Annotated in this window: 48 protein-coding genes (2 of these 48 running past the window's edge); 24 read left to right on the forward strand and 24 right to left on the reverse strand. The window is 68.9% G+C overall.

The features are described 5' to 3' along the window. The 4 genes from VF584_03725 to VF584_03740 all read right to left on the reverse strand — a co-directional run. Positions 1–341 carry the 5' portion of a hypothetical protein gene (locus VF584_03725; GenBank protein ID HEX8209274.1) on the reverse strand. 49 nt of this gene lie to the left of the window's left edge, so only the first 341 of its 390 coding nucleotides appear in the window; its start codon is at positions 339–341; its stop codon lies beyond the left edge, outside the window. A 65-nt stretch (positions 342–406) separates the two neighbouring features. Next, positions 407–2,491, reverse strand: coding sequence for a TonB-dependent receptor (locus VF584_03730; protein ID HEX8209275.1), 2,085 nt, complete (start codon positions 2,489–2,491; stop codon positions 407–409). Positions 2,492–3,931: 1,440 nt separating this feature from the next. Continuing rightward, positions 3,932–5,020 carry a hypothetical protein gene (locus tag VF584_03735; protein HEX8209276.1) on the reverse strand — a complete coding sequence of 363 codons (1,089 nt, stop codon included), beginning with the start codon at positions 5,018–5,020 and terminating at the stop codon, positions 3,932–3,934. A gap of 696 nt (positions 5,021–5,716) precedes the next feature. Then, the gene (locus VF584_03740) at positions 5,717–5,863 is read right to left on the reverse strand and encodes a hypothetical protein (protein HEX8209277.1); all 147 of its coding nucleotides are present in this window, start codon (positions 5,861–5,863) and stop codon (positions 5,717–5,719) included. Between the two features lie 128 nt (positions 5,864–5,991). Here VF584_03740 and VF584_03745 point away from each other — a divergent pair, with 128 nt between their 5' ends. The 7 genes from VF584_03745 to VF584_03775 all read left to right on the forward strand — a co-directional run bounded on the left by VF584_03745 (position 5,992) and on the right by VF584_03775 (position 12,320). Beyond that, the gene (locus VF584_03745) at positions 5,992–6,450 is read left to right on the forward strand and encodes a hypothetical protein (GenBank protein ID HEX8209278.1); all 459 of its coding nucleotides are present in this window, start codon (positions 5,992–5,994) and stop codon (positions 6,448–6,450) included. Positions 6,451–6,554: 104 nt separating this feature from the next. Continuing rightward, positions 6,555–7,460 carry a hypothetical protein gene (locus VF584_03750; protein ID HEX8209279.1) on the forward strand — a complete coding sequence of 302 codons (906 nt, stop codon included), beginning with the start codon at positions 6,555–6,557 and terminating at the stop codon, positions 7,458–7,460. Continuing rightward, the gene (locus tag VF584_03755; GenBank protein HEX8209280.1) at positions 7,457–8,239 is read left to right on the forward strand and encodes a hypothetical protein; all 783 of its coding nucleotides are present in this window, start codon (positions 7,457–7,459) and stop codon (positions 8,237–8,239) included. The genes VF584_03750 and VF584_03755 overlap by 4 nt, the downstream gene beginning before the upstream one ends. A gap of 2 nt (positions 8,240–8,241) precedes the next feature. After that, on the forward strand, positions 8,242–8,871 hold the full coding sequence (locus VF584_03760) for a DUF4129 domain-containing protein (protein ID HEX8209281.1): 630 nt from the start codon (positions 8,242–8,244) through the stop codon (positions 8,869–8,871). Further along, positions 8,864–10,036, forward strand: a complete 1,173-nt coding sequence (locus VF584_03765; protein HEX8209282.1) for a DUF4350 domain-containing protein — start codon at positions 8,864–8,866, stop codon at positions 10,034–10,036. Before VF584_03760 ends, VF584_03765 begins: the two co-directional genes overlap by 8 nt. Then, the gene (locus tag VF584_03770) at positions 10,033–11,004 is read left to right on the forward strand and encodes a MoxR family ATPase (GenBank protein HEX8209283.1); all 972 of its coding nucleotides are present in this window, start codon (positions 10,033–10,035) and stop codon (positions 11,002–11,004) included. Before VF584_03765 ends, VF584_03770 begins: the two co-directional genes overlap by 4 nt. Continuing rightward, positions 11,001–12,320, forward strand: coding sequence for a DUF58 domain-containing protein (locus VF584_03775; GenBank protein HEX8209284.1), 1,320 nt, complete (start codon positions 11,001–11,003; stop codon positions 12,318–12,320). The genes VF584_03770 and VF584_03775 overlap by 4 nt, the downstream gene beginning before the upstream one ends. A 308-nt stretch (positions 12,321–12,628) precedes the next feature. Here the strand turns inward: VF584_03775 and VF584_03780 are convergent, their stop codons facing one another. Continuing rightward, complete coding sequence (locus tag VF584_03780) at positions 12,629–14,494, reverse strand: AAA family ATPase (GenBank protein HEX8209285.1); 1,866 nt, start codon at positions 14,492–14,494, stop codon at positions 12,629–12,631. Between the two features lie 177 nt (positions 14,495–14,671). Between VF584_03780 and VF584_03785 the strand changes: the two genes are divergently transcribed. The 4 genes from VF584_03785 to VF584_03800 all read left to right on the forward strand — a co-directional run bounded on the left by VF584_03785 (position 14,672) and on the right by VF584_03800 (position 17,618). Further along, complete coding sequence (locus VF584_03785) at positions 14,672–15,133, forward strand: hypothetical protein (protein ID HEX8209286.1); 462 nt, start codon at positions 14,672–14,674, stop codon at positions 15,131–15,133. Between the two features lie 304 nt (positions 15,134–15,437). Continuing rightward, the gene (locus VF584_03790; GenBank protein HEX8209287.1) at positions 15,438–16,931 is read left to right on the forward strand and encodes an MFS transporter; all 1,494 of its coding nucleotides are present in this window, start codon (positions 15,438–15,440) and stop codon (positions 16,929–16,931) included. 103 nt (positions 16,932–17,034) lie between these two features. Beyond that, positions 17,035–17,268, forward strand: coding sequence for a DUF433 domain-containing protein (locus VF584_03795; protein HEX8209288.1), 234 nt, complete (start codon positions 17,035–17,037; stop codon positions 17,266–17,268). Then, entirely contained in the window at positions 17,265–17,618 is a 354-nt protein-coding gene (locus VF584_03800; GenBank protein HEX8209289.1) for a DUF5615 family PIN-like protein, read from the forward strand. The genes VF584_03795 and VF584_03800 overlap by 4 nt, the downstream gene beginning before the upstream one ends. 734 nt (positions 17,619–18,352) lie before the next feature. Here VF584_03800 and VF584_03805 read toward each other — a convergent pair. Then, entirely contained in the window at positions 18,353–18,532 is a 180-nt protein-coding gene (locus VF584_03805; protein HEX8209290.1) for a hypothetical protein, read from the reverse strand. Positions 18,533–19,052: 520 nt separating this feature from the next. Here VF584_03805 and VF584_03810 point away from each other — a divergent pair. The 5 genes from VF584_03810 (at position 19,053) to VF584_03830 (ending at position 26,011) form a co-directional block, all read left to right on the forward strand. Further along, positions 19,053–20,501 (forward strand): N-6 DNA methylase, encoded by a 1,449-nt coding sequence (locus VF584_03810; GenBank protein ID HEX8209291.1) that lies wholly within the window; start codon positions 19,053–19,055, stop codon positions 20,499–20,501. 551 nt (positions 20,502–21,052) lie between these two features. Continuing rightward, positions 21,053–22,069, forward strand: a complete 1,017-nt coding sequence (locus VF584_03815; protein HEX8209292.1) for a restriction endonuclease subunit S — start codon at positions 21,053–21,055, stop codon at positions 22,067–22,069. Further along, complete coding sequence (locus tag VF584_03820; GenBank protein ID HEX8209293.1) at positions 22,066–23,646, forward strand: AAA family ATPase; 1,581 nt, start codon at positions 22,066–22,068, stop codon at positions 23,644–23,646. Before VF584_03815 ends, VF584_03820 begins: the two co-directional genes overlap by 4 nt. Beyond that, positions 23,643–24,497, forward strand: coding sequence for a hypothetical protein (locus VF584_03825; GenBank protein ID HEX8209294.1), 855 nt, complete (start codon positions 23,643–23,645; stop codon positions 24,495–24,497). Before VF584_03820 ends, VF584_03825 begins: the two co-directional genes overlap by 4 nt. 701 nt (positions 24,498–25,198) lie before the next feature. After that, positions 25,199–26,011 carry a DUF1186 domain-containing protein gene (locus VF584_03830; protein ID HEX8209295.1) on the forward strand — a complete coding sequence of 271 codons (813 nt, stop codon included), beginning with the start codon at positions 25,199–25,201 and terminating at the stop codon, positions 26,009–26,011. A gap of 93 nt (positions 26,012–26,104) precedes the next feature. Here VF584_03830 and VF584_03835 read toward each other — a convergent pair whose 3' ends face one another. Both VF584_03835 and VF584_03840 read right to left on the reverse strand, forming a co-directional pair. Beyond that, the gene (locus tag VF584_03835) at positions 26,105–27,775 is read right to left on the reverse strand and encodes an alanine/glycine:cation symporter family protein (protein ID HEX8209296.1); all 1,671 of its coding nucleotides are present in this window, start codon (positions 27,773–27,775) and stop codon (positions 26,105–26,107) included. 160 nt (positions 27,776–27,935) lie between these two features. Then, positions 27,936–29,123, reverse strand: coding sequence for a hypothetical protein (locus tag VF584_03840; GenBank protein HEX8209297.1), 1,188 nt, complete (start codon positions 29,121–29,123; stop codon positions 27,936–27,938). Between the two features lie 336 nt (positions 29,124–29,459). Between VF584_03840 and VF584_03845 the strand changes: the two genes are divergently transcribed. Further along, entirely contained in the window at positions 29,460–29,942 is a 483-nt protein-coding gene (locus VF584_03845; protein ID HEX8209298.1) for a DinB family protein, read from the forward strand. Between the two features lie 81 nt (positions 29,943–30,023). On the opposite strand, the gene VF584_03850 is transcribed toward VF584_03845, so the two are convergent. From VF584_03850 to VF584_03890, 9 genes are all read right to left on the reverse strand, one after another. Next, positions 30,024–30,260 (reverse strand): DUF5615 family PIN-like protein, encoded by a 237-nt coding sequence (locus VF584_03850; protein ID HEX8209299.1) that lies wholly within the window; start codon positions 30,258–30,260, stop codon positions 30,024–30,026. 100 nt (positions 30,261–30,360) lie between these two features. After that, on the reverse strand, positions 30,361–30,585 hold the full coding sequence (locus VF584_03855; protein ID HEX8209300.1) for a DUF433 domain-containing protein: 225 nt from the start codon (positions 30,583–30,585) through the stop codon (positions 30,361–30,363). A gap of 62 nt (positions 30,586–30,647) precedes the next feature. Continuing rightward, on the reverse strand, positions 30,648–31,934 hold the full coding sequence (thrC, locus tag VF584_03860) for a threonine synthase (protein ID HEX8209301.1): 1,287 nt from the start codon (positions 31,932–31,934) through the stop codon (positions 30,648–30,650). Continuing rightward, complete coding sequence (locus VF584_03865) at positions 31,931–32,866, reverse strand: homoserine kinase (protein ID HEX8209302.1); 936 nt, start codon at positions 32,864–32,866, stop codon at positions 31,931–31,933. Before VF584_03865 ends, thrC begins: the two co-directional genes overlap by 4 nt. Beyond that, the gene (thrA, locus tag VF584_03870; protein ID HEX8209303.1) at positions 32,863–35,337 is read right to left on the reverse strand and encodes a bifunctional aspartate kinase/homoserine dehydrogenase I; all 2,475 of its coding nucleotides are present in this window, start codon (positions 35,335–35,337) and stop codon (positions 32,863–32,865) included. Before thrA ends, VF584_03865 begins: the two co-directional genes overlap by 4 nt. 236 nt (positions 35,338–35,573) lie before the next feature. Then, positions 35,574–36,392: a murein L,D-transpeptidase catalytic domain family protein gene (locus tag VF584_03875; protein HEX8209304.1), complete on the reverse strand. Its 819-nt coding sequence runs from the start codon at positions 36,390–36,392 to the stop codon at positions 35,574–35,576. Between the two features lie 211 nt (positions 36,393–36,603). Then, on the reverse strand, positions 36,604–36,846 hold the full coding sequence (locus VF584_03880) for a hypothetical protein (protein ID HEX8209305.1): 243 nt from the start codon (positions 36,844–36,846) through the stop codon (positions 36,604–36,606). A gap of 173 nt (positions 36,847–37,019) precedes the next feature. Beyond that, complete coding sequence (locus VF584_03885; protein ID HEX8209306.1) at positions 37,020–37,652, reverse strand: nucleotidyltransferase domain-containing protein; 633 nt, start codon at positions 37,650–37,652, stop codon at positions 37,020–37,022. Positions 37,653–37,922: 270 nt separating this feature from the next. Next, positions 37,923–38,576 carry an XRE family transcriptional regulator gene (locus tag VF584_03890; GenBank protein HEX8209307.1) on the reverse strand — a complete coding sequence of 218 codons (654 nt, stop codon included), beginning with the start codon at positions 38,574–38,576 and terminating at the stop codon, positions 37,923–37,925. Positions 38,577–38,889: 313 nt separating this feature from the next. Here VF584_03890 and VF584_03895 point away from each other — a divergent pair, with 313 nt between their 5' ends. The 6 genes from VF584_03895 (at position 38,890) to VF584_03920 (ending at position 48,559) form a co-directional block, all read left to right on the forward strand. Then, on the forward strand, positions 38,890–40,068 hold the full coding sequence (locus VF584_03895; GenBank protein ID HEX8209308.1) for a DUF4956 domain-containing protein: 1,179 nt from the start codon (positions 38,890–38,892) through the stop codon (positions 40,066–40,068). A gap of 13 nt (positions 40,069–40,081) precedes the next feature. Beyond that, positions 40,082–41,365, forward strand: coding sequence for a metallophosphoesterase (locus VF584_03900; GenBank protein ID HEX8209309.1), 1,284 nt, complete (start codon positions 40,082–40,084; stop codon positions 41,363–41,365). Then, positions 41,362–43,890, forward strand: coding sequence for a hypothetical protein (locus VF584_03905; GenBank protein HEX8209310.1), 2,529 nt, complete (start codon positions 41,362–41,364; stop codon positions 43,888–43,890). The genes VF584_03900 and VF584_03905 overlap by 4 nt, the downstream gene beginning before the upstream one ends. A 235-nt stretch (positions 43,891–44,125) precedes the next feature. Further along, positions 44,126–47,293 (forward strand): polyphosphate kinase 1, encoded by a 3,168-nt coding sequence (gene ppk1 / locus VF584_03910; GenBank protein ID HEX8209311.1) that lies wholly within the window; start codon positions 44,126–44,128, stop codon positions 47,291–47,293. Further along, positions 47,293–48,198 (forward strand): hypothetical protein, encoded by a 906-nt coding sequence (locus tag VF584_03915; protein HEX8209312.1) that lies wholly within the window; start codon positions 47,293–47,295, stop codon positions 48,196–48,198. Before ppk1 ends, VF584_03915 begins: the two co-directional genes overlap by 1 nt. A gap of 139 nt (positions 48,199–48,337) precedes the next feature. Then, positions 48,338–48,559 carry a hypothetical protein gene (locus tag VF584_03920; protein HEX8209313.1) on the forward strand — a complete coding sequence of 74 codons (222 nt, stop codon included), beginning with the start codon at positions 48,338–48,340 and terminating at the stop codon, positions 48,557–48,559. A gap of 295 nt (positions 48,560–48,854) precedes the next feature. Here VF584_03920 and VF584_03925 read toward each other — a convergent pair whose 3' ends face one another. The 6 genes from VF584_03925 to VF584_03950 all read right to left on the reverse strand — a co-directional run bounded on the left by VF584_03925 (position 48,855) and on the right by VF584_03950 (position 52,479). Continuing rightward, complete coding sequence (locus VF584_03925; GenBank protein HEX8209314.1) at positions 48,855–49,235, reverse strand: hypothetical protein; 381 nt, start codon at positions 49,233–49,235, stop codon at positions 48,855–48,857. Between the two features lie 66 nt (positions 49,236–49,301). Beyond that, complete coding sequence (locus tag VF584_03930; protein HEX8209315.1) at positions 49,302–49,820, reverse strand: GNAT family N-acetyltransferase; 519 nt, start codon at positions 49,818–49,820, stop codon at positions 49,302–49,304. Further along, positions 49,817–50,767 (reverse strand): glutathione S-transferase family protein, encoded by a 951-nt coding sequence (locus VF584_03935; protein ID HEX8209316.1) that lies wholly within the window; start codon positions 50,765–50,767, stop codon positions 49,817–49,819. The genes VF584_03930 and VF584_03935 overlap by 4 nt, the downstream gene beginning before the upstream one ends. Positions 50,768–50,802: 35 nt before the next feature. Further along, a complete protein-coding gene (locus VF584_03940; protein ID HEX8209317.1) occupies positions 50,803–51,624 on the reverse strand; it encodes a hypothetical protein in 822 nt (273 codons plus the stop codon). 5 nt (positions 51,625–51,629) lie between these two features. Further along, positions 51,630–52,160 carry a hypothetical protein gene (locus VF584_03945; protein HEX8209318.1) on the reverse strand — a complete coding sequence of 177 codons (531 nt, stop codon included), beginning with the start codon at positions 52,158–52,160 and terminating at the stop codon, positions 51,630–51,632. Between the two features lie 22 nt (positions 52,161–52,182). Next, entirely contained in the window at positions 52,183–52,479 is a 297-nt protein-coding gene (locus tag VF584_03950) for a hypothetical protein (GenBank protein HEX8209319.1), read from the reverse strand. A 135-nt stretch (positions 52,480–52,614) separates the two neighbouring features. Between VF584_03950 and VF584_03955 the strand changes: the two genes are divergently transcribed. Beyond that, positions 52,615–54,072: a Fic family protein gene (locus VF584_03955; GenBank protein ID HEX8209320.1), complete on the forward strand. Its 1,458-nt coding sequence runs from the start codon at positions 52,615–52,617 to the stop codon at positions 54,070–54,072. Between the two features lie 120 nt (positions 54,073–54,192). On the opposite strand, the gene VF584_03960 is transcribed toward VF584_03955, so the two are convergent. Next, a protein-coding gene (locus VF584_03960) for a DUF3320 domain-containing protein (GenBank protein HEX8209321.1) crosses the window boundary here: on the reverse strand, positions 54,193–57,671 show its 3' portion. Its footprint extends 1,306 nt past the window's final position; 3,479 of the gene's 4,785 nt are visible here — the last part of the coding sequence; the start codon falls outside the window, past its right edge — the gene reads right to left on this strand; it ends in the stop codon at positions 54,193–54,195.

Raw genomic sequence — 57,671 nt, forward strand, 5'->3', positions numbered from 1 at the left:
GTCGCGCCCCCGAAGTTGAAGGGGTTCGATAAGATGTCGCGTCCGCCGTTGGGACGCGCGAGCAGGCGGTACTGGCCGCCGACCATGGGGCCGCGGTACTGGAGGGTCGCGTTCCGATTGGGCGCTACGCTGCCGAGGAGCTGCCGCGTGCCGCTCGACCCGACGACGTAGACCGTCAGGTCGCCCGACAGCGTGCCCGTGTTCTCGATCTCGATGGACACTCCGCGCTGCCTTTCGCCCGCCGCACCCGCCTGCCCGCCGCCCGAGGTGCTGGCACACGCGCCTGCCACCAGGATCATCGCGAAGGTCAGCAGGAAGCGGGGGTCAAGGTACTTCTTCATCGTACCCTCCTCGAAGCGGATGTTGATCGGTTGCAATCTCGACGGGAGCGAATCGCGCGCCAGCCTTACCGCGCGGCCCCCAGCGCCACCGCGACCCCTGTGTACAGCGCCCGCCCCGGCCCCGGCTCGTAGAAGCGCCGGCCGAACGCGTTCACCACCACCGAGGCGTTGTAGCGCGCATCGAACAGGTTGGTGACCCCCACTGAGGGCGTCACGCGAGCCCCGCCCACGCGCAGCGCCTCCCATCCGCCGCGCACGTCCAGCAGCGAGTACGCGGGCGAGCGGAGGGCGCCCGCCCGGTCGTCGTCGCGCACGGGGATGGAGGAAACGCGCCGCGCGTCGATCCCGGCAAAGGGACCGCGGGGGCTCGCCACGTTCAGCGTACCCTCCCAGCGGTGCGGCGCGATCCCGGGCACGCGGATGCCCTCCAGGTCCATCGCCGCGCTGCCGGTCCCCACGACGTACTCGGTGAAGCGCGCGTCGGTGTAGCTGTACGCCGCGCGCGCCGTGACACCGGGGCGCGGCGTGAGGGCGGCGCTCACTTCCGCGCCGCGGCGCCGGGAGCGGCCGGCATTGCGGAAGAAGGTGCGGTCCGGAGCCTCCGGCACCTGGAAGCCGATCAGCTCGCCGCGGATGCGCGCGTCGTACACGGCGGCCTCCACCCGCAGCGGCCCCGCCTGCGCCTTGCTCCCCAGCTCGTACGAGTCCGTCACCTGCGGCTCGAGTTCCGGATTGAAGCCCCCCGCGCCGCCGGGCCGGTTCGCCAGCTCGGTGGTGGTAGGGGTTTCGAAGGCGTGCGCGTAGTTGGCGTACACGTTCAGCCCGCGGAGCGCCGTCACGGACACCCCCAGCGTCGGGCTCCAGTGGCCGAGCGTGCGCGACCCCGAGTCGTCGGGGTTGGTGGCGCTCACCAGCCGGTCGTCGGCCGAGAAGCGGAACCCATCGTGGCGAAGGGCGCCCAGCACGTCCACCCGGCCGCCGAGCGACAGGGTGGCGAGGGCGAAGGCGGCGCGCGACCGCACCCGTTCGCGCTGGTCCAGGAGGAGGGCGCCGCGTGCTCCTGCCTGGTTGGCGTGGTTGCGGCGGTCGTCGCGCTGCAGCTCCGTCTCGGCGCCCGCCGTCCAGCGCAGCGACGCGGCCCCGCTCCCCGTGCGCCCCGAAAGCGACGCGCGGACGCCGCCCACGCGCCGGTCCAGGTCGATGATGCGATCGGGGATCGGGTTGTCCAGCGAGCGCACGAGGCCGTATGCCGCCACCTCCAGCGCACCCGCGCCCAGCGCATGCTCCCACGTGGCGCCCACCTGGCCGTGGCGCCCCTCCTCGCCGGTGCGCTGCGCCACGTTGCGGGCGAACGCCTGCGTGCGGTCCACGCGCAGCAGCGAGTCGCTGAGCGAGCCGGGGTTCAGCGCGTCGTAGCGCGCGAAGCGCCCCGTGACGCGCAGCTCGTCGCCGCCGCGGCGGTACGCCAGGATGCCGCCGCCCAGCACGTTCTCAGCCGATGCGTGGGTGCGGTACCCCTCGTAGGCGAGCCGCGATGCGTCGGCGTGGTAGCGGAAGCGCCCGGCCGCGCCCCCCACGCTCCCCTGCGTGCGCAGGAGGCCGTCGCTCCCGGCAACGACGCGCCCCTCGGCCACCAGCGGCGCGTCGACGGGGCGGAGCGTCGAGAGGCGGATTACGCCGCCGGACGCGTTGCCGTACAGCGCCGCCGCCGGCCCGCGGATCACCTCGGCGGAGCCCAGCGTGGCGGGGTCGACGTGGTTGAGGGTCGTCTGTCCGTCCGGCAGCGTGGCGGGTACGCCGTCCACCAGCACGCGCACGCCGCGCACCCCGAACTGCGCCCGCGCCCCGAAGCCGCGGATGGAGATGCGCTCGCCCAGCGCGTAGTTGAAGCGGTTGTCCACCTGCACGCCCGGGATCGCCACCAGCGTCTCGTTGAGCGCCAGCCCGGGCCGCGCGCGCGTCAGCTCGGGCCCCGCCACCGCGCTCACCGCATACGGCGCGCGGACCAGCGGGAGCGGCACGCGCAGCACGCGCACCGCCAGCGTGTCGAGCGCCACCGGCACCGTGTCGCGCGGTGTCTCCTGCGCCTCCAGTGTGGAGCAAGCCAGCGCGCCCGCCAGCGGCAGCGCGCGGCGAATCATGGAAAGCATCTATACCTGGACGAAAGAAACGGCCGGACGACATTCGTCCGGCCGTACGTCCGCAATCTTCGGGCAAAGCCGCGCGCCTGCCGTATCAAGGACGCTGCGGTTGGGGAACTGGAGGGGAAAATTCCGAAACGTCCAGGATCTCCGCGGTAGTCCCCTGAATGCGGTGGAGCGTGGTCTGCCGTGCGCCGGGGTCCTTCAGCGTGGACAGAATCGAGTCCAGGCGCGCGGCGATGGCGCTTGCCGGAGGCCTTACGCCCGGCCTAAGCCCAATTGGAACGAATTTGGCGCCACCCTGGGGAGCACCGGCGCGGCGCCGGAGAATCGAAAGTGCCTCGTACAGCGTGTGAGCGTTCGCGTGGGCGGGGTTCAGGAGGATGACCTTCGTATCTCCACCGCTCGGATCCTCGAGGAAAACGATCGCGCGAAGCGGAACCGCCGTCGGGTGAGACGGCGAAAACGCCGGATACTCACTCGCGAGTATGATGGTCGCGGGCAGCGATTGGCGTGCCGGAGCAACGCCTCTGGATTGCGCTGCGGAAGTACCCACTGCCAGGAGCGACAGGAGCAGAGCGAAAATCTGAATGCGCATGGTCACCGTGAACGAAGTGGGTTACGGATAGCGTGCGATCACCCTCACGCGCACCAAAGAATGGTATAGTCGAAGACTTCACCGGTGTCCAACCAGTACCAGTACTTCACGCGACAGTACGTTCCCTGTGGAGGTTCATCGAGGCAGTCCCAGCAATCTCCGCCACCACCACCACCACCACCACCATCCGCCGGCTGATTCTCCTCACGTGGGCATCGTACCCTGTCCCCTTCTGCAACGCCTGACCCGCCGTCGGGGCACGGCGCTGGTGGGCAGGCGGGCCGGGAGACGTCAGTGCCGTTGTAGGAGTAGCCCGTCGACCAAACACGGGTGGGATTATAATTTTGCAAGACGTTGACGAGGTACAATGAGGCGCTCATCGTAATCTTTGACTTGCCCGTGACACCACACTGGTGAAGGGCCGCGTCCACGGACGCGGTGATTGTATGCGGGCCATAGTTGAACGGACGGTACATCGAGTTGTCGTATCCAGCCTCCGACCAATTCACCTCCTTTCCTTCGGTATCGACCAGACTCACACGGAGCTTTGCGCTTGCGTTGTTGACCCAGGTGAAATTCACCTCAGTGCTAGCAGTCCACGTATTGCCGGAGAACCCCGCCTGCGGGTAAGACGCCGTCGCCGACGACTCACCACCGTGGGTGGCAAACTCGTCCTCAGTGGGATACCGGTCCTCCGCCCACGCGTAATTTTTTAGGACCGGCCCAGGTTTCAACGCCGAGGCCTCCGTCAGTCGCGCGGCATCCGCACATCCAGCGGTGAACAACAGCAGGGTGAGCACTGCTCGCCTAAGTCCCATAATCTGCTCCCGGTGAAGGATTCGTCGCCCGCATCAGCGGCGGTCGACGGTGCATCCCACGGCGATTTCCGTGAGATAACTTGCGAATGGCGGCTCCGCGCCTGGTGTTGGATCAGGTCCGCCCGTAAATATCAGGACTCGCCCATCCTTCAGCGGGACCGCACTCGTAACAAAGTTCATCAGGGGCACGGCCACGGTACCGGCATCCCGGACACGGGTGTCCGCCGCAACGTACACTCTCAGCCGTTCACGTGAGTCCTCATCGCGGGTCAGCCACACCATTGTTCGATCCGCGAGCCCGACAATCGCCGGTGTGTCCTGCGGATCTACTTGTGTAATGATCGATCGCTGAACGTTACCCTCGTCATCATGCGCCTCCCACACGAGGCGTCTTTTCTCGGGTCCCCGAGCCGCTTTGAGCCACGATACCCCGCGTGCGTTTTCGCCGCCCGCGGTCTTCATGACCTCGGGCACGTACTCTGGCGCGGGGTCGTCGACCAGCCGTGGAGTTCCCCAGCCATCGTTGTAATCGGCAGCGAATAGAGCGGGACCGTGCGGACGTCCGCCCGTGAAGTATGACTGCGCGATGAACGCACGTACGCGCCCGTTGATCGCGGTGAGATGGACTGACTCTGGTGCTTCCCAGGTCCGCAGGGTATCGGCCGTCCAACCGCTCGGACGTCTGACTAACATGACCAGGCCCTGATTGCCCTCCGCATTGGAGCGCAGCTCGGAGGAGCGGTCATAGATGTAGGCGAAGGCGAGCCCCTGATCTGCTTCTATCGGACTGCTGGCGAAGCGGGGCGAAACCGTCGCGGAGCGAGCCCGCGCCACACGCTGCGTTCCAGTCCACTTTTGGCCGTCAAAATGCGCGTACCATATGTCAGCCGTCTCGTATGCGAAGAGGTTCCACTTAGTGCCGCGCGTGCCTGTAGCGAATAGCACATGCCAGCCACCCCCCTTTGCGGCAATTGCTTGCGGAACACGCACGCTGTCGGTGGATATCGGGGCCGGAACGGTCGAGATCTTCCCGTCTCCGTCACGCAATATTCCGATCACGGTGGCGCCCGTTGTGTTACTCGGACCATTGAACACGTAAGCAGGGGAGCCCAGAATCAGCACGGAGTTCCCCTGAACAGCCATGCTGCTCGCATCGAACAGGATGCGCGAACCATCAGGTAGCCTGACTGGCCGGGGCGCCCTCGCAGACACCCTGCACTCCTGCCCTCTCGGGTTTGGTCTCTGATTCTGCGCCGGTGCTCGCCCGCACGCTGCTCCCCCACACACCAGGAGTAGGCACGTCGCACGGAGGCGAGCGGCTAGCCAGCACCCGCTCTTCTGCATCACTTCCCCTCGCGTGAATAAGCGGCCAATGAACTGCCGGAGGATTGTAATGGGTGGGAACTACGGCATGAAACCGGGATGTGGTAGTTCTCTCCTTTCTACCACAACGTGGCTACCGCTCCGCAGAGACTCACACGAGCCCAGCAATCCGCGCCCAACGATTCTCAGCGCGGCGGGCACCGATTGTATGTAGTCGGTCGGGACCTAATGGCCAAGGCTGGCGGGAAACACATGTAGTGGGTGAAACACACGTGTGACGGCCGCATCTTCGGCGCGCGGACCGTCTAATGAGAGTGCGATGCGAGTGTGCGGGCGCCCGATGCTACGGCGACGGTCCGTGCCGTTCTCCAGAAGCGCGGCGCGAAATTCAAGGAAGGCCGACCGGACGCATGCGGGTGAACGATGCGAGCGACTGTTCGAGGGTTGCATCGAGTCACACCGAGACTACCCTCTACGTTTTCTGTGTGGAACCGATCAGCGTCCCAGGCGTCGTTTTGCTTCGTCGTGCTCGATCACCTGCCCAGCCTCGATCTGCGACAGGCCGCGCTGCACCTTCGTGAGGAGATGGAGCTGCCGCATCACGTCTTCCATGCTGGCGTCCTGCGGGAGCCGCTGGATCATTTCGATCGCTTGCTGTTTCGCGTTCCTGGGGATGGATGCACCTGCCTGGGAGAAGTACGGACAGCCACTCGCGCGCCACGCGCCGCACCGGCATCTTGGGTGCTCGACAACACCTGCACACAGTGAAGATGACCAGCGACGCAGACGCGGGGCCGCTCGTGATGGACCGGGTGTACGGGATGGCGGCGGCGGCGCTGGCGGCGCTGGCGCTGTTCTTTCTGTTCCGGGGCGGGCCCGCGGACACGGGGGCGGACCGGCCCGCCGCCGCGCCCGCCATCACCCTCATCGAGCCGCGCGAAGGGGCGGAGGTGACGCTGCCGCTGGCGGTGGTGTTCGACGCGGGGACGCGGCTGGAGGCGGGGCCGATGGGGTGGAACGCGGCGGGGCGGCACGTCCACCTGCGCGCGGGCGGCGCCGAGCTGATGGCCCCGTCCGGCGCCGTTCAGCCGCTGGGGGGCACCCGCTACCGCTGGACCGTGCCCGCGCTCCCCGGCGGCGAGCAGACGCTCCAGCTCACCTGGTCCGACGAGCAGCACCGCCCGCTGGACGAGGGGGCGTCGCGGCCGGTGCGGGTGCGCGTCCGCTGACACCCATCCGTTCCCGCCGAGGTTGACACCCGGCACGCGAATGGCCTAGAATGGGCGTCCCGCCGTATGCCCTCTTCCCCCCGCGCCCTTCCCCCATCATGAGCATGGCCCACCTCCGTCCCCTGTCGTTCGGGGAGATCCTTGACGGCGCATTCAGCCTGTACCGGCGCCACTTCGTCACGCTGGTGGCCGCGGCGCTGGTCCCGCTCATCCCCACCATGCTCCTGACCGGCCTCCTGGCCCGCTCCGCGTTTTCCGCGGGGGCGGAGGAAGCGCCCGCCGCGTTCGGCGCGGCCATGATCCCCATCGCGCTGCTGGGGTTCGTCGCGGGGATCGTGATGTGGGCCGCGCTCACCCGCATGGCGGGCGAGGCATGGACCGGCGGCGAGGTCTCGCTGGGCGACGGCTACCGCCGCGGTATGCGGGCCTTCTTACCGCTTCTGGGCTCCATGATCCTGGTGTACCTGATCCTGGTCGTGAGCATGTTCGGCATCGTCGTGGTCGGTGCTCTGGTGGCGGGGATCCTCGGGGCGATCGGCATGGGCATCGGGAGCCAGACCGTCTCGGTGGTGCTCATGGTGCCCGTGCTGCTCCTGGCGCTCCTGGCGACGTTCGCCGCATGGTCCACCCTGTTCGCCGTGATGCCGGCGATCGTGATCGAGAAGAAGGGGCCCGCCCAGGCCATCGGACGCTCCTTCCAGCTGTCGAAGGGGGCCATCCCGCGGGTGGCGGGGATCCTGGCCGTCACCTTCGTCATCATCTTCCTGCCCATGATCTTCGTGATGGCGGTGACGGGCGGCTTCGCGGCGTTCACCAACCCGGGGGCGGTTCCCAGCGCCGGGAGCTTCTGGATCCAGCAGATCGCGAACTCGGTGATGAGCGCGCTGACCACCCCGTTCATGATCGCCTCGCTCGTGATCCTGTACTTCGACCGCCGCGTGCGCACGGAGGCGTTCGACGTGCAGCTCGCCGCCGACGCGCTCTCGGCCGACACCGTCACGGCCGGGTGAACGCACCTGCCTCCGTGCTCGGCGGCGTCGGCTCCATGTACCAGCCGAACCTTCGGCCGCTCGGGTTCGGGGAGATCCTGGACGGCGCATTCGTCCTCTATCGCCGCAACTTCGCCGCCTTCCTCGCGATGTCGGCCCTTCCGCTGGCGCCCGTGCTGGCGTGCCAGCTCCTGCTCGTGGCGGGCGGCGTGAAAGCCACCGCCGCATGGATGCTGATCGCGGCCGTGGGCGTGCTCCCGGGCCTCCTGGCGACCGGCGCGCTCATCTGCGCCACGGCCGACGCGTACGACGGGCTGCCGGTGGACGTCCGCCGCGCGTTCGCCACGGCGCGCGCACGCTACTGGACGCAGCTGCGCGCGGTGGTGGTAGCCGGGCTCGTGACCCTGCTGGGCTTCATCGCGTTCATCGTTCCGGGAATCATCGCCTCCGTTCGCTACTTCGCGGTTTCGCAGACCGCGGTTCTCGAAGACACCACCCCGAGTGAGGCGCGGCATCGTTCCTCACACCTTTCGCGCGGGGCGGGGTGGCGGATCCTGGGGATGATGGCGGTGCTGACCGTGATCGCGCGGCTCCCCGTTCTGGCGCAGCTGGTGTTCGGGGAGTGGCTGGGAAGGGGGTACGCGGATTCGGGGCTGAGGCACGTCGCCGAGCAGCTGATCCTGATCCTGACGCTGCCGCTGACCACCGCCGCCCTCACGCTGCTGTACTTCGACCGCCGCGTGCGCGTCGACGCCATGGACGTGCAGGTGGCGATGCAGCGGATCGCGCTGGAGGGGTGACGATGCAGCTTCCCGGTGCCGAGCAGGTCGATCACGCGCTCCGCGAGGTGTACGCGCAGCCGGAGTTCGTGGCAGACACGAAGCCGCCAGGGCTGATGGAGCTGATCGGGGAGCAGATCGGCAGGGCGTTCAGCTGGATCATCGACCGCCTGAGCGGCATCGGCGCCCTCGAGAACGCGGGGCCCGTCGTCTTCTACATCATGGTGGTGCTCCTGGCCGCGGCCGCCCTCGGCCTCCTGGCGCACCTCTTCTACACCAGCGGCGTCGCCTTCTCGCGCGAGCGCGGCGCCGGCCCCGGCGACGAGGGCGAGGCGCTGAGGGGCCCGCGCACCGCTGCGGACTGGGAGGGCACGGCTCGCCGTGCCGCGGCCGAGGGGCGCCTGCGAGACGCGTCGCTGGCGCTGTACAACGCGCTGGTGCTGCGGCTGGACGCCCGCGGCGCGCTGCGCTTCGACCCGGCCAAGACGCCGGGCGACTACCGCCGCGAGGTGAGGGCCAACCCCGAGGTGGCGCGCCCCTTCGCCGCGTTCGTGCGCGGCTTTGAGCCGGTGGTGTTCGGCGGGCGGGCGCTGGACCTGGACGGCTACGAGCGGCTCCGCGCCGCCGCCGGCGAGGCGGGCGCCCGTGGGTAGCCGCCGCGAGCTGCTGGTGCTGGGGCTCCTCTTCCTCGTGGTCGCCCTCCTCTCCACCCTCGCCACCCCGCGGCGGCAGGAATCGGCCGATCCGCGCCCCTCCTCCTTCCACTCCACGCAGTGGGGGACGCGGGCGCTGCACGACCTGCTGGGCCGCCTGAAGATGAAGACGGGGCGCCGCCTGACGCCCTTTGCGGACGCGGATTCGCTCTCGGGGACGCTGGTGCTGCTGGATCCGAGCGAGGGGGTCTCCCCCGCCGAGCTCCACTCGCTGGCGCAGTGGGTGCGCGCCGGCGGCACGCTTATCTACGTCGCCGGGCGGCGGGACGACGTCGCCGACACGCTCGGGCTGCAGCTCCGCGACCTGGAGGGCGACACGCTGCGGACGTGGGGCTCGGAAAACGTGATGCGCCCCGCCGTCCCCGTGCGCCACGCGTGGACGGCGGGAGTGGTTAGAGTGGACGGATTCCGCCGCACCTTTGCGCCCCGCTCCCCCGCCCTGGCGCGGGCCGGCGCGGCGCGGCTGCTGGCGGTGGGCGAGCGGCCCGTGGCGGCCACCTTCCCCCTGGGACGCGGGCGGGTGGTGGCGTGGAGCGATCCGCGCCCGCTCGTCAACGACACGCTGCGCGGGAGCGGCGCGGCGCCGGTGTTCGCGCGGGCGGCGGCGGAGCTGGCGCAAGGCGGGCGCACGGTGTACTTCGACGAGTACCACCACGGATACCGTGGCGGCGGCAGCGCCGTGGCGGGGACGCTGCGCTTTCTGCGCGACCGGCCCTGGGGGCACGCCGCGCTGCAGTGGTTCGCGGCGGCGCTGGGGCTCCTCCTGCTGGCGGGGCGGCGCTTCGGCGCTCCCCTGGCGCCTGCGCCCGCGCTGCGGCGCTCGCCGCTGGAGCACGTGGAGGCGCTGGCGGGCGCGTACCGGCAGGGCGGCGCACGGCGCACCGCGCGACGCCTGCTGCTGGCCGGGCTGGCGCGCCGCATGGGCCGCCGCCCGCCGCGCGAGGGCGCCGGCGAGCGCGAGACGCTGGAGAAGCTCACCTCGTTCGCCTCCGCCGGTCCCGCGGCGGCGGCGCTCAGGGAAGAATGGAAGAAGGGAGACGCCGCCGACCTGGTGGCGCTCTCACGCGACGTGGACCGACTCCTGGAAGAGGCGAAACGAACGTGACGATCCTGGAAACGCCGGCCGCTCCCAGCGACCGCGCGCAGGCCGTGCTGGACCGGCTGGGCACCGTGGTGCTGGGGCAGGAAGACGTGCTCCGCCAGATGATGGTGGCGCTGCTGGCCGGCGGGCACGCCCTGATGGAAGGGGTCCCCGGCACCGCGAAGACGCTCTCCATCCGCTCGCTGGCGCTGGCGCTGGAGCTGCGCTTCGGGCGGGTGCAGTTCACCCCGGACCTGATGCCCACCGACCTGGTGGGCGTCAACATGCTGGACGAGCTGAAGCGCGAGTTCGTCTACCACCCCGGGCCCATCTTCACCGACCTCCTGCTTGCCGACGAGATCAACCGCGCCCCCGCCAAGACGCAGGCCGCCCTGCTGGAGGCGATGGCCGAGCGGCAGGTGACGGTGGACGGCAGGACGCGCGTCCTCCCCGCCTCCTTCACCGTCTTCGCGTCGCAGAACCCGGTGGAGTACGAGGGGACGTACCCGCTCCCCGAGGCGCAGCTCGACCGTTTCCTGCTCAAGATCGTCATCGGCTACCCGAGCCAGGACGCGGAGCGCGCCATCCTGGACCGCTACGCCGAGGGCTTCAGCGCCGACCGCGTGGAGAGCTACGGCCTGGCGCCCATGATGACGGCCGCCGAGCTGATCGGCCTGCGGCAGGCGGTCGCGGCGGTGCACGTGGAGCCGGCGGTGCGCGACTACGTCACCCGCATCGTCCGCGCGACCCGCGAGGAGCCGACGCTTGCGCTGGGCGCGTCGCCGCGGGCGAGCGTGACGCTCTTTCTCGCCTCGCGCGCCGAAGCCTTCCTCTCCGGCCGCGACTTCGTGACGCCGGACGACGTGAAGGCGCTCGTCCTCCCCGTCCTCCGCCACCGGGTGATCCTGACCCCCGAGGCCGAGGTGGAGGGGCAGACGGTGGACGAGCGGCTGAACGGGCTCCTGCAGACGCTTCCGGCGCCCACCCGGTGAGCCCCAGGCCCCGCCGGGAATGGGCGCCCGGCGTCCTTCCGTCGCACCGCTTCCTCATCGTGCTCGCCGGCGCGGCGCTCCTCCATCCGCTGAGCACCGCGGGAGCGCTGGCGGCGGATGCCCTCCTCCTGGTCCTCTTCGCGGTGGATGCCATCCTGGCGCCGCGCGCGCTGCGGGTGGAGCGGCGCGCGCCCCGCCGCGTCTCGCTGAACGCCGAGGCGGAGGTCACGCTCTCCGTCCAGAACAACGGCCCCCGCCCGGCCCACCTGCGCCTCACGGACGACCTCCCGCCGATCCTGTCGCGGCTGGACGGCGACGTGCGCGATCTCACCATCCGCCCCGGCCACACGGAGCGCGCCACCTACCGCGTCCGCGCCGCCCGCCGCGGCGACGAGCTGTTCGGCGACGTGCACCTGCGCGTCCTGGGCCCGCTGGGGCTGGCGTGGAGGCAGCGCCGCATCCCGCGCGAGGACGCCGTGCGCGTGCAGCCGGGAGTGGCCGAGCTGCGCCGCTACCGCCTCCTGGGCCTCCACAACCGGCTGCGCGACGCCGGCTTCCGCGCCGTCCGCCAGCGCGGCGAGGGCGGCTCGTTCGAGAGCCTGCGCGAATACGTGCGCGGCGACGACCCGCGCAGCATGGATTGGAAAGCCAGCGCGCGCCGCGGGCAGATGATCGTGCGCCAGTTCCAGGTGGAGAAGCGGCAGAACGTGATGATCGCCATCGACGCCGGCCGCCTCATGACGCAGAAGATCGGCGGCCAGGAGCGGCTGGACTACGCGCTCACCGCCGCCCTGCTGCTGGCGGACGTGGCGGCGCTGCACGGCGACCTGGTGGGGCTCCTCGTCTTCAGCGACCGCGTGACGCAGTACCTGCCGCCGAGCAAGGCGTCGCTCTCGCGCATGGCGGACGCGCTGGGCGACGTGCACGCGAAGATGGTGGAGCCCAACTATCCGGCGGCGTTCACCTACCTGGCGCACCAGCTCCGCCGCCGCTCACTGCTGGTGATGTTCACGGACATCATCGATGCGCGCGCATCGTCCGCGCTGGTGGCGCACCTGGGGCGCGCGGCGGAGCGGCACCTCCCCATCGCCGTCGCCATCCGCAACCCCGAGCTGGAAGCCGCCGCCACCCTGGACGCAAAGGACGAGGCCGACGTCTTCCGCCGCGCCGCCGCCGAGGAGCTCCTCCAGGCCCGCGCCGCCGCCCTCGCCGCCATGCAGCGCGCCGGCGTCCTCGTCGCCGACACCCGCCCGACAGACGCGGTGCCGTCGGCGGTGAACAGGTATCTGGACGTGAAGCGGCGGGGGTTGTTGTAGTCGGGTCCCCTCACCCCCCCGGCCCCCCTCTCCCAAACCGCTGGGAGAGGGGGGAGATCGCGGCCTTTCCGCGCGAGCCTTCCGGTCCCGGAAACGCGTAGGGGCGCGATTTATCGCGCCCGCCGCCTGCCCCACCTCGACCGTCGCCCCTCGCACGGGTCCCGTAGGGGCCGCCCCACGTGGCGGCCCGTGCCCGCCCCCGCGGCGAACCCTGCCGCCTCGCACCCATGCATGCAAATGCCCCCTCCCCCAGGGCGGTTTTCGGGGGAGGGTATCCGTCGCGGAGCGACGCTGGGGGAGAGGGCCCCTCACGCCGCCGGCTTCCGCTCCTTTCGCTCCACCCGCTCCCTGCGCGGTCCCGTCCTCGCGGCCGAACCCACCCGCCGCCCCAGCTCCGCCACCACCTCCGCCGCGACCACGTCCTCGTCGTCCTCGGGCGGGGCGATCTGGTGGGCGACGTCGATGACCTCGTCGGCCATGCCGCGGCGGTGGGGATCGGCGATCCAGGTGGCCAAACCCTGCATGAACTTCCACACGCCGCCACCCGCGGGCCGCTGGTAGTTGGGGGAGGTGGGATCGGTGCCCATGCGGTGGAAGACCTGCGTCAGCCACTCCGGCCCGTGGCCGCCCACCTCCAGCTCGGGCAGCCAGTTCTCCAGCTCCCCCACCGGCACCACGAAGAGGCCGTACTCGGCCAGCCCGGCCAGCAGCGCGTCCGCCTGCTGGCGGGCACCGCGCGGGAGCGTGTAGATGCCGCCCGACTTGTAGTCCTCGTTGCGCATCTCCTGGTGGAGGCGCTTGCGGCGCTCCTCCCACGGCTCCCAGAAGACCGGGGGGACGAAGCCGGCGCGCATCAGCTCGCGGAAGTCCTCCTTCCCCTTGAAGATGTCCAGGTCCACAATCGCCACGGCGGGGATGCCCATCTCGCGCAGCGGGCGCACGATGCGGCGGATCGTCTGCTTGTTCTGGGCGTTGAGGAAGACGCAGCCGTCCGCCCCGCCGCGGCGCGCGCCCAGCAGCCGCTCGTTCATCTCGGCGTAGAAGACGCGGTCGGCGTCCGCCTCGCAGACGATGGCGCCCTCGTGGAAGAGCGCCCCGAGCACCCCCGTGGAGCGGAGTAGCGGGTCGCGCATCATCGTCTGCAGCTTGTCGGCGGAGAGCAGGCGCGCGCTGGCGACACCCGAGCGCCACGTCAGGCGCACGATGTTCACGCGCTTGCCGCTCTGGATGCACCCCATTACGAAATCCGGCGAGTGCGTGGAGGCCAGCAGGTTCGCCCCGCGCTCGGCCGCGAGCTCCGTGAGGCGCTTTCCCAGCTTGCGGATGAGCGGCGGGTGGAGGAAGGCTTCCGGCTCGTCCACCAGCATCAGCCGGTAGTCGGCGCTCATCACGGCCGCGGTCAGCCCGGTGAAGGCGCGTACTCCGTCGCTCATGGTGGCGATGTCGTGCGCGCGGCCGTGGAAGGCGCGGGCACGGTCGTCCAGCGCCTGCTCCTCCGCCAGGTCCAGCGGCGCGCGCTCGGACATGCGGATGCGGAAGCGCGGGCTCCCCGTGGGGTCGATGGTGAAGTACAGCCCCAGCGCATCCGCCGTGATCTGGCGGATGCGCTCGCGGGCCGCGTCATCCCTGAAGAGCGCGGCCAGGTGGTTGGCGGGATTGGCCTGCAGGTCGCCCGCGAGCCGCGGCTGCGTAAGGGCGAGGCGCGTCTGCCCGTCCAGCCGCAGGGTGAAGAGCGACAGGAACTCGCGGCTCACCATGCGGAGCTCCTCGCCGCTGAGGCCGCCGCCGTGCTCCACCGCCGCCCGAAGCGCCGCCAGGTTCACGAGCTGTGCGCGCGGAGTCTCCAGCAGGTCGGTGGCCCGCTTCCCGCCCTCCTCGTCGCGCGCCATCAGCCGCAGCACGCGCACCCATCCGTCGTCCACCGGCTCGCCCTCCACCTCGCGCGAGCGCACCATCCGCTCCACCGTCTCCGCGTCGGGAAGGTGGGGGGTGATGGAGCGCACGATGTGCAGGAGCGAGGGGTCGCCGCTCTCGATCAGCGCCTCCAGCTCGCGCAGCGCCAGGCTCTTCCCGGAGTTGTTGGGACCGACGAAAACCGTCATCGGCCCCGGCGAGAAGCTGAGCGGGGGCTCGCCGGGTGCGGCGCCGAAGCGAAGGGTGACGTTGCGCAGCATCGCGGGTCGGGTACGGGCTTCGGTGCCGGCGGAAAAGCCGGGCGCCGAACGCCGGATGTCCCCGCTCCAAACGCGAGAAGCGAGCCAGCCACGTGCCACCCGCGCCCCTTGCAAACTCCGCCCGCAAGCCGCACCGTCAGGCGTCCGCCGACCCTCCTCCGCGCTCCATCGCGACCCATGAAACGCACCGTCCCCGCGCTCCTCCTGGCCGTCCTGGCCGCCTGCCCCACCGCCTCCGTGCACCGCCCAGAGCTGGAGCTGCGCCTTGCCGCCTCCCCCGCCGCCCCGCGCGCCGGCGACACGCTGCGGCTAACCGCCACGCTCGCGAGCCCGTTCGACGAGCCGATCGAGGTGGAGGCGCGCTGCACCCCCGCCGTCGTCTTCAGCGTCGGCCCCACGGACCGCAGCCGCGTGGCGCACCGGACCTCCGAGTCGTGGCCGTGCGGGGTCGCCGGGGAGCGCTACCGCCTCGCGCCGGGCGACTCCGTGACCTTTCACGATCGCTGGGTGGCCGATTCGGACGGCGCCGTCACCGTCACCGCGTCCATCGGCGAGCACTACGTGGTGCGCGGGGAGCGGCGCGCGTTCAAGATCGGCCACTCGTTCGCCCCCGTGACCGTGCGCGTGGCGCCGCGCTGAAACAGCGGGTCTCACGCGGAGCCGCGGAGGGCGCGGAGAACTGCAACTACATGGCTCACACGGAGGCACAGAGCCACAGAGGAAGAACAGCAGGAGGGCTTCTCTGTGGCTTGCAGTTCCCTCTGTGTTCTCTGTGTGAGGCTTTCAGTTGTTTCTCTCTGCGTCTCCGCGTCTCCGCGTGAGGCATTCTGTTTGAACCTTGTACGCCGCGCCGCCCTCAGCGGTACGGGGGATGCAAACGCACCGCGCACCCGGCCCCCGGCCCACCCGGAGGGCCGGGCTCACTTTCGTCCGGCATCGTCGCGTGAAGGAACGCTCCACCCACCGCTCCCTCGTCTTCACCGGGCTCCTCCTGGCGATGTTCATGTCGGCCATCGAGGGGACCATCGTGGCCACGGCCATGCCCAGCATCGCGTCGGAGCTGGGCGGGTTCGCGCTCTACAGCTGGGTCTTCTCGTCGTACCTGCTGATGCAGGCCATCGCCATCCCCATCTTCGGCAAGCTCTCCGACCTGGTGGGAAGGAAGCCCGTGTTCATCGGGGGCGTGGTGGTGCTGCTGCTGGGGTCGGTGCTGTGCGGCTTCGCGCACTCCATGACGGCGCTGATCGCGTACCGCTTCCTCCAGGGGCTGGGCGCGGGGGCGGTGCAGCCCATCACCACGACGCTGGCCGGCGACCTGTACACGCTGGAGGAGCGCGGCCGCATCCAGGGCTACATCTCCAGCGTGTGGGGGATCTCGTCGATCGTGGGGCCGCTGGCGGGCGGGCTGCTGGTGCACAGCATCGGGTGGCCGTGGATCTTCTGGGTCAACGTGCCGCTGGGGATCGCCTCCATCGCGCTCGTCGCGGTCTACCTGCACGAGGGGCTGGAGCCGAAGGAGCGCAGCATCGACTACCCTGGCGCGCTCCTCCTGCTGGTAGGCGTCGGGTCGCTGATGCTGGCGCTGACCCAGGCCAGCACGTGGGGGATCGGGATCGTGGCGGCGCTGCTGGCGCTCTTCGTCCTCTCCTTCTACCTCTTCATCAAGCAGGAACGCCGCGCGCCCGACCCGCTGATGCAGATGGACCTGTGGGCGAGCGGCCTCATTCGCTACGGCAACATCGCCACGCTGGGCGCCGGGATCCTGCTGATCGGCATCGTCACCTTTTTGCCCACCTTTGTGCAGGGCGTGCTGGGCGGGACCGCGCTGATGGCCGGCTTCGCGCTCTCGGCAATGACGCTGGGGTGGCCGCTCGCCGCCTTCGTCGCGGGGCGGCGCATCGTGACCACGGGCGTGCGTCGGATCGTGCGCGCGGGCGGCGTGGCGGTGCTCGCGGGAACGCTGACCATCGCGCTCCTGGCGGACTTCGGCGCGGTGCCGGCGGGGATCGGGTCGTTCGTGCTGGGGGTGGGATTGGGCCTCCTCACCAGCACGTCGCTGGTCGCCATCCAGAGCAGCGTCCCCTGGAACCAGCGCGGCGTCGCCACCGCATCCAACATGCTGATGCGCATTCTGGGCAACGCCCTGGGCGCGGCCCTCTTCGGCGGCCTCCTCAACCTGATGATGGCGCGCTACATCCGCCGCGAGGGCCTCGAAGGACGCGTCTCGCTGGACAGCATCCAATCGCTGATGGGCGAGTCCGCGCCGTCCACTGCCCTGAGTCCGGAGGTGCTCGACCTGCTCCGCGCGGGCCTGTCGCAGAGCCTGCACATCGTCTTCTGGAGCATCGCGCTCCTGGGCGTCCTCACCCTGATCGCCGCCTGGCGCATCCCCGAAATGGAGCGGGAGGAGGTGGGCGAAGGACAGGCGTATCGCTGATTGTGGCGCGGAACCGGGCCTCGCCATTGGCGAAGACTGTATACTTCCGGTAGACTGAAGAAGCCGCGCCGAGATACAGTCGTACGCACTCACGGGAGCACCGATGAGCAAGCACCTTGATCGCATCCAGATCGATCCCACGATCTGCCACGGGAAGCCGACCGTGCGGGGTCTCCGTTACCCGGTCGAAATGATCCTGGATCTTCTTAGTGCGGGGATGACGCACGAGGAGATCCTCACGGATTATGAGGATCTGGAGCGCGAGGACATTCTGGCTGTTCTCGAGTATGCCGCGCAGCTCAGCCGCGTGAAGCGGATCGACCCGCTCGCCGCGTGAAGTTTTTGGTCGACGCGCAGCTTCCACTGCGGTTCGCGGCATGGCTGCGGGACCATGGGCACGACGCGCTGCACACGTTGGACCTTCCTGAAGGGAACCGCACCGCGGACTCTTCGATCACGGCGCATGCTGATCGCGAGCACCGTGTTGTGGTGACAAAGGATGCCGACTTCGTCGATTCCCATATCCTGCGACATCAACCCGAAAAACTGCTGTTGATCGCGACCGGCAACATCGCCAATGCAGATCTCGAAGTGCTCCTGACAGGAAACCTCACCACCGTGACAGAAGCGCTCGAGTCGTCGAGCTTTGTCGAATTGAACCGTCATGGCGTGATTACCCACGGCTGATCCTTCGTACGACCGCAATCAGCAGCCGGGCATCGCGCGCCGGCTGCTGATTGCGTTCGTGGCTGCGCGCCTTCATGGCTACCGGCGTGAATGATGGCGTCCATCACCCGTCACCAGAACGAGGAGTTCATGCGAGTGTCGGCCCAGGTTAGGCCGCTAACATTTGTGCGGATGGCGCTCTTCGCCGTGGCCATCCTTTCGGTTCACTCCGGGCTCGCCGCGCAGCAGGCGCCGGGGGACCAAACGCCGCCGTTGCCCGCGCCGTGGCTCGGGGCTGAACGTTTTGCTGCGCACATGCAGCAGCCTCACCTCGTGCCGGCGAGCCGTGGGGGCAGCTCCTCACGCCACCTCGAGGTAGCGGATCGTGTGGAGAGGGCGCGGATGGCGTCGGCTGCGCGCGGCTTGAAGATCGGAGCAACCATCGGATGCGCCGTGGGCGGGATTCTCGCGTACAGGAATTCCACCCTTGAAGGCACTCAGCGCGTGGCGTGGGCTGCAGGGGGGTGTGTGGCACTTGCGCTTCCGGGCGCACTGCTCGGTGCGATCTGGGTCGACTGACATTCTGCGTTTCCACTACTCACGGGGTGCGGAGACTGCCTGCGCCATCGTCAGATCCGCCGGTGCATCGACCGTGCGAGTACCGGGCAGCATCGGCAGTCGAGCATGGACGTACCAAGGCGGGCCGAATCGGTGTTTCGATCCGGCCCGCTTGGCTGCCACACGCCTGCCGATGCTCACGCGCTCAACCGCCGCACCACCTCTCTCGCCCCGCGTCGGTATACCGTCAGGCACACCAGCTCACCCGCCGGATCGAGCACCTCCCACCAGCGGCTCTTCGTCTGTTTGACGATTCGGTAGCCGCCCTGCTCCGTATTCGCGCCGGCGGGAGCGGCGCCCTTCTGCACCTCGGACATCGTGCACCTCCGTCTCTCTTGACCCTCGGCGCCCGGCAGGGGTAGTTTGGGAGAGCGGGCGCCCTGTGGGCGTTTGGGACTATGGGCTGGCTGAGTCTTCTTGGCGGGAGAACAGCCAGCCTTGGTTTATACCCTGCTGTCTATACTATAATCGACAGTTGGGAGTATGTCAATCTTTAGATATACAACTCGTGGACTTCAAAACGGCGACAGACCGCGTGAGCGGCTGCATCAGCCACGCAGAGATTGCGGACGCAGCCGGCGTGTCTATTCAGTCGATCCGACAGGCGCGCCTCGACCCAAGTACGACAAGTTACCGATCCCCGCCCGCCGGTTGGGAACAGATCCTCTTGTCGCTGACACGGCAGCGTGCTGCAGAATTGCGCGCCTTTGCTGAGGAGCTTGAAAGCGGGCTCCTAGAAGGCGAATCTAGGTAATTTAGGCACAAACACGCGTCCCCACGGTTGCCTGTTCGCACACAGCGCTGCAACGTGCGGTCGATCACGCTCGGACGAGGCAGATGGGAAACGATCTAGACATCGTTCAGCAGTTATGGAGCCTTTGCAACGTCCTCCGCGACGACGGAATCACGTACCACCAGTACGTGAACGAGTTAACTTATTTGCTGTTTCTTAAGATGGCCGAAGAGACTGGGGCAGAGATCGATTTGCCACAGGGATACAGATGGAGAGACCTCACAAAGCTTTCTGGTGAGGACCAGTTCGACTTTTACCGAAACCAGCTCGCGATCCTCGGTACGCGTGGCAGTCCGCGCGTCCGTGCGATTTTCGCGAACCCGACGTCCCTTCTTCGCCACCCACATAATTTGAATACCCTTGTGCGAAGAATTGACGAGCTCGACTGGTATCAAGCCCGGGAGGAGGGTTTAGGCGACGTTTATGAAGGCTTACTACAGAAGAACGCTAATGAGAAGAAGAGTGGTGCAGGCCAATATTTCACCGCTCGTCCCCTAATCGACAGTATGGTTTCGGTGATGAAGCCGACGGTGGATGATACGATACAGGACCCGGCTGCTGGGACAGGTGGGTTCTTAGTTGCTGCTGACCGGTACATTCGTCAGCACAGTGACTCCGCAGCATGGTCGGGTAAACAACGGCGCAAGTATGGGTCTGGCACATTTGTTGGCATGGAGCACGTTCAGGACACATATAGGCTCGCCCTTATGAACCTGATGCTTCATGGAATTGAGTCAGAATCTCCAACAGGGGGAGTTCACTTCGGTGACACACTCGGCCCGCAAGGCCAAGCTCTTCCGAAAGTGACTCTGATGCTTACCAATCCGCCCTTTGGGAACAAGAGTGGTGGTGGGTTGCCATCACGAACGGATCTTCCGTTTCCAACAAGCAACAAACAGCTTTCGTTTTTGCAGCACATTTACCTCAAGTTAGTGCCTGGCGGACGTGCAGCGGTTGTCTTACCCGATAATGTCCTCTTTGAAGGGACTATTGGGCGCCAGGTCCGAGAGGATCTGATGGAAAAATGCAACCTCCATACCATACTGCGCCTTCCGAGTGGGATATTCTACGCCCACGGCGTCAAGACTAACGTGCTGTTCTTTACGCGCGGTGAGCAGGATCGCGCAAATACACGCGAAGTTTGGATTTACGATCTCAGAACAAACATGCCTCAGTTTGGAAGGCGCACACCGCTAGACCGACAGCATTTCACGGAATTCGAATCTGCATTCGGAGCTGACCCGTGCGGCGGCTGTGCAAGCCTTGCGGCGCGAGTCGGCGTTGAAGAAAACGTGCGCTTCCGCCGATTCTCGAGGGACTGGATTGCGAACCACGGTAACAATCTGGACATCACATGGCTCCATCAGCGCCATGACAGCCCAGAAGCAGTTCTGGATCCTGCTGTACTCGCGCAGGAAGCCGCCGATGAATTGGACGGCGCACTCGAAGAGCTCCGAAGCATAATTTTTGATCTTGGTGAGGATTGCGAATGAGACGCCCCTCGGGTGCGATTCCACCTACGTGGGTAGAGTGCACGCTCTCCGATGTCGTAGAGTATGGAACAAACGAGCGAGCAGAACCAGCACAGATTCTGGAAGACACTTGGATATTGGAACTCGAAGACATCGAGAAGGACACGTCGCGGCTGCTTCGCCGTGTCCGGACCCCGGATCGCCAGCCGAAGAGCACGAAGAACAGGTTCAGACGAGGGGACATACTGTATGGCAAGCTTCGCCCGTATTTGAACAAAGTTCTCCAGGCTGATGAGGATGGCTGCTGCAGCACTGAGATTATGCCGGTTCGCCCACCATCGGAGCTTGATTCAACTTTTGTGCTGCACTGGCTACGGAGCCCGCAGTTTTCGCATTACGTCAACTCCGTTAGTCACGGGTTAACGATGCCTCGGCTCGGCACCGCCGCGGCGCGGCGCGCGCCGTTTGTGCTTGCGCCCGCGGCGGAACAGCGACGGATATCCGAGAAGTTGCGAATACTTCTATCCCGCGCGGACAGGTGCCGCAGTCATTTATCTCGTGTTCCGTCGCTCATGTCTCGGCTGCGGCTGGCGATTCTAACGTACGCCACATCCGGCGAACTGACAGTTGACTGGCGTTCGCAACATCAAGTTTCAGGTGGTTGGAAGACTGTTAGCCTCTCCGAGGTAGCCTCTGGGTTCTCTTACGGATCAGCTGCGAAGTCAGCGGAGTCCGGTGAGGTCCCTGTGCTCCGGATGGGGAATATCCAAGATGGGCATATTGACTGGTCCGACCTGGTGTATACGTCTAATCCATCCGAGATCAACAAGTATTCACTCGAACCTGGCGATGTTCTCTTCAATCGCACAAACAGTCCCGAGCTCGTGGGGAAGACAGCAGTCTACCATGGCGAGCGAGAGGCCATCTATGCTGGCTATCTGATTCGAGTACGTTGCCAAGGGAGCGTGTTACCCGATTTCCTAAGCTACAGCTTGAACAGTTCTCAAGGACGCGAGTATTGTCAGCGAGTGAAGTCAGACGGGGTGAGCCAATCAAACATCAATGCTAAAAAGCTGGCCTCTTATCAGTTTGCACTACCGACTCTGGCGGAGCAACACGAAATTACTGCGCGTGTAGAGCGCCTGTTAAATGGTGTTAACGAACTTGAAGCGCGTTACAAAACGGTTCGTCTCGCAGTTAATCAATTCGTGCCGGCTCTACTAGCACTGGCCTACAGAGGTGAACTAGTACCACAAGATCCACAGGATGAACCCGCATCCCGCCTTCTCGACCGGATCAAGTTCGCACGAGCCGCCGTAGCGCCAATTGCTCGTGAGCCACAACAGTTTTCTCCCATTCCGCGTGCTCCTCGCGAGAGGTCGGCTATGACAAAATCCCGATCAGACGCAGATGTATACCACCAACCATATCTCGCGCGTTTACTGCGCGAGACGGTGCAACCAGCCACCGTTGACGGACTATTTCGGCGCGCAGGCCTCTCTGTGTCGGATTTCTACAAGCAGCTTGCCTGGGAGGTCGACCAGAAGTTCATCAACGATTCGCGGGACTATTTGGAGGCGTTACAATGAGACTAGATCGCGTGTATATAGAAGGTTATAAAAATTTGCATGGCATTACCGTGGATTTCAGTACCGAAACTCTGACCACCGTGATCATCGGTCAGAATGGCACCGGGAAGTCAAACCTGATTGAGGCGATCACTGACGTTTTTCGGTATGTAGATATCAATCGAGGAGATATCCGTTTCAGATACGAGGTAGACTACAGGATCGCCGGGAACAGTGTGAGATTAACAAACCGCGGGCGGGCTCCCGCGGTGTTGGTGAATGGCAAGGCCCTTTCCCGAGGGGAATTCGAGGCGGAGCGGTCGCAACTTTTCCCAGACTTAGTTTTTGGTTACTACTCAGGCGACCGCCGAAGATTGGAAACGCTCTTTGATAGCCACCAACGGCGATACTATGACGCCATCAAAACCAACAATGATCCTGCCGAGTGCCAAGAGGCGCTTGAGGCTCGTCGGCTGTTCTACTGCAGGCCTATCCACGGGGTATTTGCACTCCTAGCATTCTTTGCTTTTCCAGAGGCGTCAGTTACGTCTCTTCTGGCAGATAAGTTGGGGATCACAGGGTTCCACTCTGCTCTTGCGCTGTTCCATGAGCCTTGGTTTTCAAAGAGCACGCGCAAGACTCGGCTTCGGGACGCGCATGAGTTATGGGGTGCAGAGGGTCCTGCTGGCGCTTGCGCGCGGGCACTGCGCGATGTAGCGTTTCATCCGCTTGCGTTAGAGGACAATCCCATCGACGACTACCGAGACAAAGGCGGGTCTGAGGCACAGTTCGCCGCGTTTCTTCGCACGGCCGATGCTCTCAAGGAGTTAGCCGATCAGTACCAAGGAGATCTTGCGTTGTTCTCTGCGCTGGAAGCGGTGGATATTTCCGATCTCATCCGTGATCTCCATCTTTGGGTCACCCGTAGAAATGATGACACAGGGGATGTATCCTTCGCAGATCTCTCGGATGGCGAGCGACAACTCCTGATGGTTTTGGGACTTATTCGAGTCTCACGTGGGCGACGGGCGTTGTTTCTGCTTGACGAACCTGATACCCATCTAAATCCTGTCTGGCAGCACGCCTACCTAAACCTGCTCCGGGATTGGACCGGCATCGCGGCAGATGCAGAGAACTGTCACATCATAATGACATCTCATAACCCACTTACGATTTCGGCACTAAGCAAGGAGGAAGTTCGCGTGCTGTTCGTTGATGACACGGGCAAGGTGTCCGCAGGGGCACCTTACACCGATCCACGGGGGATGGGATTTACTGCCACGTTGACCGAGATATTTGGCCTACCTACTACTCTTGATCCTGAGACACAACGGCTGGTCGACGCGAGGAACTCGCTTGCACGTCTGGAGGAGAGAACAGCTGAGCAGGAGCAACGGTTAGTTCTGCTAAATGATCAACTCGCGCGACTAGGTTTCATGTTCGAGGATCGGGAGCCGCTATACCAAGATTTCCTTCATGCATGGCAGGACGTGCGTTATGCTGATCGCCCGCCACTTAGCCCAGAGGAAGCGGCCCGGCGCCACGGAGTTATGAGCGCACTCATCAAGAGACTGTTGGATAACGGATCTACCGCATGATTTACATTCGACGTGACGCTAATCTCATCCCGGCAAAGGTGCTCAGGGTGGCGGAACGGGCACAGCAACAGCTTGAGAAACTGCCAGCTACTGAGCGGCCCGCTTTTATCCGGAAGAAATCACACATATGGCGGGCGTTTGCTCGTCACCTCTCTCGAATGTCGTATGGCAAGTGTTGGTATTCCGAAAGTCTTGAGCCACAATCCTTTTTCGACGTTGACCACTTTCGCCCTAAACTTGAAGCTCGTCGATCCGAGGAGTTAACAGAAATCGGATACCAGTGGCTCGCGTTCTCGTGGGAGAACTTCAGGTACGCCGCGGGACGCTCGAACCGGATCAGCAAGGACGAAGATACCGGAGATCTACGTGGAAAGGGGAATTGGTTTCCACTTCTTGATCGTAGTCCAAAAGCATGCTGGACTGATCGGTGCGAAAGCTCAGAACTCCCGGTCCTTTTGGATCCTGTTGTCGAAGCAGATGTCCGGTTGCTCGATGTTGAGAGTACGGGAGCGTTGATACCGAGTGTGTTCTGTATCGGCGCGACACGGCGGCACCGCGTCGAACGCTCAATCGAGTTATATGGCCTGAATCTACCACGCCTGGTGGAAGCCCGGAAGCGACAGATGCGACTCGTTGTAGACCTCTATGAGACGCTGCTACAAACACTACATGCAGGTAGTTTGTCGGACATCGTCGCTGATGAACTTCCGATCGAGAAGCAAGCGGAGATGATAAAACAAACCACGCTCCCTAACAGCCCTTACTCAAAGGCGGCAAGAGCCCAGTTGATTCGCTTAGGATTGGGTGAACTCTGTGCAGGGCCTGAAGAGCTTCCAAATCTGGCTGCGTAGCAAACGTTGTCACAATGCGGACTGCCGCCGCTTGACTCCGGGTGGGCAGAGCCATGACTAATCGGGGTTGGATCGCGTTGAGCAATCCGGCCATTGCGCTTTCATCGCCGTACCATGCTCACCCGCCCGCCCGCGCCGTTCCCAGCATCCGCTCCACATCCCCCGCGCGTGCAGTGCCGCGCGCGCACGTCAGGCAAGCGCGACAAGCAGCCCGGTGCGAATGTGCGTTTCGTCCAGGAGATCGCGGGCGAGGTAGCCTCGCGCTTGAGCCGCGAATGGGCGCAACTTCCGCAGGCGCTCCAGAGTCTGGCCAAGCGCCGATGCGCGGGTTCCGGCGAGCGGGGCATGTGGTACGGGTCCCCCGACCCGTTCCTCCCGCCGTGCAGGCGGCCCAGGTGTGCTCCACGCAAATTACGCCATGAGGGGGGCGAGCCCGTGAGGCCCGACGCGCTCCGGCTCCGCGAGATGGCGTCCACCAGCGCAGGATCGGCCGCCGTGCGAGTGAGCACCACACGCTCGCGAGTTGCCCGGCGGTGAACCACCCCCCAAAGGACCCGCCGCCACCATCCCCCACCGCTTCCAAGCCTGAGGGGGCCGGGAGGCGGCGAGCGATAATGTAGCCTACCCCAGCGGGACGCGGCACGCCGGATGCGGCGCGGGCACACCTCCGCCTCCGAGAACCCGTACTTCGAATCACCCGAATGGACACATCGTACTCCCCGCCCGTGGCCCAGCTGCTGGAGCTCGGCGAGGACCCGGCCCGCCAGAACCCGTGGCCCGACTACCTGGCACTGGGGCTCACGCGCGAGCACGCGCCGGAGCTGATCCGCCTGCTCACTGATCCGGAGGTGCAGGAATACGACGAGGACAGCCCTCGCGGGTTCTGGCCGCCGATCCATGCGTGGCGGGCGCTGGGGCAGCTTCAGGCGGAGGAGGCGCTGGAGCCGCTCGCGACGCTGCTCCAGGAGCCGCAGGACGAGGAGGACGACTGGAGGCTCACCGAAATTCCCAGGGTGCTCGGGATGATCGGCCCGGCCGCGATCCCCGTAGCTAAGAGAATGGTGGCGCGGGAAGATCTGGACGAATTTACCCGCTACGCCGGCATGCACGTGCTGACGGAGGTGGCGGCCCGCTGGCCAGAGACGCGGGACCAGGCCGTCGAATTTCTGATGGCGTTTCTCCGCGACTGGGAAGATCGCGATCCCGAGTTCAACGCATTCGTAATCTCCTATCTGATGGACCTGGACGCGACGGAGGCCGCACCCCTCATGACCGACGCGTTCGAGGCGGGCGCGGTCGATCTCTCGATGGCCGGCGACTGGGAGGACGTGCAGGTACAGATGGGGCTGCTCCCGGAGCGCACCAAGCCTCGCGCGGACAACTTCCCGTTCAAAATGCGTACTCCGTCGGCGCCCCCCGCGGAGGCCGCGCCCAAGCGCGGCCGCGCGGGTCAGAAGACGAAGAACCGGCGCAAGGACGCCAAAGCCGCGCGCAAGCGAAACCGGCGCAGGTAGCCACGGCAGCCGCACGAACGAAGGCGCGGAGAGGATGTTCTCTCCGCGCCTTCGTCATCTGTGTCTCTGTGTGGGGCGCAGCTCAGACCGCCGCTACGTCGCCCGCTCCAGCCCGCCCGCCTTGTGCTTCGCCCAGTACCCGTCCAGCTCGCGCTTGACCCGCCCCGCCAGGAAGTACAGCCCCAGCATGTTGGGGAAGGCCATCCCCAGGATCATCAGGTCGCCAAAGTCCAGCACGTTGCTGGAGGTGATGATGGAGCCCAGGAAGACGAAGAGGAGGAACAGCCCCCGGTAGATCCCCGAGGACCGGTCGCCGAAGAGCCACGCCCAGCACCGCTCCCCGTAGTACGACCAGGAGATCATGGTGGAGAAGGCAAAGAGGAAGACGGCCAGGGAAAGCACGTATGGGAACCAGGAGATCTGCTCACCGAAGGCGCGCGACGTCAGCGCGGCGCCCTTGCGGCCGGTGATCAGGTCCTGGTACGCCGGGTTGTTGTACGCGCCGGTCACGACCATCACCACGGCCGTCATGGTGCACACCACCACCGTGTCGATGAACGGCTCCAGCAGCGACACGATCCCTTCGCGCACGGGGTAGTCCGTCTTCGCCGCCGAGTGGGCGATGGCCGCCGAGCCGACGCCGGCCTCGTTGGAGAAGGCCGCGCGCTGGAAGCCCACCACCAGCGTGCCGATGAGCCCGCCGTAGGCAGCGTCCGGGTTGAACGCCCCGGTGAAGATGGAGGCGAACGCCGCCGGCACCGCCTCCACGTTCATGACGATCACCGCCAGCGCCGCCAGCACGTACACGCCGCACATGATGGGGACGATCTTGTCCGCCACGTTCGCGATGCGCTTGATGCCGCCCACGATGACGATCCCCGTCAGCAGCGTCATCACCAGGCCGTACGCCCACGGGTACTGGCCGAGCGCGGGAATCGTCTCCTGCATGGCGTTGAGCGACTGGTTCACCTGGAACGAGTTGCCGCCGCCCAGCGAGCCGCCCACGCACAGCACGGCGAACGACACGGCCAGGAACTTCCCGAGCCTGGGCAGCCCGCGCTCCGCCAGCCCCTCGCTGAGGTAGTACATCGCTCCGCCCATCAGCCGTCCGTCCGGACGTATCTTGCGGAACTGCTGGCCGAGCGTGCACTCCGTGAACTTGGAGGCCATTCCCAGGAAGCCCGCCACGATCATCCAGAAAGTGGCGCCGGGGCCACCCAGCGTAATGGCGATCGCCACGCCGGCGATGTTGCCCAGACCGACGGTCGCGGAGAGCGCGGTGGTGAGCGCCTGGAAGTGCGACACTTCGCCCCCGGCTCCCGGGGTGTCGTACCTGCCCCGCACCACCTGGATCGCGTGCCCGAAGCCGCGCAGGTTGATGAAGCGCATCCGGAACGTCAGGTACACGGCCCCCACCACCAGCCAGAGCACGGCCAGGGGGAGCGTGTGGTCCGGGTCCCAGAAGAGGACGTCGAAGAAGAAGACGGAGCCAATGACGGCGTTCACGCTGCCCATCGCACGGTCGATCGCGCCCATCACGCCGCCCTGCGCCGGAGCGGGTGCGGGGGGCACCGGGGCAGCCGCCTCGGGCTGGTCCGCGGGGAGCCCCGTGGCGCCGGGGGAGGTCCCCCGCCCTTCCAGCGCGGGCGGCGCACCCTGCGCCTGGCTGTCAGGGGCCTGCGCGGCCACCTGTACGACGACGGAAGGAGTCGAGGCCAGCCAGAGTCCGAGCCCGGCAAGGGAAAGCAGCCGTGCGATTTTCATTGGACCGGTTTGGAGGCGGGGAGCGAGGGCGTGCGGCGCAACATGCGCGTGGTACGATGGGGCGCGCAACCTCGGGGAGTGCCACGAGCATGAGCGGATCACCCGCCGTACGCCTCCGCCAGGGGTGCAGCGACGAGGGTGGGGCCCCGGAACGGCGCGATCAGGCCAGCGACAGATCGGTCTGTGAGGTGGCGACGGGGCCCGAAGGCCGCTCACTCCGGAGGGCCCGATTCAGCCGCTCCACGAAGCGCCGCTTCTTCATGTGCCGCCCGCGAACGGCAACGGTGCGCGCATCCGACTCGTCTTTTCGGCCGTCCCGCACCGCGATCTCGCGGAGGTCCATCAGGAGCCGCACGGCCTCGTCATAGGCCCCGGCGTTCTTCTGGCCGGCGAGCTCGTCCACCCGCGCCCAGGATTCCTCCTCGCGCTCCGCGAGGTCGTCCAGGCGGCGCTCGCGGGCAGCGGCCTCCGCGCGTTCACGCCGCGCCTGCTCCCGCGCGGCGTCCTCCTCCTCGGCACGGGCCCGCTCCGCCGAAATCCGCTCCGCCGCTTCCAGCAGCTCCGCCACGGTGCGGGGCTCCGCGAGCTCCCCGCCGGGCTCGCCCTGCACCTCGCGGAAGCGGCGCAGCAGCTCCGCGCGCACGGAGGCGGGGTCGCGCTCGGCCACTCGCGCGAGGAGGTCGGCCGCTTCGGCGGCGGGGAGCGCGGCGACCCATGCCCGTACCCCCGCTGGGTCATCGGTGGGCGCCGTGCTGGCGCTGCCCTCCGCCGCGGCCGCGATCAGGTCTGGGTCGATGCGCAGGAAGTCCGCGAAGGCGTGCTGCGCCGGCGTGAGATCGCCGAGCCCCGGCGGAACCGGGGGCTCAAGCTCCTCGTCCGCAAGCTCGCCGGACCAGACGCACAGGAGCCACCCCAGATACAGCGCCCGGTGGTCCCCGCTCGCGATCTCGCCGCGCACCGCGACGATGGACGCCAGCACGCCCCCCGGCTCCAGCCATTCGTCATCCCCGCCGTCCAGCTCGCTGGTGAAGGAGAGGATCACGGGCTCGCCCTCCGCAGCCGCCGGATGGCCGGGGCAGTACCGGCGCGCGGTCTCCAGCTCCAGCGAACCGGGTGGTAGGCGGAAGAAGAGCTCGCGCGTTCCCCAGTTCGCCAGGTACAGGAAGGCGTCGAAGTACTGCTCCACCCAGGCGAACGCATCTCCCTTGAAGTCGCCCCACTGGTACTCGTTGACGAAGCGCGTGGGCGTGATCTCGGCGCGCGTGGAAACGGCGCGCAGCTCGCGCATCTCGGCCGGGGTGAGCTTCCGGTCAACCGCCAGGAACTCGTAGTACTGGTATTCGCTCATCCAGGCCCATTTGCCGATATTGAATCGATGCGTCGCGCCGGGGGCCACAGCACCGCGCCTCGGCGGGCTTTGGCGTTGTGTAGCGAGCCGAGGTCGTCCACGATCAACCGTCTGGTGCGGTTCATACTCGCTGGACGGCGCGGAGCATAGGCCACGATCCCGGAACGAAGGTAGGCGCTCCCCTGCGGCGAGCACAACGGCTTCAGACCCACAGCACGCCAGCCGAGCGAACCCACTTGCGTCGCGCGGGCGCGCGAAGCAGTTTCACGCCGCCACCGAACACCTGCCGAATCGCGGTGGCGTCCGAAGACCCCTGAACTTCCGCCGAGGTACCTCATGTCCGACGTGTCCGCGCCGTCCACGCAGGTCATCACCTCCGAAGCGCTGCTGGAGCACTGGCAGGGACACCGCCGCCTCACGCGGCGCGTGATCGAGGCGTTCCCGGAGGACCAGCTCTCCACCTATTCGCTGGCCGGGATGCGCACCTTCGGCGACATGGCGATGGAGCTGCTCGCCATCGCCGTGCCGATGATGCGCGGAGTGCTGACCCAGGAATGGGACACGTCGTTCGACCGCGCCACCGTCGCCAAGGACGAGATCCTCCGCCAGTGGGACGCCGCGACTGAGGAAATCAACACGCTCTGGCCGCAGATCCCGCTCGAGAAGTTCGGGGAGAAGATGATGGCGTTCGGGCAGTACCCCGGCCGCGCATCGGACCTCATCCTGTATGCGATCGACAACGAGATCCACCACCGTGGCCAGGGCTACGTCTACCTGCGCTCGCTCGGAATCGAGCCGCCGCCATTCTGGGAGCGCTGACACACGAGAGCGCCCGGAGCGATATGGCTCCGGGCGCTCTTCTAGGGCGCAGAACGGTCCGGCGCCTGCCGGCTACCCTCGCTACCAGGCGTCGCCGATTTCAACCAATGGCTCGCCGCTTTCCAGCATCGGGAGCACGTCTGGAAGCGCTTGCACCAGGATCTGCTTGAGGCGCGCGTTCGATGTGTTGCCAGACCGCAACCACAGAACCTGTGGTGGAGGGCCGATCCGTTGCAACAGGTCCACGAAGTCGCTGTCCTTGGTGACCATGACGATACCCGTCTTCCGGGCCGCGGCGTAGATCACCGTGTCTTCCACTCACGCAATCCTAGATCTCGAACCGCGGCAGCATCCAGATCGAAGCGCATGCGCAGCCACACGGCCAGGGCCGGTGAGAGCTGGGCATCCAACCAGAAGATCATGCGACCACGACGGGATGGTCGATGCGACGAGAGGCGAACCGAAGACATGCCTCGATGTCCTCGGGCTCCAGGTCCGGCATATCCTCTAGCACCTGCTCGCGCGTCTGGCCCGACGCGAGCAGATCGAGCACATCCGTGACGCGAATGCGCATGCCGCGGACGCAGGGGCGGCCGCCGCACTGGCGAGGATTAACGGTGATTCGCTCCATCAGGTTGCTCACGGCGCTTCTCCATGGCTGCAGGGGCAGGTGCAAGGTACCTGTAGAAGAGCGCAGCCAACCCATCATCCACCCTGCACGTCCAGCGCGGCCTTGAACGCCGCCATCTCCGGCTCGAGCGGCTCGGCGTGGCCGGGGCGGTCGAGGAGGCGGGCGAGGTCGGGGGGGACGGGGACGGGGCGGCCGATCAGCGGCTCCACGACGCCCTCGAACTTGGCGGGATGGGCGGTGGAGACGACGATCCAGTGCGGCGAATCCAGCCGCTCGCGCACCGCGATGGCGACGGCGGTGTGCGGGTCCCAGATCTCGCCCCACGAGGCGGGGCCGTCGCTGATCACGCGGCGGATCTCGTCGTCGTCCACCAGGAAGGCGCGGAGCGCGGCGCGCGTCTCCGCCTCGCCGCCGAAGAGGTAGAGGAGGCGCTCCATGTTGCTGGCACTCCCCACGTCCATCGCCGTGGCCAGGGTGGCGAGGGTAGGGTGCGGGGTCCAGGGGGTGCCGCCGAAGAAGGAGGTGACGGCGGGGTTGGCGTTGGTGGCGAGCACCACGTCGCGCACGGGGAGGCTGCAGCGGCGCGCCCACAATGCGGCGGCCGCGTTGCCCAGGTTGCCGGACGGCACGACGAAGCCGGGCGCGACGCCGTGCCGCGCGCGGTACTCCAGCGAGGCCCACGCGTAGTAGGCCATCTGCGGCAGGAGCCGGCCCACGTTGATGCTGTTGGCGGACGACAGCCGGCGGCGCGCGCGGAGCTCGCGATCGGCTATGGCGCCTTTTACCAGCCGCTGGCAGGCGTCGAAGTCGCCGCGCACGGCGAAGGCGCGCACGTTGCCGCCCCACGAGGTGAGCTGCTTCTCCTGGCGCGGCGACACCATCCCCGCGGGGAAGAGGACCGCCACTTCCACGCCCGGCCGCCCGTGGAAGGCCGCCGCCACCGCGCCTCCCGTGTCGCCCGAGGTGGCGACGAGAAGGGTGAGCGGGCGCGCATCTTCGGCGGCGATGCGCGACAGGCACCCGGCCAGGAAGCGCGCGCCCACGTCCTTGAACGCCGCCGTTGGCCCGTGGAAGAGCTCCAGCACGGCGGTGCTCCCGCGCATCTCCTTGAGCGGCACGGGGAAGTCGAACGCCTCGCGGCAGATGTCGCCAAGCGCCGGGGCCAGCGCGTCGCCCGCGAAGAAGGGCGCCAGGAGCCGTGCCGCCACCTGGGGGAGCGAGCCAGCTCCCGCGAGTTCCGCATCGCCGAACGACGGGAACGACTCGGGGACGTAGAGGCCGCCATCCGGGGCCAGGCCGCGCGAGATCGCCTCCGAGAGGGTGGCCGAGTGGGCGGGGTCGCGCGTGCTGTGGTACCTCACGAGAGTTCCTCCACACGGGCGCCCGGTCCGTTCACGGGGCAGGTCCACCCCTCGGCAGGCAGGCCGTGGCGCGCGAAGCCGTCCACCATCGCGGCGCGCACGGCCTCGGCGGCATCGTCGCCGTCGCACCAGGCGACGAGGGCGGGGCCGCCGCCGGAGATGGAGCAGCCGAGCGCGCCCGCCGCCATCGCCGCGGCGCGCACGGCGGCGAAGCCTGGGATCAGCGGCGCGCGGTGGGGCTCCACCAGGACGTCGCGCATCGAGCGCGCCACCAGCGCCAGGTCGCCGGTGCAGAGGCCGGCCATCACCCCCGCCAGGTTCGCCGTCTGCTCGATGACGGTGTGGAGGGGGTAGCTCGCGGGGAGCACCGCGCGCGCCGTCCGCGTGTCCAGCCGCATGCGCGGCAGGGCCATGGCGCAGCGGAGCGACGGCGGCACGGGGAGCGCCACCACGTCCGCGGGCTCGGCGGAGCGCACCAGCACCAGTCCGCCGAAGAGCGAGGGCGCCACGTTGTCGCCATGAACCGCACCGCTGGCCACCGCCTCACCCAGCAGCGCGTAGCGGAAGAGCTCGCCGCGCGGGAGCGGCTCGGGGAGGAGCGCGTTGGCGGCCACCACCCCCGCCACGGCCGACGCCGCCGACCCGCCGACGCCGGAGCCCAGCGGGATTCCCTTGTGCACGTGCACCTCCACGCCGAAGCCGGGGCGCAGCTCCTCCAGCATGCGCAGCACGCCCACGGTGGCGGTGTTGAGCGCCGGATCGGTGGGGAGCGATCCGGACGCGCCGGCCACCCGCACCCCGGGCTCTTCGACGCGCACCACGGTCACACGGTCGCCCATCGGCCCCACGGGGTGGCCCAGGATGTCGAAGCCCACCGCCAGGTTCGAGGTGCTGGCGGGCGCGAAGGCGGTGGCGCGGGCCGGGGCGGTCATCGTGCGCCGCCCAGGTACGCGGCCAGGCGCAGGAGGTCCGCGAAGACGCCGCCCGCGGTCACCTGCGGACCGGCGCCGGGGCCCTGCACCACCAGCGGGTTCGGCGTGTAGCGGCGCGTCTCAAACCTCACCAGGTTGTCGGTGCCGGTGAGCCCCGCGAACGGGTGCGATGCGGGGACGGCGCGCAGCCCCACCCGCGCCCTCCCGTCGCGCTCCACCGACCCCACGAAGCGCAGCACCTCGCCGCGGGCGCGCGCCTCGTTCCAGAGCGCGGACATGCGGCCGTTGTGGTGGCGCAGCCCGTCCAGGAAGTCGTCCACCGTGCCGCCTTCCAGCCCGGCGGGGACCAGCCCCTCCAGCTCCACGTCGCCCACCTCAAGCGGCAGCCCCATCTCGCGCGCCAGGATCACCACCTTGCGCGCCACGTCCGCGCCGGAAAGGTCGTCGCGCGGGTCGGGCTCGGTGAACCCCCGCCGGCGCGCGTCGGCCACCAGCTCCGAGAAGGGGTGCACCCCGTCAAAGGAGTTGAAGAGGTAAGAGAGCGTCCCGGAGAGCACGCCCTCGATGCGCAGCACCTCGTCGCCCGTGGCGATCAGGTCGCGCAGCGTCTGGATGATGGGGAGGCCGGCGCCCACGGTGGCCTCGTACAGGAAGTGCGCCCCGGGGCCGCGCCCGGCGCTGCACAGCTCCTGGTAGTAGGCGAAATCGAGCGTGTTGGCGCGCTTGTTGGGCGTCACCACGTGGATGCCGCGGCGCAGCCAGTCGCCGTAGCGGCGCGCCAGCCCCTCGTCCGCCGTGCAGTCGATCACCACGCTGTGCGGCAGGTAGTCGGTCTGCACGTGGGCCAGAAAGTCGTCCAGATCGAAGGGATCGCCCCCGGCCAGCGCCTCCCGCCAGCGGTCCAGTGGAAGCTTGCGGTCGTCCAGCACCATGCGCGATCGGGAGGCCACCGCGCGGATGCGCAGGTCCACGTCGTGCTCCGCCCGGATCCGCTCCGCGCGCTCGTGGAGCTGGTCCAGTAGCGCCGCCCCCACCACCCCGGCACCGATCACCCCCACCGAGATCGTCTGGCGCGAGAGGTAGAGCCCGGCGTGCGCGGCCCGCAGCGCGCGCCCGGCCTGCGCCCCATCGATCACCACCGAGATGTTGCGCTCTGAGGAGCCCTGCGCGATCGCGCGGATGTTGACGCCGGCGCTCCCCAGCGCGCCGAAGAAGCGCGCCGCGACGCCGGGGTGCCCGGCCATCCCGTCGCCGACCACGGCCAGGATGCAGCAGCCGGGGTCCACCTCCAGCGTCTGGATCATCCCCTGGTGCCGCTCGGCGAAGAAGGCGCTCTCCAGCGCCTGGCGCGCGCTCTCCGCCAGCGCCGCGGGGACGGCGAAGCAGATGGAGTGCTGCGAGCTGCCCTGCGACACCATCAGCGCGCTCACCCCTGCCTCCCGCAGTGCGCCGAAGAGGCGGTGCGCGATCCCGGGCGAGTCGCTCATCCCGGTGCCCTCCAGGTTCACCAGCGCCACCTGCTCGACCGTGGAGAGCCCCTTCACCATCCTTTCCGCGCCGCCCACGGGATCGATGCGGGTGCCGGCGCCTTCCGGGCGAAAGGTGTTGCGGATGTAGATGGGGATGGAGAGCTCCACCGCCGGTCCCATGGTGGCGGGGTGCACCACGCGGGCCCCGAAGTGGGCCAGCTCCATCGCCTCGCGGTACGACATCCTTTCCAGCGGCACCGCCTCGGGAACCAGGCGCGGGTTGGCGCTCAGCACCCCGTCCACGTCGGTCCAGATGTGAATGGAGTCCGCGCGAAAGAGCGCGCCGAAGATGGAGGCCGAGTAGTCGCTTCCGTTGCGCCCCAGCGTGGTGGGCGCCCCCTGCGGCGTGGAGGCCACGAAGCCCGTCGCCACCAGCGTAGCCGGCTCGGGGTCGCGGGCGGCGCGCCACGCCGCGAGCCGCTCCCGCGAGGCATCCCAGTCGATGCGGGGCGTCCCCTCGCCCGGCACGGCCACCAGCACCTCGCGGGCGTCCAGCCACTCCGCGTCGGCGCCGGTGGATGCCAGGTACGCGGCGAGAAGGCGGGCGCTCCACACCTCGCCCAGCCCTGAGACCATGTCCACCGCGCCGCGCGGGCAGTGGCGCAGCACCCACGCGGCGCGCAGCACGTCCTCCGCGTCGGCCAGGTCGCGCTCCAGGGCGGCGCGCACCGGCTCGCCCGCGGCGCCGGCGAGGAGGCCGTCGATGGCGGCCACGTGGCGCGCGCGCAGCTCCGCCAGCTCGTCGCGGTACGCCGGATCGCGGTTCCCCGCCCGCTCCACCGTCCTCACCAGCGCGTCGGTCACCCCGCTCATGGCGGAGACCACCACCACGCGTCGCGGCTCCGGCCTGCGCGTAAGGATCTCCGCGACGGCGCGGTACCGCTCCGCGCTCGCCACGCTGGTGCCGCCGAACTTGTGGACGACTCGCTCTTCACCGGGCATCAGGAATCCGCTTGGCTGGTTTCGGCCGGGGGAGCCCGGCCGGGCACATAAAAAACCGCGGCCCGTGAAGCTCACGGGCCGCGCGCGTCCACCGGGAGTTCCACGCCGTCAGCGGCGCATGCATCCCCGGCCGCGGCCCGTGCTGCGGGTCGTGGCGGTCAGGGTAGTCGTGCGGCGCGTTGCGGCGTGTCTCATGGGCTCAATCGTAGGCGGTGCGGACGAGGCGTGTCAAGGCCCTACGTGCTGCTGGCCGCGGCCCACGGGTCGCGCTTCATCCAGTTGCGGTCCAGCGGCGAGAAGAGGAAGACGAGGCTCCCGTTGGCGAGCCGCGGAAGAAGCCAGCTTGCGCGCGACTGCTCCAGCGCCGGGCATCCCTCGCTGCGGCCGGCGCGCAGCCGCGTCACGTACGGCGCGCCGTGCACCACCACCCCGCGCTGCCGCGCCGTGCTGTTGAACGCCCCCGACAGCCCGCTCAGCCGCAGCCCGACGGAGCGGTAGCGGCTCCCGTTGTTGCTGCCGCTGAAGGAGTACGTCTCCTGCGCCAGGAAGAGGCCCAGCGAGGTGGCGTTGCTCCCCTGCCGGTTGGAGAAGCGCCGCGGCACCCCCGCCCGGTCCGGCGCCGACCCTCGCCCGTGCGCCACGGTAAAGGGCCCGTCCACCACGCGCAGCTCATCCATGTCGAAGACGTAGCCGCGCGGCGTCCGCGCATCCAGCCCGTAGTCCACGTAGTACAGGTACGGCTTGCGGACGTTGTCCGGGTGCGCCGCCTTGTAGTTGTAGTACGCGCGGAAGGCGAGCCGCAGCGCGTCCGGGTCGCTCTGCCGCCGCACGCGGCTGCGCAGCGCGGTGAGGGCCGCGCGCGTGCGTGCGGTGGTGGTCCCGCTCTCGATGCCGACGCCGGTCAGCACCGCGCGCGCGGCGCTGCGTACCATGCGCGCCCCGGTGGGGAGCGTGTCGGTTGCTTCGATGCGGGGAGCGGCGTTCGGATGGTGCGGCACTGCGGGGGCGTCACCCGCGGAGAGGGTGGCGGCGAGGATCAGCAGGTCGAGACGCATTTCTCTCTGGATGGGGAGCGACGCGCGTGGCGGCGCTCGGGTGGGCCGAGGCGGGGTTCCGCGTACGCCGCACGACGCCGGGGGAGGCGGTCGCGGGCGGTGTATTGGGGGTGTGAACCGAATATGTATTCGGTCGGCGGGGGATGCAAGGGTCTCGTTCGCGGCGGCTGTTCACCGCATTTGCCCTGGGCTCCGCTGGTCTTCTCGGATGCTATAGCCGCTCGTGCAGCATCTCGGCGCTCCAGCCCGCGTAGATGTGGGTTTCCATGAGCACGCGCACGCCATCCGCGAGGGTGTAGAAGTTTCCGCTGTACGACGCACTGCTCTTCGCGTTCAGAATCCCTCGCAGGCGCTTCACATGGTCCGCATCGGCCTTGTGGCCCATTGCGTGGACCAGGAGATCGGCCGCACGGGTGTGGTCCCCATCCGCGGACTTCAACTCGCAGTACTTCACCGTCAGTGCGTCCGTGAAGGCGATGGCTGCGTGGATGGCGATGATCGCGAGCGCGTTGCCCTACCGGGGATCCGCCAGAGCCTCCAAATCGCTCGCCGTCTTCAGGAGCGCCTGGCCGATCTCGTGGTATCTCGCTGCCCGTGTGCGCTCCTCGCGTTTCGACTTCCCGATGCTCACCATTTCTCTACCACCTCGGAGAATGGCTCGCCCAGAAGTCCCCGGCCCTCGGTTCGGATCGCTTCCATCAGGGGATCGCCTTGCTTCGTGCGCTCGCGCACCTGTGCGGAGGGAATTACGATCCCGGCGAGGCGCAGCCCGAGACGGATCTGGATAGCGGCCGAAGTATCGATGATCGCGCGCTCCACGTCCGCCACACTGTCAGCGGCGTGGGTGACGAAGAGGACATCCAGATCGCTGTCGGGGCGCGCATCGCCGCGCGCCTGGCTGCCGAACAGCACGGCGGAACGGATGTCTTCCAGCACGCCTGCACGCGTCAGCGCGTCGGTGAGAGCGGTCTTCAGGGTTGGGATCCGCCGTCCTTCGGCGTCAAAGAGCGCGCGGAGCGCCGGCTCGAGATGATGGTCCCGGTTGACGCGATATTGGTGCGTGCTCGAGCTCCCGCCGCGCATCAGAATCCCAAGAGCGGTGAGCTCACTGAGTGCCGTCGCGGCTCCAAGAGTCGAGCGCACTCCTCCTAGCCGCTGCGCCTCCCGCCCGGTGACAGGCGATTCGAGAGGCATCAGCGCGCGTATGATCTGGATCTTGGCCGTGGTAGCCAAGACCGCGTCGAGTGGTTGAAAGAGCATATGCGATCCGGTGCACGTAGACCAGATTTGGTACGATCGCACCAAATTTGGTACAGTTGCACCAATATCAGTGCACCGGCTCATGCGGAGGCAAGATTCCCGTGTTCCCTTAAGCTTCTGCAGTCGCCCCTTTGACGCACATCTCTCAGCCCGCTGGCTAGATCCTTCGGTCGCCGCAGGAGGCCGGAAACTGCAGCTGAGGCCCATGAGGCGGCTCTCTCCGGATCACAAAAAAAGCCGCCCCGGGGGCGTTTTCAACTCGCGCACGGGTCATGTGGATGCGGACTCCACGCCCAAGGCGTTGAGGAAGCGTTCCAGTCGCTCCATGCTGAAGCGGGCCAGCTTCCCAACCGTGAGGTCGGAGAGGTCCGGCTGACTGATCCCCAGCAGCTCGGCCGCGGAGGCCTCGTCGAGGCCGCGCTCTTCAAGGACGTTGCGGATCGCGCGGGCGAGCTCAGCTTTGGCCAGGCGAGTCTCCGAATCCGCCATCTCCATGTCCGCGAAGACGTTCCCGGTGCTGTCGTGTACCATCGTGTCATCGCTCATTGCCATTCCCCAGGGGCGGTAGTGTTCCTGGTAGTGCTCCGCGGCGATGCGGAGGCGGGTGCGGACCAGCTCGATCTCCGCGAACGGAGTGCTGGTTCTCCCGGCCAGCTTCTTCTTGAAGACATGAAGGACGTACACCGCTCGCGGGAACGTCGCCGTATAGGCGAGGCGGTAGGTATCTCCGTAGTGGTCCTGAGCAAGCTTCAGCACCCGGCCAGGCAGCCCCTCCCCGAATGGACGCGCGTTGGGAGCCGACTCGCCATGCTGCGCATCCAGCAGCGCCGCGCCGAAGACATCCTGCACGTCCTCCGGCATCGCCCTGAGATCCTTGCGACTCGATCCTACGAAGTGAAGGGGCTTCCGAGCGGCGACGGGCATCGGTTCCAATCTAGCTGTTCGCTGAGGGCCGAGTACCTAAATCGGCCGGGGATAAGAGGAGATACCCCGGTTTCGGCCCTTCACGGCTGTCGTCTGGAAATAGGTCCGCCAGCTGGCGGGTAACGGACGAGAGCGCTCCCGTGGGAGGCGGCTCCCAGCGTGGTTTCGGGGACGGCGGCGGGTGCAGGCCGGATTTACATCGCGCCAGGGCCCGAATGTGCTGAACCAGCTTGCGGCGTGGTTCATGCTCCGCGGCACGGGCAAGAGCGTGCGCGCGCCAGAGCGTGGCACGCGGCGCACAGGCCAACCGAGCATGCCCGGCAAAGCAGACGACGATCCGATCCTGGGAGGCGAGTCCGAGACGCTCCTGGCGCGCGGCAGGCCCGTGCGGAGGGTGGAGGGGCGCCGGCCCGGGAGCCCGCCGCCGCGCCCGCCCGCACCCATCCGCCCGCCGGCCGCCGCGCCGCGCGGGCGGAGGATCATGGAGCGCATCTCCGAGTCGCGGCGCGCACCCTTTCTGCGGCTCGCAGGGTACTACGTGCTGCTCATCGGCATCATGGGCGCGCTGGTGTACTGGGTGCCGATGGTGCGCGACGCCTTCATCTCTCCCGTCGTCCTTCCTGATCTGGGCAGAGGGGGGAGCGGGGCGGGGCTGCTGACCCGCGCGCCGACGCTGGGCGACTACGGCGCGCGGCTGTCGCTGGGCGAGGCGCTGCACCGCGCGCTCACCACGCTGCTGGTGATCGCGGGTGCGTTGTCGCTGGTGATCCCGGTGGCGTGGGTGTACATGTTCACCAAGCGCTTCCGCTACGATCCGGCGCTGGTCTCGTCGGTCATCATCCTGCCCATCGTGGTGGCGGGGATCGCGCTGGTGGTCAAGAACTCGCTGGCGCTGGCATTCTCGCTGGCGGGGATCGTGGCGGCGGTGCGCTTTCGCAACACGCTGCAGGACCCGCGCGACGCCGTCTACATCTTTCTGGTGATCGGGATCGGTCTGTCGGCGGGGGTGCAGGCGCTGGACGTGGCGCTGGCGATGTCGCTGGCCTTCAACTTCGTCGTGCTCCTGGTGTGGAAGCACAACGTGGGGTCGATCTACAGCGGGAGCTACGGGCGCACGGGGATCCTGTCGGTGGGGGATTCGGAGCTGATGATCGCCGACGATCCCGGGGCGCAGCGCGAGATCCGGCGGCGGATGCTGGAGCACGACGGCGACATGCGCACGGACGGCATCCTGCTGGTGCACTCGGGCGCGCCGGACGTGGCGCGCCTCACCGTGCAGGAGGCGCTCGGCGACACCGCGAGCGACTGGCGGCTGGCGAACGTGCGGCGCGAGCCCGAGCGCCCCGCCGTGCTGGAATACCTCGTGCGGCTCAAGAGCGACATCACCCCGGCCGAGCTGGTGGGCGCGCTCGACGAGCGCTGGTCCGCCCAGGTCTCCGCCGCGGAGTACGTACCGTTCCGAACGCGGCGGAAGAAACGCAAGCAGGATTAGAGGACTACATCGGATGAAGACGAATCGACAACGCTGGACGACGGCCGCGGCCGTGCTCCTGCCCTGCGCCCTGCTGCTGGCCGGGTGCTACAAGTCGGCGTTCAACGTGGGCAAGGTGATCGACGCGGTGCAGCGCGACTCCATCGCCTATACGCTGCTCCTGATCGGCGACGCGGGGCTTCCCGAGCCGAGCCCCCAGGGCGACCCGGTGATCAACGCGCTCCGCCAGGCCATCAAGGACGACGACCCGGAGCAGACCTTCGTCGTGTACCTGGGCGACAACCTGTACCCGCGCGGGCTCGTCGACTCCACGCAGACCACCGAGCGCGCCGTGGGCGAGGCGATCCTGAACGAGCAGATCGACGCCATCCTGGAGAGCGGCGGGCGCGGGGTGCTGGTGCCCGGCAACCACGACTGGGAGGCGGGCGGATCCGAGGGGTGGCGCTTCGTCCGCCGGCAGGATCGCTACGTGGACGAACGCGGAAAGGGGCGGGTGGCGATGCTCCCCAACGGCGGGTGCCCGGGGCCCGAGGTGCTTGATCTGAACCCCACGCTGCGCCTCATCATGATCGACACCCAGTGGTGGCTGCAGGCCGGCGGCTCGCGGCCGGAGGGGCCTGAATCCGAGTGCGCGGTGAAGTCGGAGCGGCAGATGGTGGACTCGATGCGGGCGGTGCTGGCCAGCGCCGGCGGACGCCGTACCGTGGTGGTGGGCCACCACCCGCTGGTGAGCGGCGGCGAGCACGGCGGCTACTTCGACTGGCCGACGTACCTGCAGATCCACCCGTACGTGCGCAACGCCGGCTTCTTCGCCCGGCAGGACGTGAACGGCCCGGAGTACACCCGGCTGCGCGTGAACATGGCGGGCGCCTTCCAGCGGAACCCGCCGCTGATCTACGCGGCCGGGCACGAGCACAACCTGCAGGTGTTCCGCAGGGCGCCGGCGCGCTACCAGGTGGTGAGCGGCGCGGGGATCTACGGCCACACCACTTCGGTGCGGGCGATCACCGGGTCGCGGTACGCGCGGCGGGCCAGCGGCTTCCAGCGGGTGACCTTTCTCAAGGACGGCCGCGTGCGCCTGGCCGTGCTCGTGGTGGACCGGACCGGGAAGGCGACGGAGGACTTCTCCATCTTCCTGGACACGCAGGGGCTGCCGCCGGTGCAGTCCACCGAGAGCGAGCTCCCCCCCGCGGGGACCGACACCTCGCGCCTGAACCCCGCGGGCCCGCAGCGCCCCGCCACGCCGCAGCCCAGTGTGCCCGGGGCGCCGGCCACGCCCCGGCCGGTGACGCCGTGAGGCCCCGGCCGCGGGTCCTCACGGCGGCGGCGATCGCGCTCCTGCCCTCTCTGGCCGCGGCGCAGACCGGCGGGTCGGCGCGGGTGGCGGCCGGGGCACAGTACGCGCATCCGCCACTCCCCGAATCGCTCCTGGGAGAGTCGTACCGCAACCTGTGGACGACGCCGGTGCAGGTGCCGGTGCTGGACCTGCGCGGCTTCGCGGGGGGGCTGACGCCGACCGGCACCGGCGGCGGCAACCAGACCGAGTCGGTGCGCTTCAGGGGCGCGAACGGGCGCGAGTACGCCTTCCGCCTGATCAACAAGAACCAGACGCGCGGCCAGTCGCCGGACATCCAGGGGACGTTCGTCGGCGAGGTGATCCAGGACCAGGTGTCGTCGCTGCACCCCGCGGCGGCGCTGGTGGCGGACCCGCTGCTGGCGGCCGCCGGCGTGCTGTACGTGCCGCCGAGCGTCTACGCGATGCCGGCGAGCGGGCTGCCCCAGCAGCACGCTTCCTTCCACGGCAGGCTGGGGCTGCTGGAGGAGCGCCCGCGCGCCGGCAACAGCGAGGTGCCGGGGATCGCGGCGGCCAGCGACATCGAGGACACCGACGAGTTCCTGGAGGCGCTGGAGTCCGGCCCGGCGCACCGGCTGGACACGCGCGACTACCTGGCCGGCCGGCTGATGGACATCTACTTCGGCGATTGGGACCGGCACGAGGACCAGTACAGCTGGGTGCGCTACGACCGCGGCGGCGAGCGCCTGTGGCGCGCCGTGCCCCGCGACCGCGACTACGTCTTCGCGGACTATGACGGGCTGGCGCTGGACCTGGCGCGCGGGCAGCTTCCCAAGGCAGTGCGCTTCACCGACGACTACGAGGGGCAGCTCTTTGGGCTGATCCAGAACGCGCAGCTCCTGGACCGGCGCCTGCTGGGCGACCTGGACCGCGCCGCGTGGGAGTCGGTGGTGACGACCCTACAGTCGCGCCTCTCGGACGCGGTAATCGACGGCGCCGTCGCGCGGCTCCCCGCCGAGTACCGGCCGCTGAACGCGGACTTCATGCGCGCCATGCTCCGTGCCCGGCGCGCGCGGCTGCGCGAGGTGGCGATGCAGTGGTACGGGTGGATGGCGGCCGAGCCCGAGATCCACGCCCGCGACGAGCGCGACCTTGCCATCGTGCAGCACGCGCCGGATGGGAGCGCCGAGGTGCGCATCCACGCCGGCGGCGAGGACGTGGCGCCCTACTTCCGCCGCCGCTTCCTGCCGGGCGAGACGCGCGAGATCCGGCTCTTTCTGCACGGCGGCGCGGACCGGGCGGCGGTGCGCGGCGGGCCGGGACGCATCACCACCCGCGTGATCGGCGGCGGTGGCGACGATGCGCTGGCGGACTCGTCGCGCGGGACGCGGGTGAGGCTCTACGACGACCGGGGCGACAACACCTTCGTGCGCGGCGCGCGGACCCACGTGGACACGCGCGAGTACACGGCGCCCGCGTACGAGCGCGGCGCCGGGGTGAGCCCGCCCCGCGACTGGGGGCGCAGCCGCAGCCTGTTCGCGCCGTACGGCGGGTGGCGCTCGCGCATCGGCGTGGTGGTGGGCGGCGGGCCGGCGTTCAAGACGCACGGCTTCCGGCGCTTCCCCTTCGCCACCGAGGGGCAGCTGCGCGTGGTGTGGGCGCCGCAGCACACGCGCTTCGGCCTGGAGTACGCGGGCGAGTACCACTTCGCCGGCACGCGCCGCTGGCTGACGACGGACGTGCGCGCCACGGGGGTGGCGGCCACGGATTTCCACGGCTTCGGCAACGAGACGCCGGAGGTGGAGGACCACGAGGTGCGCCGCGTGTGGGAGCGGCAGCTCCTGGTGCAGCCCACCTGGTTCTTCCCCCTGTCGCGCCGCACGTGGTTCACCGTGGCGCCGGTGGGGCGTCTCACCGATCCAGGCGTCCGCGACGGCTCGCCCGCCGAGCAGCCGGGGGTGCGCGGCACGCGGACGTGGGGAGCGCTGGGCGCGCGCACCGGCCTGCTGGTGGACAGGGTGGACACTCCCACCTTCCCGCGCCTGGGCTTCGCCCTCTCGGCGGACGCGAGCGCCTTTCCGGCGGTGGCGCGGCTGGACGGTGCGTTCGGGAGCGCGGGGGCGCTGGCGAGGGCGTACTTCGGTGGGAGCGCCGGCCCGGTGCTGGCGGTGCGCGGCGGGGTGCGCCAGGCGTGGGGCGACTTCCCGCTCCAGGAAGCCGCCTTCATCGGCGGCGGCAACTCGCTGCGCGGCTCCAGCACCCAGCGCTTCGCCGGTGACCGCGCGGTGCACGGGAGCGCGGAGCTGCGCCAGACCCTCTTTCGCGCCAACCTGGGGGTCCGCGGCACGGTGGGTGCCTTTGCGCTGGCCGACGCCGGGCGCGTGTACGTGGACGGCGACTCGCCGGGCGGATGGCACACCGCCGCGGGCGGCGGGCTCTTTTTCATCTTCCTGAACCGCGCCCTGAGCGTGTCGTACGCGGCGGGCGAACAGGGGCGGTTTTACTTCGACATGGGGCTGCCGTTTTGAACTGCGGGGAATGGGGAATGGGGAATGGGGAATGGGATGCCCGCGGTGCGGGGCAGAGGCTCCGCCCGCGCGCGGCGTTTTCAGCGGCGGCGGGTGCGGCTGTGGGGCGCGTGCGTGCCGGGGAAGTGGTGATCCCAGCGGCCCCTTCTCACGGCTCGGCGCCGGATGCTTCCCTTTCGCTCGATTCCCCATCCCCCATTCCCCATTCCCCACTCCCCATTCCCCGTTCCCCCCGATGACCGCCCAGCCCGGGGTCCGCTTCACCGCGCGCGGACGCGACGTGCTGGACCGCATCGCCACCGAAACGCTGCCGGACGGGCTGCGCGGCGGGCAGGCGGAGACCTGCTTCTTTCGCGAGGTCTTCTTCGACACCCCCGAGGGCGACCTGGAGCGGCGCGGGGCGTGGGTGCGGGTGCGCGTCGAGGAGAACGGCACGCAGTCGCTGGCCGTCGAGGTGCACGACGCCGGCGCCGAGGGCGTCCTCCCGGACGCGCCGCTGCGCCGCGCGCTGGAGGTGGGGCCGGACGTGGAGCCGCGCGACCTATTCGCAGGCGACACGGAGCACGGCCGGCTGCTGCGCGCGCTGGTGGAGCCGGACCGCCTCGTCCCCTGGATGGAGGTGGAGACGCGCCGCCGCATCCGCCGCGTGCGCCGCGACGACCAGGCGCGCGCCGAGGTGTTCTGCGACGACATGACCGTGCGCGAGGCCGACCTCTCCGCCGAGCTGGCGGAGGTGGAGATCCGCGTGGACCGCGACGCCAAGGGGCGCAAGAAGCTGCTGCGCGCCCTGGAGCTGGAGTACGGCCTCGACCCCGTAACCGATCCGCTCCCCACCCGCGCCCGCCGCACCCTGGCCGAAGAGGAGGTCGACTGGCTGGAGGAGGCCGTGCGCGCGTCGCGGCGGGTGGCCGTGGTGGCGTTCGACGAGGGGCGGGTGGCGCTGCGCAACGAGGGCCGCCTGCTGCGCCTCCCCACCGGCGAGGGAACTGGCGAGGAGACCTGCCGCCGCGTGCTGCGCGAGACCTTTGACCACCCCGCCGCGCGCGTCCGCCTGGTGGGCACCGCGCCGGGATCGGTGCGGCGCCCCGCCACGGAGGTGTGGCTGGCGGAGGGGCTCGCCGGGCCGCTCCCCGCGCTGGGCACGGCGGTGCTGCACCTGCCGCTGGGCGAGCTCCTGCAGATGGTGGGCTCCCCCGCCCTGCGCGACGACGCGACGCTGGCCGCCCTGCACGTCCTCGCGCGCAGCGAGCTGCCGCTGGAGGCGGAGATCCGGCGCACGGAGGCCGCCGCGCCGCACATCCTGCGCTCCATTCCCGACGTGGAGATGGAGCTGGAGACGGGCGACCCGGCGGAGCTTCCCTCCGGCGCGCTGCTGAACATGGAGCTGAGCCTCCTCGCCTTCAACCGCCGCGTGCTGGCGCTGGCGATGGACGAGCGGGTGCCGCTGATGGAGCGGGTGCGCTTCGTCTCCATCTTCGGCGCCAACATGGACGAGTTCTTTCGCGTCCGCGTCTCCGGCTTCAAGCGCCAGGTCTCTGAGGGGAGCACCAAGCGCACGATGGACGGCGTGACCCCGGAGCAGCAGCTGGACGCCATCGGCATTCGCGCCCGCCGCCTGGCGGAATCGTCGTACCGCGTGCTGCACACGGAGCTGCTTCCCGCGTTGCGCGAGCACGGCGTCGTCATCGTGGAGCCGGACGCGCTGACCCCTGAGGACGACGACTTCCTGCGCGGCTACTACGAGGGGAGCGTGCACGCCGTGCTCACCCCGCTGGCCGCGGGTCCGGGGCACCCCTTTCCGCACATCCGCAACCTGCGCCCCGCCGTCGCCGCCATCCTGCGCGAGCCGATGACGGGGACGGAACGGCTGGGGATCGTGGAGCTCCCGGACGGCCTTCCGCGCTTCATCCCGCTCCCGGGCGACGGGCGGTTCCTGCCGCTGGAGGCGCTGGTGCGCGGCGCCCTTCCGCGCCTCTACCCCGGCGTCGAAGTGGAGGTGGCATCCACCTTTCGCGTCACGCGCAGCGCGGAGCTCAACCTGCACGACCGCTCCGCCGCCGACCTCCTCAACGCGGTGCAGGAAGAGGTGAGGCAGCGCCGCTTCCGCCCCGTGGTGCGCCTGGAGGTGGAGACCGAGATGCCGCCGCGGATGCGCGACATCCTCCTGCGCGAGCTGCAGTACGAGGTGCCGGAGCGGGTGAGCGCGCTGGGCGAGGGCGACCTGTACTCGCTTCCGCAGCCCATCGACCTGCGCGCCGTCCGCGAGCTGGACGTGGTGGACGAGCCCGGGCTCCACTACCCGCCCGCCCCCGAGCACACCGCGCCCATAACGGCGGACCGGCCGATCTTCGACGTGCTCAAGGAAGGGGAGGTGCTGGTCTCCTTCCCCGAGGACTCGTTCGAGGCCACGGTGGAGCGCTTCGTCCTGGAAGCCGCCGAGGACCCGGACGTGCTTGCCATCAAGCTCGCGCTCTACCGCACCAACCGTAAGTCGCGGCTGGTGGAGGCGATGCGCAAGGCCAGCGCGCGCGGCAAGCAGGTGGTGGCGCTGGTGGAGCTGACGGCGCGCTTCGACGAGGAGAGCAACATCGAGTGGGCGCGCCACCTGCGGGCGCACGGCATCCACGTGATCTACGGCATACCGGGGCTCAAGGTGCACGCCAAGGTCGCGCTGGTGGTGCGGCGAGAGACGGCGGGGGTGCGCCGCTACGCCTACGTGGGCACCGGCAACCTGAACGCCACCACCGCCGCCGCGTACACCGACCTGGGCATCCTCTCCGCCGACCTGGGGCTGGGGGAGGACGTCAACGAGCTCTTCAACATCCTCTCCGGCGCGGGCGGCACGCCGGTCTTCAAGCACCTGCTGGTGGCGCCCTACAACATGCGGCGCCGCTTCCTGGAGATGATCGCGCGCGAGTCGGAGCACGCGCGCGCGGGCCGCGGCGGGCACATCCAGGCCAAGTTCAACGGCCTTGCGGACCGCGAGATGATCGCCGCACTCTACCGCGCCTCGCAGGCGGGGGTCCAGGTGGACCTCATCGTCCGCTCGCTCTGCTCGCTGCGGCCGGGGGTGCGCGGGCTGTCGGACAACATCCGCGTGCTCAGCATCCTGGGGCGCTACCTGGAGCACGCGCGCATCTTTCGCTTCGCCAACGCGGGCGATCCGGAGTACTTCATCGGCTCGGCGGACTGGCGCACGCGCAACCTGAGCCGCCGCGTGGAGGTGGTGGCCCCCATCCGCGACCCGGCGCACCGCGCTCGGCTGGACGCCATCCTCGCCGCGCAGCTGGAGGATCCGTACGCCTGGGAGCTGGGGCCGGACGGCACGTACTACCAGCGCCCCGACACCCCGCCTCGCGACGCGGCCCCCGCCGGCGCCCGCGTCCCCATCCTCACGGACTGATGCCCATCCCGCGGCGGATGCTCCCCCTTTTCGCCATCGTCGCCGCCTGCTCGGAGGGCGGCGGCGGCGGCGCGGAGGAGACGGCGGCCGAGGAGGGCTGCCGGATCGAGGCGCGCGACCTCACCCTTCCGGAGGACGTAAAGGAGGCGAGCGGCGTCGCGTTCAGCCGCACCCTCCGCGGCGTGCTCTGGACGCACAACGACAGCGGCCACCAGCCCGAGCTGTTCGGCCTGGACGCCACGGGGCACGAGGTGGCCACCTTCCCGGTCGGCGTGGGCATGCGCGACTGGGAGGACATGGCGGTGGGCCCCTGCGCGGAGGGGAGCTGCGTCTACATGGCCGACATCGGCGACAACAGCCGCGGCAGCGAGCCTCTGGCGCTCCTCGTCGCCCCCGAGCCGAGCGCCGCCGGCGAGCGGGTCGGCCCGGTGCGTACTTACACCGCGCGCTTCCCCGACGGCCGCGGGCGCGACGCGGAGGCGATCTTCGTGCTCCCCGGCGGCGAGGTGTACCTGATCAGCAAGGGGACCCGCACCGCCGTGGACCTCTTCCGCTGGCCCACGCCGCTCCGCGAGGGCGTCCCCGCGACGCTGGTGCACGTCCGCCAGCTCGCCCCCACCCCATCGCAGCCGGGCGACCGCGTGACCGGCGCCAGCGCGTCGCCGGACGGGCGCTTCGTGGCGGTGCGCACGTACAGCCTGGTGAACGTGTACCGCACCGCAGACCTGGTGGGCAATTCGCCCGCCCCGCCCGCCCCCCTGCGCCGCACCGACCTCATCCCCCTCGGCGAGGCCCAGGGCGAAGGCGTCGCCCTCGCGGACGACGGCACCGTGGCGCTGGTGAGCGAGGGCCACGGCCGGCATGTGCCGGGGACGATGTCGGTGTTGAGGTGTCCGTTGAAATGAACGGAAGTGCCAAGTGCTCAGTGCCAAGTGCCTGGTGGAACAGCGGTGCGTGAGTGCGTCAGTGCGTAAGTGCGCTGGTGATTGGCGGATACTAACGCACTGACGCACTCACGCACTTCTTCCTACGCGAGGGGGAGCGATGAGCGATGAGAAGCTGGAAGGCAGTGTCCCGCTCACGGACGCCATCATCCAGGAGATCGTGGAGAAGGGGCTGGCGAAGCAGGAGGCGCTGGTCGAGGCCAAGGCGTTCGGTGCGCGATATCACCCCGTGCGCAACTCCCTGATTTTCCCCTTTGACCCGTCCGAAGGCGCGGATGACGAGGACGACGAGGTGGATGACGAGGACGTGGCGGAGGCATAACGCGCCACTATGAGACACGAGGCCCCTCCCGCGCCGACGCGGGAGGGGCCGCTGTCTGATGTCGACGCGCCGATCATCGGGAACGGGGCGAGCACGGGCAGCCACGCGGGGCTTCCCCTACGAGGTGGCGGTGCGAGAAAGCCGAATGTCGGCGCGGCATTGGGCACGGGCGCGATAAATCGCGCCCCTACGGATCTGCGCGTTTTGCTGCGCCGGCGCGGGCACCGGAAGGCCGCGATCTCCCCCCTCTCCCAGCAGTTTGGGAGAGGGGGGCCGGGGGGGTGAGGGGTCTGCCCTACGGCTCCTCCTCCTCGTCCCACTCCACCGCCGCATCCAGGTCGTCGAACACGAACGTCGTCTCGCCGCCGCGGGCGCGGGCGGCGGCGATCTCGAGCGTGTCCAGGAGCGCGTCCTGCGCGGGGGAGCGCTCCAGGCGGTACTCGCGCTTCTCGTACTCCCCGGCCAGGAAGCGGGCCATGAACTCGTACATCGCCAGCTGGTCCGTCTCAAAGACCCCCGGCGCGCCCTCCGTCTCGCTGGAGTCCAGGACGAAGTGGTGAAGCTCGCCCTCGCCATCCAGCGCGTCGCGGAACTCGAAGTGACCCAGCGCGAACAGGTGCCGCGTCCCCGCCTCGCACGCCCGCTCGTACTCTTCTTCGCTGCTCTGTCGGAACATGGCTGCCCCCCGTGTGGATGCGCGCTTTGCCGGATCGCCCCCGGCAGAAATCGCTCCGCGGCGGAGTTAGCGCCCGTCGAGCGGAAGCCGGTACGCCATCACCAGCTCGGCGCCGGGCGGGCGGAAGTCGTACTCGGGGGCGCGCTCGAAGCCCATCCGCTCGTACATGCGAACGGCGGCGCGGAGGCTCTCGGAGGTGTGGAGCCCCAGCTCGCGGGCGCCGGACTCGCGGGCGCGGCGCACGCACTCGTCCACCAGCGCCTGGCCCAAGCCGGCTCCGCGCGCCGTGGGCGCCACCGCCAGCAGCCGCAGCTCGGGCCAGCCCGCCCGCTTCACCAGCCCGCCGTACGCATCCGCGGAATGCGCGTACAGCATCACGCTCCCCACGATCTCGCCACCCCGCTCCGCCACGATGCGCTCCACTCCCTCGCCTTCGACTTCGAGCGCGGCGCGGACGGCCCCGTCGAGCCCCGCCCATGCGGCCGGCGCCATCACGCTGGCCAGCTCCGAGTACGCGGTCAGCGTCAGCGCGCGGATCGTCTCACGGTCGCCGGGGCGCGCGTCATGGACGGTCACGCCGCTCATACGCCGAGACCCTCGCGCCCGTGAGGCGCCATCCAGTCGTTCAGCGGGCCGGCCGGCACGATGCGCGACGGGTTGAGCTGCTCGTGCGTCATGTAGTAGTGCCGCTTGATGTGGTCGAAGTTCACCGACTCGCCGAACTCGGGGCGCTGGTACAGGTCGCGGGCGTACCCCCACAGGTTGGGATAGTCCACCAGGCGGCGCAGGTTGCACTTGAAGTGGCCCACGTAGACGGCGTCGAAGCGCGCCAGCGTCGTGAACAGCCGGACGTCCGCCTCGGTGAGCTGCCCGCCGACCAGGTAGCGCTGCCCGGCCAGCCGCTCCTCCAGCCAGTCCAGCCGCGCAAAGAGCGTGTGCACGGCCGCGTCGTACGCCTCCTGCGACGCGGCGAACCCCGTGCGGTACACCCCGTTGTTCACGCCCTGGTACACCAGCTCATTCACCTCGTCGATCTCCTCGCGCAGCGCGACGGGATACAGGTCGGGCGCGTCCGGCTTCTGGAACGCGCCGAACTGCGTCTCGAAGTCGATGGTGATGTCCGGATAGTTGTTGGTGACGAGGCGCTTCGTCTCGCGGTCCCAGATGCAGGGCACGGTGTAGCGCCCGGTGTACTCCGGATCGGTCAGCAGGTAGGCCTCGGACAGGAACTGGAAGCCGCACACCCCGTCCACCGAATGGCCCGGCCCGTCGCGAAAGGCCCACCCCCGCTCGTCGCGCACCGGATCGACCACGGTCATGGAGATGACGTCCTCCAGCCCGAGCAGCCGGCGCACGATGATGGCCCTGTGCGCCCACGGGCACGCCAGCGACACGTACAGGTGATACCGCCCCGCCTCCGCGGGAAAGCCGGACGATCCATCGGCCGTGATCCGATCGCGGATCGAGTACTTCTGCCGCACGAACTCGCCGGTCGCGCTCGTCTCGGCGGGGAACTGCCCGGTCCCGCTCATCTCTGCATCCGTCTCGTCAGAAGTTCAGCCGCACCCTAGCTGCAGGGCAGCGACACCGCGGTATTCTCATACGGCTGAAAGGTTGAGGCTTCCAATGGCACGTAGAGCACATCGGGCCTTTTCGCCTTCCCCCGTTCGCTATAGATCACCACCTGCCCCAGGAGACCGATCCGCGACAGCTCGGCCGGGTCGATCGGGCGTGGTCGGCCGTACTTGATGAAGCGGGTCCGTCCCAGCGTGATCGGCTGGTTGTTCCTGAACCACTCCGTTTCAGCGGCATACCGGGGCGGCGATGGAGTGACGACGAGATCCCGCACGATCATCCCACGAGGCTCTCCCAGCATGCGGGGCTGGTAGATGTAGTGGCTCCGATCGCCGAACGCGGACACCACCCAGCGGCCGTCCTCCCGCCTCCATTCCACGAACGTCGGCGCGTCGTCCGGCCCCCCGTGCGGAACGAACCGGTTGCCGCGTACCCGGCGCCAGGGCTCGCGGTGCATCCGCACCTGCATCCCGAACACGGTCTCGACGGGTCCGTAGTGCCCGTACCTGCCGCCGAACGTACCGCACAGCGGTCCGCCCGCGCTCATGGCCGGGAGCGCTTCTTCCGCGCGAAACCGCCACACTCCAGCGCGCATGCTGCCGTCCGGTTGCGGCCTGCTGCTGACCCAGCTCCAGCCGCCGCGCCGCGGGAAGAACGCGGCCGTCCCTGGACGCGATTCCTCCCGAACCTGGTGGAAGAAGGCGCGCGCGCGGCCCTCCAGGCTAACGCTGTCCGCATTGACCTCCGCGGCCGGCCGGCTCTGCGCGGTCAGCGGCACGGCGCCAAGCGTGGCCAGCAGAAGCACCGCGCGCATGAGCCTCACGGCCGGCGCGCCAGACACGGCCGCCCCGCTGACCGGTCCGCGGCGCGGCGGGCCAGCTCGTTGGCGTTGGCGCTGGGCCGGATGCGGTCCGTCACGCAGCTCCCCCGCACCGACACCCTGGCGACGGCCAGGTACGACGTGGTCCGCTCCGGATTGGAGGGGTCCTCGTTGGCGTTGACCCGCACGATCAGCGCGATGGGCCGCTCGCCGCGCATCCGCCATTCCGCGCGCGGGCCCAGGGTGGAGAAGTTGCCGGTGATGACGCCCCAGTAATTCAGCTCCTGCACCCGCCCCGCCGGCGTGACGACGTTCAGGGACATGCGATTGTCGTCGTCCGCCACCTGGAGCGCGTACCCGGACACGCCGCGGCAGCGATGGACGGTGCCCCCCGTCTCCTCGTGCCTGCTGAGGAGGCGGCAGCGCGAGGTGTCGAGCGAGGTGTACACGCTGCGGAGCGCCTGCCCCGAAGCCGCGAGGGGAAGCCCTACGAGCGCGGCGACGGCCGCGAGACGGAATGATGCGCGCATGATGCCTACCCGGTGGAGGTGGTCAGGGCCCGCACTTGGTGCATCGGTCGATCAGCCCCGCGTGCTCCGGCACCTCGCGCCCGTGCCAGCTGCGCAGCGCCGACTTGGTCTCCGCGCAGATCTGGCGGGCGCCCTTGGCCTTGAGCCGCTTCGGATGCCGGTCGCGGTCCACCTCGGAGCATCCGGCGCGATGGAGAATCGGCGCATGGCGGGCGCGCACGGCCAGCACGAAGCCATCCGGGTGCGTGTCACGCCACCACGAGTAGGTGGCATCGTCCTCCGTCTCCAGCGTGTCCGCGAACGAGTTCGACGTTTCCATCGTGTGCATCGCCACTCTGTTATATTGTAAAAGATTGTACAGAAACGTAGCTTAGGTTGTAGATTATCCGCATTCAGCCCCGGCAGGTACACCATGGTGGCAAAAACTCCGCCTCGCGGTTTACCGGAAGTGCTGGTGAGCACGTCGGAAACGAGCGGTGCCGTCCGGCGGATGGTGAAGCGGGGCGAGCTTCGGAAGATCGGGCCGCGCCTGTACACGCCGAACCAGACCGATGCGCCGGAGATCATCGTCGGCAGGAACCTGTGGCAGGTGATCGCCCTCCTATTCCCCGGCGCGGTCGTCTCCCATCGCACCGCGCTCACCCAGAAGCCGACGCCCGGGGGGACGGTATTCCTGACCGGCGCGTACGAGAGGATCGTGCGGCTTCCCGGCGCTACCGTCCGCATCCTCAAGGGTCCGGGACCGCTCGAGGGCGACAACGGCTATTTCGGGGCGCTGTACATGGCGTCTGAATCGCGTGCGCTCCTGGAGTGCCTCAGATTCTCGCGGGTGCGGAGCAGCGAAGCGTCCGTCGTTTCCACCACCGAGCTGGAGACGATCCTCGAGCGCAGGCTCTCCTTCAAGGGGGAGATCTGGATCAACAGCATACGCGACCGGGCACGGGCGATCGCACCGGATCTCGGACTTCAGGAGGCATACGCGAAGCTCGATAGGATCGTTGGGGCGCTCCTCGGCACTCGCAAAGCCAGGATGCATGCTCCTACCGCGATCGCGCGCGCCGCGGGCGTGCCCTACGATGCCGTGCGCCTGGAGCGGTTCACGCGCCTCGCCGATGCGCTCCGGCTCTGGCCCTCGGTGGATCGCCCGGATCCGGTGATCCGTGGGCCCTCGTTCCAGAATCTAGCGTTCTTCGACGCCTACTTCTCCAACTTCATCGAGGGAACCGAATTCGAGATCGAAGAGGCCCTGGAGATCGTCTTCGAGAACCGCATTCCGGCCGCGCGTCCCGCTGACGCGCACGACGTCCTGGGGACGTTCCGCCTGGTGTCCAGCAGCCACGAGATGGGCCAGAGCGCCGCTGACCTGGCCCGCGACTTCCCCGCGTTCCGTGCGATGCTAGAATCCAGGCACGAGACGATCCTGCACGGCAGGCCAGAGACGCAGCCGGGCCGCTTCAAGGAGGTCGTCAATCGCGCCGGCGACACGGTCTTCGTGCATCCCGAGCTGCTGGTGGGCACGATGTCCAGGGGTCTGGAGATCATGCCGTCGCTCCCCGACCCGTTCCATCGTGCGGTCTACATGATGTTCCTGATATCGGAAACGCACCCGTTCAATGATGGAAACGGCCGCCTCGCGCGGGCGATGATGAACGCGGAGCTGGTCTCCGGAGGGCAGCGGCGGCTCCTGATCCCCACGGCGTTCCGGGGAGACTACATCGCCGGCCTGCGCCGTCTTTCGAATCAGGACGATCCCAAAGCGTTGATCCAGGTGCTCGACTTCGCCCAGCGATTCACCGCCGCGGTGGACTTCGGCCATCTCGCCGCCGCGCAGCGGGTCCTCACGCAGTGCGGCGCCTTCCAGTCCGGCGATGAGGCGCGCCTCCGCATGCCGCGCCCCGCGGCCGGCCTGTAGTCCCAAACAGCCTCACACAGAGACACAGAGGAAGACAAAAAGAGGAGGAGGGACTCACGGAGTCCTCTGTGCCCTCTCCTTTTCCTCTGCGTCTCTGTGTGAAACCGCTGTTCGCAGAGGCTATGCGCGCAGGCGGACACCGGTGCTGCCCTCGCCGATGGTGCCTTCGGCGAGGAGGGCGTCGAGGGCGGCGCCGACGGCTTCCTCCAGGCGCGGGCCGGTGCGGCTGAAGCCCAGCAGACCACACACTTCGCTCGCCAGCTCGCGGCGCGGCAGGCCGTCGCCCGTGCGCAGGACGGCAAGGACGGCCTCGCGATACTCCTCCGGCGCGATCCGCTCGGCGGGGATGCGGGTGCCGGCGCGCGAGCGGACCGTCACCGCGCCGTCCGCGCCCCACACGAAGTCGCCGCGCACGTGCACGCGGCCCGCGCGTTCGGCCGCGGAGAGCGCGTCCATCACCCGCGCAACCATCCGGCTCCCGGCGCGCGGCACGTCCCACATCGCCGCGACGCGAGACACGAGATCGTCCACGTGCAGCGGCGCCTCGGCTTCCACGACGACGGTGATGGCGCGGAGGAGCTCGGCGTCGGGGGCGGCGGCTAGCTCGGTGCCGGCGTGGCGCGGGGTCGTGTCGGCCATCCGGTACGGCGTGGCGGCGATGCTTGCGGGGGCGTCACCGGCGTCATCGGGTGCGGCTGCCTGCGTGGGCTCCTCGGCGGGCTCGGGGGCGGAGACGATGCGGTCGACTTGCAGCTGCGCGGGGGCGGTGCGGGCACGGGTGCGCGACTCCTCCACCTTGCGCAGGATGCGCTCGATCTGGCCCTCGCGGTCCTTGAACCAGTCGGTGGACCAGATGCGGTGGATCTCCCAGCCGCGCCGCTCCAGCACCTGCTGGCGGAGGCGGTCGCGGTCGCGTGCGGTCTCGGAGGAGTGGTAGGCCACGCCGTCGCACTCGATTCCGCAGACGTATCGGCCGGGCGCCTCATGGTCGATCACCCCGAAGTCGATGCGGTAGCCCGCGACGCCCACCTGCGGCTGAAGGTGGAGCCCGCGCTGCGTGAGCTCGGCGAGCACCTCGCGCTCAAAGGGCGAATCGGTGTCCGCGGCCGCGCTGGCGGTGGCGCTGTCCAGGCGGCCGTGCTCGGCGTACAGGAGGAACTCGCGCAGGAGGGCGGCGCCGCGCGAAGTGGTGGCGGCGGGGTTGATGTCGTCGCCGCGCATGGATGCGAAGACCACCATCCGCTGGCGCGCGCGGGTGGTGAGGACGTTGAGGCGCCGCCAGCCGTTCTCGCCGTTGATGGGGCCGAAGTTGTGGCGCAGCTTGCCGTCGCGCCCGCGGGCGTAGGTCACGCTCAGCAGGATGACGTCGCGCTCGTCGCCCTGGATGTTCTCCAGGTTCTTGACGAAGAAGGGCTCCGTGTTGCTGCGCGCGAAAAAGGCCTCCAGCGACGGGTCTTCGCGGCGGCGCAGCTCCAGCTCGTCCTGGATGGCGAGCTGCTGGCGAAGGTTGAAGGTGCCGACGCCCAGCGACAGATCGGGCGTCTCACGGGCGTGGCGCACCACCTCGTCGGCCACACGGCGCGCCTCCACCAGGTTGAGCCCCTTCCCCTCGTACACGCCATCCGGCACCAGCTCGAACACCAGCCCGGCGGAGTGCGTCGCCGTCTCCACGCTGGGGAAGGTGTGCAGCTCCGCGTCGTAGAACGAGACGTTGGAGAAGGTGATCAGCGACTCGTGCGTGCTGCGGTAGTGCCAGCGCAGGCGCGTGCGGGGGACGCCCGCGCCCATGAACTCCTCCAGCACGCTTTCGGTGTCTTCCAGGACGGGGGTGCCGTCGTCGGCCGCGGGGGCCTCCGCCTGGCCGGACATCACGGCAAAGAAGTTGGTGGGCGGGAGCTGTTTGGGATCGCCCACCACCACCAGCTGCGCGCCGCGCACGATGGAGCCCACCGCGTCCTCCGAGGGGAGCTGGCTGGCCTCGTCAAAGATCACCAGGTCGAAGGACGGGCGGTCGCCGTCCAGCAGCTGCGCCACGGTGAGCGGGCTCATCATGAAGCACGGCTTGATGGCGCGGATGGCGGCGCCGGCCGAGCGCAGCGTCTTGCGCAGCGGGGCGTGACGGCGTTCCTTCGCCATCTCGCGCTGAAGGAAGGGCATCCCCTCGCGCGCGGCGGGCTCGCGGAGGCGCGCCTGCACCGCCTCGCGCATGCGGCCGATCAGCGCGTCGCGGTTCTCGCGCAGCACCGCCTCGTCCAGCTCGCGGAACTCGGCGGCGCGCTGCTCGTGGGTGAGCGTGGCGAACTGGCGCAGCGGCTCGCGCTCCGCCACCGCGGCGGCCGTCCACTTCGCGTGGAAGGCGCGGCGGAATGCGCGAGAGAGATCCGTCCACGCCACCTCCCCCGCCAGCGCGGGTGCGACCAGCTCCCCCGCCACTCCAGCCGCCACGCGCTGCCTCACCATCTCGAACGCGGCCCAGCGCGGCGCCAGGACCCATCCCTCGTCAAGTGCCGCGGCGCGCGCGATCAGCTCCTCCAGCGGCGCGCCGGCCAGGTAGTCGAGCGGCCACTCCGCACGCACTCGCAGCCCCGCCAGCGCCTGGCGCGCACCCTCCGCCGCCCGCGCCAGCGCCTGCGAGAGTGAGACGTCCGGCGCGGCGCGCGCAGCCAGCTCGGCGGCCTTTTCATCCAGCCCGTGCGCCACGCAGACGCCGCGGAACTCCACCACCCAGCGCACGTATCCCTCCAGCGCCTCCCAATCCGAATCTTCGCCGTTCCAGAGCGCGCCGAAGAGCTGCCTGCCGTGGACATCACCCACCGCCAGCGCGGCACGCTCGCGCCGCAGCTCGTCCGACTTCCGCATCTCGTCCGCCTGTTCCAGCAGCGTGGCCGTGTAGCCAGGGAGGCGCAGGGCGAGCCAGCGCCGCTTGAGCATGCGGTGGCGGCCGCTGAGGAAGTTGAGGAAGCGGAAGGGGGAGCTCTCCTTCGCCTCCATGAACGCGGCGTCGTCTCCGTGCTCGGCCGTGAGCACGTCCGGCCCGAGGCGCGAAAGGACCCGCTCGCGCAACTCCTTCACCCGCCTGCCGAGCGCCGCCAGCTCCAGCGCCTCGCGCGGCGGCGCGTTCCAGGCGTCGCTGCGCAGCACGGCCAGCGGCGCGCCCGGCGAGCGACCGACGACGGCGGCCACGCGCACCGCCGTGTCCACGTCCGACAGCGTCTTCACGGGAGGCAGGCCGAAGCCCGCCGCCACCTCGCCCGCGAGACGTGCGGCCTCGGCGAGGTGGGCGCGCAGCTCGCGGATCATGGCGCGCGCGGATTCCAGGTCGTCCTCCGGCCAAAAGGTGCGCGCGGAGTCGCGCCAGGGGTGGCGTGCGGGGTCGCCCGTCTCGGCGGCGGCGCGGGCCAGCTCCTCCAGGTCGCGAACGGCGGCGTCCAGCTCCTCGCGCGTGACGGTGTCGATGGGGCGCTCCAGGCGCACGCGCGGCGCATCTTTCAGCGCGAGCAGCTCTCCGAAGCCGCGGAACGGGGTGAAGCCCGCCGCGCCGAATGGAGTGTGCACCGCCTCCGTGTACGCCGTAAGCGCACCGCGCACGGCGGGCAGGC

The organism is Longimicrobium sp., from assembly GCA_036389135.1.
GTDB lineage: Bacteria > Gemmatimonadota > Gemmatimonadetes > Longimicrobiales > Longimicrobiaceae > Longimicrobium.

Bases quoted from the DNA above. Each gene is read 5' to 3' on its own strand.
- VF584_03875 (HEX8209304.1), bottom strand. From the start codon at position 36,392: ATGCGTCTCGACCTGCTGATCCTCGCCGCCACCCTCTCCGCGGGTGAC.
- VF584_03780 (HEX8209285.1), bottom strand. From the start codon at position 14,494: ATGCTGCGCAACGTCACCCTTCGCTTCGGCGCCGCACCCGGCGAGCCC.
- VF584_03940 (HEX8209317.1), bottom strand. From the start codon at position 51,624: ATGCGCGCGGTGCTTCTGCTGGCCACGCTTGGCGCCGTGCCGCTGACC.
- VF584_03945 (HEX8209318.1), bottom strand. From the start codon at position 52,160: ATGCGCGCATCATTCCGTCTCGCGGCCGTCGCCGCGCTCGTAGGGCTT.
- thrA (HEX8209303.1), bottom strand. From the start codon at position 35,337: ATGCCCGGTGAAGAGCGAGTCGTCCACAAGTTCGGCGGCACCAGCGTG.
- VF584_03925 (HEX8209314.1), bottom strand. From the start codon at position 49,235: ATGTTCCGACAGAGCAGCGAAGAAGAGTACGAGCGGGCGTGCGAGGCG.
- VF584_03935 (HEX8209316.1), bottom strand. From the start codon at position 50,767: ATGAGCGGGACCGGGCAGTTCCCCGCCGAGACGAGCGCGACCGGCGAG.
- VF584_03740 (HEX8209277.1), bottom strand. From the start codon at position 5,863: ATGATCCAGCGGCTCCCGCAGGACGCCAGCATGGAAGACGTGATGCGG.
- VF584_03830 (HEX8209295.1), top strand. From the start codon at position 25,199: ATGGACACATCGTACTCCCCGCCCGTGGCCCAGCTGCTGGAGCTCGGC.
- VF584_03730 (HEX8209275.1), bottom strand. From the start codon at position 2,491: ATGCTTTCCATGATTCGCCGCGCGCTGCCGCTGGCGGGCGCGCTGGCT.
- VF584_03745 (HEX8209278.1), top strand. From the start codon at position 5,992: ATGACCAGCGACGCAGACGCGGGGCCGCTCGTGATGGACCGGGTGTAC.
- VF584_03810 (HEX8209291.1), top strand. From the start codon at position 19,053: ATGGGAAACGATCTAGACATCGTTCAGCAGTTATGGAGCCTTTGCAAC.
- VF584_03915 (HEX8209312.1), top strand. From the start codon at position 47,293: ATGCCCATCCCGCGGCGGATGCTCCCCCTTTTCGCCATCGTCGCCGCC.
- VF584_03895 (HEX8209308.1), top strand. From the start codon at position 38,890: ATGCCCGGCAAAGCAGACGACGATCCGATCCTGGGAGGCGAGTCCGAG.
- VF584_03750 (HEX8209279.1), top strand. From the start codon at position 6,555: ATGGCCCACCTCCGTCCCCTGTCGTTCGGGGAGATCCTTGACGGCGCA.
- VF584_03900 (HEX8209309.1), top strand. From the start codon at position 40,082: ATGAAGACGAATCGACAACGCTGGACGACGGCCGCGGCCGTGCTCCTG.
- VF584_03840 (HEX8209297.1), bottom strand. From the start codon at position 29,123: ATGAGCGAATACCAGTACTACGAGTTCCTGGCGGTTGACCGGAAGCTC.
- VF584_03890 (HEX8209307.1), bottom strand. From the start codon at position 38,576: ATGCCCGTCGCCGCTCGGAAGCCCCTTCACTTCGTAGGATCGAGTCGC.
- VF584_03865 (HEX8209302.1), bottom strand. From the start codon at position 32,866: ATGACCGCCCCGGCCCGCGCCACCGCCTTCGCGCCCGCCAGCACCTCG.
- VF584_03795 (HEX8209288.1), top strand. From the start codon at position 17,035: ATGAGCAAGCACCTTGATCGCATCCAGATCGATCCCACGATCTGCCAC.
- VF584_03785 (HEX8209286.1), top strand. From the start codon at position 14,672: ATGAAACGCACCGTCCCCGCGCTCCTCCTGGCCGTCCTGGCCGCCTGC.
- VF584_03815 (HEX8209292.1), top strand. From the start codon at position 21,053: ATGTCTCGGCTGCGGCTGGCGATTCTAACGTACGCCACATCCGGCGAA.
- VF584_03835 (HEX8209296.1), bottom strand. From the start codon at position 27,775: ATGAAAATCGCACGGCTGCTTTCCCTTGCCGGGCTCGGACTCTGGCTG.
- ppk1 (HEX8209311.1), top strand. From the start codon at position 44,126: ATGACCGCCCAGCCCGGGGTCCGCTTCACCGCGCGCGGACGCGACGTG.
- VF584_03885 (HEX8209306.1), bottom strand. From the start codon at position 37,652: ATGCTCTTTCAACCACTCGACGCGGTCTTGGCTACCACGGCCAAGATC.
- VF584_03920 (HEX8209313.1), top strand. From the start codon at position 48,338: ATGAGCGATGAGAAGCTGGAAGGCAGTGTCCCGCTCACGGACGCCATC.
- VF584_03805 (HEX8209290.1), bottom strand. From the start codon at position 18,532: ATGTCCGAGGTGCAGAAGGGCGCCGCTCCCGCCGGCGCGAATACGGAG.
- VF584_03825 (HEX8209294.1), top strand. From the start codon at position 23,643: ATGATTTACATTCGACGTGACGCTAATCTCATCCCGGCAAAGGTGCTC.
- VF584_03760 (HEX8209281.1), top strand. From the start codon at position 8,242: ATGCAGCTTCCCGGTGCCGAGCAGGTCGATCACGCGCTCCGCGAGGTG.
- VF584_03930 (HEX8209315.1), bottom strand. From the start codon at position 49,820: ATGAGCGGCGTGACCGTCCATGACGCGCGCCCCGGCGACCGTGAGACG.
- VF584_03820 (HEX8209293.1), top strand. From the start codon at position 22,066: ATGAGACTAGATCGCGTGTATATAGAAGGTTATAAAAATTTGCATGGC.
- VF584_03950 (HEX8209319.1), bottom strand. From the start codon at position 52,479: ATGGAAACGTCGAACTCGTTCGCGGACACGCTGGAGACGGAGGACGAT.
- VF584_03845 (HEX8209298.1), top strand. From the start codon at position 29,460: ATGTCCGACGTGTCCGCGCCGTCCACGCAGGTCATCACCTCCGAAGCG.